This is a genomic window from Agromyces sp. NPDC057865 (assembly GCF_042796995.1).
Taxonomy (GTDB): domain Bacteria; phylum Actinomycetota; class Actinomycetes; order Actinomycetales; family Microbacteriaceae; genus Agromyces.
The window spans coordinates 1-56,794 of sequence record NZ_JBHVMJ010000001.1; the positions used below are offsets into that span (position 1 = coordinate 1).

50 protein-coding genes and 1 tRNA gene are annotated in these 56,794 nt (G+C 70.1%); 26 read left to right on the plus strand and 25 right to left on the minus strand.

The features are described from left to right. Nucleotides 1–224: 224 nt before the first annotated feature. The 8 genes from ACFVN5_RS00005 (at nt 225) to rlmC (ending at nt 9,695) form a co-directional block, all read left to right on the plus strand. Nucleotides 225–374, plus strand: a complete 150-nt coding sequence (locus ACFVN5_RS00005) for a hypothetical protein (protein WP_187432513.1) — start codon at nt 225–227, stop codon at nt 372–374. After that, a complete protein-coding gene (locus tag ACFVN5_RS00010) occupies nt 371–460 on the plus strand; it encodes a potassium-transporting ATPase subunit F (RefSeq protein WP_376952574.1) in 90 nt (29 codons plus the stop codon). The genes ACFVN5_RS00005 and ACFVN5_RS00010 overlap by 4 nt, the downstream gene beginning before the upstream one ends. After that, on the plus strand, nt 460–2,133 hold the full coding sequence (gene kdpA / locus ACFVN5_RS00015) for a potassium-transporting ATPase subunit KdpA (protein ID WP_376952575.1): 1,674 nt from the start codon (nt 460–462) through the stop codon (nt 2,131–2,133). Before ACFVN5_RS00010 ends, kdpA begins: the two co-directional genes overlap by 1 nt. 51 nt (nt 2,134–2,184) lie before the next feature. Continuing rightward, nucleotides 2,185–4,302: a potassium-transporting ATPase subunit KdpB gene (gene kdpB, locus ACFVN5_RS00020; protein WP_376954273.1), complete on the plus strand. Its 2,118-nt coding sequence runs from the start codon at nt 2,185–2,187 to the stop codon at nt 4,300–4,302. Between the two features lie 102 nt (nt 4,303–4,404). Beyond that, nucleotides 4,405–5,013, plus strand: a complete 609-nt coding sequence (gene kdpC / locus ACFVN5_RS00025; RefSeq protein WP_376952576.1) for a potassium-transporting ATPase subunit KdpC — start codon at nt 4,405–4,407, stop codon at nt 5,011–5,013. A gap of 5 nt (nt 5,014–5,018) precedes the next feature. Beyond that, complete coding sequence (locus ACFVN5_RS00030; RefSeq protein ID WP_376952577.1) at nt 5,019–7,502, plus strand: ATP-binding protein; 2,484 nt, start codon at nt 5,019–5,021, stop codon at nt 7,500–7,502. Next, the gene (locus tag ACFVN5_RS00035) at nt 7,499–8,227 is read left to right on the plus strand and encodes a response regulator (RefSeq protein ID WP_376952578.1); all 729 of its coding nucleotides are present in this window, start codon (nt 7,499–7,501) and stop codon (nt 8,225–8,227) included. The genes ACFVN5_RS00030 and ACFVN5_RS00035 overlap by 4 nt, the downstream gene beginning before the upstream one ends. A 337-nt stretch (nt 8,228–8,564) precedes the next feature. Further along, entirely contained in the window at nt 8,565–9,695 is a 1,131-nt protein-coding gene (gene rlmC / locus ACFVN5_RS00040; protein WP_376952579.1) for a 23S rRNA (uracil(747)-C(5))-methyltransferase RlmC, read from the plus strand. A 98-nt stretch (nt 9,696–9,793) separates the two neighbouring features. On the opposite strand, the gene ACFVN5_RS00045 is transcribed toward rlmC, so the two are convergent. Both ACFVN5_RS00045 and proC read right to left on the minus strand, forming a co-directional pair. Further along, nucleotides 9,794–11,218, minus strand: a complete 1,425-nt coding sequence (locus ACFVN5_RS00045) for a beta-N-acetylhexosaminidase (protein ID WP_376952580.1) — start codon at nt 11,216–11,218, stop codon at nt 9,794–9,796. Beyond that, complete coding sequence (proC, locus tag ACFVN5_RS00050) at nt 11,215–12,066, minus strand: pyrroline-5-carboxylate reductase (RefSeq protein ID WP_376952581.1); 852 nt, start codon at nt 12,064–12,066, stop codon at nt 11,215–11,217. The genes ACFVN5_RS00045 and proC overlap by 4 nt, the downstream gene beginning before the upstream one ends. A gap of 23 nt (nt 12,067–12,089) precedes the next feature. On the opposite strand from proC, the gene ACFVN5_RS00055 reads away from it, so the two are divergent. The 3 genes from ACFVN5_RS00055 to ACFVN5_RS00065 all read left to right on the plus strand — a co-directional run bounded on the left by ACFVN5_RS00055 (nt 12,090) and on the right by ACFVN5_RS00065 (nt 17,324). Further along, nucleotides 12,090–13,052, plus strand: a complete 963-nt coding sequence (locus ACFVN5_RS00055; RefSeq protein ID WP_376952582.1) for a cation diffusion facilitator family transporter — start codon at nt 12,090–12,092, stop codon at nt 13,050–13,052. Beyond that, the gene (locus tag ACFVN5_RS00060; RefSeq protein WP_376952583.1) at nt 13,049–13,897 is read left to right on the plus strand and encodes a glutamine amidotransferase; all 849 of its coding nucleotides are present in this window, start codon (nt 13,049–13,051) and stop codon (nt 13,895–13,897) included. Before ACFVN5_RS00055 ends, ACFVN5_RS00060 begins: the two co-directional genes overlap by 4 nt. Nucleotides 13,898–13,997: 100 nt before the next feature. Beyond that, entirely contained in the window at nt 13,998–17,324 is a 3,327-nt protein-coding gene (locus ACFVN5_RS00065) for an FG-GAP-like repeat-containing protein (protein WP_376952584.1), read from the plus strand. 7 nt (nt 17,325–17,331) lie between these two features. Here the strand turns inward: ACFVN5_RS00065 and tadA are convergent, their stop codons facing one another. Then, nucleotides 17,332–17,778 carry a tRNA adenosine(34) deaminase TadA gene (tadA, locus tag ACFVN5_RS00070; protein WP_376954275.1) on the minus strand — a complete coding sequence of 149 codons (447 nt, stop codon included), beginning with the start codon at nt 17,776–17,778 and terminating at the stop codon, nt 17,332–17,334. A 71-nt stretch (nt 17,779–17,849) separates the two neighbouring features. Here tadA and upp point away from each other — a divergent pair, with 71 nt between their 5' ends. The 3 genes from upp (at nt 17,850) to ACFVN5_RS00085 (ending at nt 21,722) form a co-directional block, all read left to right on the plus strand. Continuing rightward, nucleotides 17,850–18,485 (plus strand): uracil phosphoribosyltransferase, encoded by a 636-nt coding sequence (gene upp / locus ACFVN5_RS00075; RefSeq protein ID WP_376952585.1) that lies wholly within the window; start codon nt 17,850–17,852, stop codon nt 18,483–18,485. 535 nt (nt 18,486–19,020) lie between these two features. Then, complete coding sequence (locus ACFVN5_RS00080) at nt 19,021–19,788, plus strand: winged helix-turn-helix domain-containing protein (RefSeq protein WP_376952586.1); 768 nt, start codon at nt 19,021–19,023, stop codon at nt 19,786–19,788. Nucleotides 19,789–19,916: 128 nt separating this feature from the next. Further along, a complete protein-coding gene (locus ACFVN5_RS00085) occupies nt 19,917–21,722 on the plus strand; it encodes a phospholipase D-like domain-containing protein (RefSeq protein WP_376952587.1) in 1,806 nt (601 codons plus the stop codon). Nucleotides 21,723–21,752: 30 nt separating this feature from the next. On the opposite strand, the gene ACFVN5_RS00090 is transcribed toward ACFVN5_RS00085, so the two are convergent. Continuing rightward, entirely contained in the window at nt 21,753–23,831 is a 2,079-nt protein-coding gene (locus tag ACFVN5_RS00090; protein WP_376952588.1) for a primary-amine oxidase, read from the minus strand. A gap of 322 nt (nt 23,832–24,153) precedes the next feature. On the opposite strand from ACFVN5_RS00090, the gene ACFVN5_RS00095 reads away from it, so the two are divergent. Continuing rightward, nucleotides 24,154–24,633 carry a MarR family winged helix-turn-helix transcriptional regulator gene (locus ACFVN5_RS00095; protein ID WP_376952589.1) on the plus strand — a complete coding sequence of 160 codons (480 nt, stop codon included), beginning with the start codon at nt 24,154–24,156 and terminating at the stop codon, nt 24,631–24,633. Nucleotides 24,634–24,899: 266 nt separating this feature from the next. Here ACFVN5_RS00095 and ACFVN5_RS00100 read toward each other — a convergent pair whose 3' ends face one another. Next, nucleotides 24,900–25,898 (minus strand): lytic transglycosylase domain-containing protein, encoded by a 999-nt coding sequence (locus tag ACFVN5_RS00100; RefSeq protein WP_376952590.1) that lies wholly within the window; start codon nt 25,896–25,898, stop codon nt 24,900–24,902. A gap of 137 nt (nt 25,899–26,035) precedes the next feature. Beyond that, on the minus strand, nt 26,036–26,410 hold the full coding sequence (locus ACFVN5_RS00105) for a hypothetical protein (protein ID WP_376952591.1): 375 nt from the start codon (nt 26,408–26,410) through the stop codon (nt 26,036–26,038). Nucleotides 26,411–26,547: 137 nt separating this feature from the next. On the opposite strand from ACFVN5_RS00105, the gene tal reads away from it, so the two are divergent. Beyond that, nucleotides 26,548–27,660 carry a transaldolase gene (gene tal / locus ACFVN5_RS00110; RefSeq protein ID WP_376952592.1) on the plus strand — a complete coding sequence of 371 codons (1,113 nt, stop codon included), beginning with the start codon at nt 26,548–26,550 and terminating at the stop codon, nt 27,658–27,660. Between the two features lie 35 nt (nt 27,661–27,695). Here tal and ACFVN5_RS00115 read toward each other — a convergent pair whose 3' ends face one another. The 8 genes from ACFVN5_RS00115 to ACFVN5_RS00150 all read right to left on the minus strand — a co-directional run bounded on the left by ACFVN5_RS00115 (nt 27,696) and on the right by ACFVN5_RS00150 (nt 36,797). Next, nucleotides 27,696–29,354 carry a SulP family inorganic anion transporter gene (locus ACFVN5_RS00115; RefSeq protein ID WP_376952593.1) on the minus strand — a complete coding sequence of 553 codons (1,659 nt, stop codon included), beginning with the start codon at nt 29,352–29,354 and terminating at the stop codon, nt 27,696–27,698. Then, the gene (locus ACFVN5_RS00120; RefSeq protein WP_376952594.1) at nt 29,351–29,770 is read right to left on the minus strand and encodes an ArsR/SmtB family transcription factor; all 420 of its coding nucleotides are present in this window, start codon (nt 29,768–29,770) and stop codon (nt 29,351–29,353) included. Before ACFVN5_RS00120 ends, ACFVN5_RS00115 begins: the two co-directional genes overlap by 4 nt. A 240-nt stretch (nt 29,771–30,010) precedes the next feature. Further along, nucleotides 30,011–30,427, minus strand: coding sequence for an aspartate 1-decarboxylase (gene panD, locus ACFVN5_RS00125; RefSeq protein WP_376952595.1), 417 nt, complete (start codon nt 30,425–30,427; stop codon nt 30,011–30,013). A gap of 150 nt (nt 30,428–30,577) precedes the next feature. Then, the gene (locus ACFVN5_RS00130) at nt 30,578–31,978 is read right to left on the minus strand and encodes a glycoside hydrolase family 5 protein (RefSeq protein WP_376952596.1); all 1,401 of its coding nucleotides are present in this window, start codon (nt 31,976–31,978) and stop codon (nt 30,578–30,580) included. Next, nucleotides 31,975–33,486 (minus strand): alpha-N-arabinofuranosidase, encoded by a 1,512-nt coding sequence (locus tag ACFVN5_RS00135; RefSeq protein WP_376952597.1) that lies wholly within the window; start codon nt 33,484–33,486, stop codon nt 31,975–31,977. Before ACFVN5_RS00135 ends, ACFVN5_RS00130 begins: the two co-directional genes overlap by 4 nt. A gap of 49 nt (nt 33,487–33,535) precedes the next feature. Further along, on the minus strand, nt 33,536–34,411 hold the full coding sequence (locus tag ACFVN5_RS00140) for a carbohydrate ABC transporter permease (RefSeq protein ID WP_376952598.1): 876 nt from the start codon (nt 34,409–34,411) through the stop codon (nt 33,536–33,538). Nucleotides 34,412–34,416: 5 nt separating this feature from the next. After that, nucleotides 34,417–35,355 (minus strand): carbohydrate ABC transporter permease, encoded by a 939-nt coding sequence (locus ACFVN5_RS00145; RefSeq protein WP_376952599.1) that lies wholly within the window; start codon nt 35,353–35,355, stop codon nt 34,417–34,419. A gap of 74 nt (nt 35,356–35,429) precedes the next feature. Beyond that, complete coding sequence (locus tag ACFVN5_RS00150; RefSeq protein WP_376952600.1) at nt 35,430–36,797, minus strand: ABC transporter substrate-binding protein; 1,368 nt, start codon at nt 36,795–36,797, stop codon at nt 35,430–35,432. 282 nt (nt 36,798–37,079) lie between these two features. On the opposite strand from ACFVN5_RS00150, the gene ACFVN5_RS00155 reads away from it, so the two are divergent. The 3 genes from ACFVN5_RS00155 (at nt 37,080) to ACFVN5_RS00165 (ending at nt 42,202) form a co-directional block, all read left to right on the plus strand. Then, nucleotides 37,080–38,144, plus strand: a complete 1,065-nt coding sequence (locus ACFVN5_RS00155) for a LacI family DNA-binding transcriptional regulator (RefSeq protein ID WP_376952601.1) — start codon at nt 37,080–37,082, stop codon at nt 38,142–38,144. Between the two features lie 420 nt (nt 38,145–38,564). Continuing rightward, complete coding sequence (locus ACFVN5_RS00160) at nt 38,565–40,361, plus strand: putative Ig domain-containing protein (protein ID WP_376952602.1); 1,797 nt, start codon at nt 38,565–38,567, stop codon at nt 40,359–40,361. Nucleotides 40,362–40,729: 368 nt separating this feature from the next. Further along, nucleotides 40,730–42,202, plus strand: coding sequence for an alpha/beta hydrolase (locus ACFVN5_RS00165; RefSeq protein ID WP_376952603.1), 1,473 nt, complete (start codon nt 40,730–40,732; stop codon nt 42,200–42,202). A 374-nt stretch (nt 42,203–42,576) separates the two neighbouring features. On the opposite strand, the gene ACFVN5_RS00170 is transcribed toward ACFVN5_RS00165, so the two are convergent. The 9 genes from ACFVN5_RS00170 to ACFVN5_RS00210 form a co-directional block, all read right to left on the minus strand. Continuing rightward, entirely contained in the window at nt 42,577–42,873 is a 297-nt protein-coding gene (locus ACFVN5_RS00170; protein ID WP_376952604.1) for a GNAT family N-acetyltransferase, read from the minus strand. A 12-nt stretch (nt 42,874–42,885) separates the two neighbouring features. Then, complete coding sequence (locus tag ACFVN5_RS00175) at nt 42,886–44,163, minus strand: DUF998 domain-containing protein (RefSeq protein ID WP_376952605.1); 1,278 nt, start codon at nt 44,161–44,163, stop codon at nt 42,886–42,888. A 424-nt stretch (nt 44,164–44,587) separates the two neighbouring features. Further along, nucleotides 44,588–44,660 (minus strand) — tRNA-Arg (locus ACFVN5_RS00180). 112 nt (nt 44,661–44,772) lie between these two features. Continuing rightward, entirely contained in the window at nt 44,773–45,171 is a 399-nt protein-coding gene (locus ACFVN5_RS00185) for an MmcQ/YjbR family DNA-binding protein (protein WP_376952606.1), read from the minus strand. 100 nt (nt 45,172–45,271) lie between these two features. Continuing rightward, on the minus strand, nt 45,272–46,285 hold the full coding sequence (locus tag ACFVN5_RS00190) for a carbohydrate ABC transporter permease (RefSeq protein WP_376952607.1): 1,014 nt from the start codon (nt 46,283–46,285) through the stop codon (nt 45,272–45,274). Continuing rightward, the gene (locus ACFVN5_RS00195) at nt 46,282–47,262 is read right to left on the minus strand and encodes a carbohydrate ABC transporter permease (protein ID WP_376952608.1); all 981 of its coding nucleotides are present in this window, start codon (nt 47,260–47,262) and stop codon (nt 46,282–46,284) included. The genes ACFVN5_RS00190 and ACFVN5_RS00195 overlap by 4 nt, the downstream gene beginning before the upstream one ends. A gap of 223 nt (nt 47,263–47,485) precedes the next feature. Beyond that, nucleotides 47,486–48,844 carry an ABC transporter substrate-binding protein gene (locus tag ACFVN5_RS00200; RefSeq protein WP_376952609.1) on the minus strand — a complete coding sequence of 453 codons (1,359 nt, stop codon included), beginning with the start codon at nt 48,842–48,844 and terminating at the stop codon, nt 47,486–47,488. A gap of 78 nt (nt 48,845–48,922) precedes the next feature. Beyond that, nucleotides 48,923–50,587 (minus strand): glycoside hydrolase family 13 protein, encoded by a 1,665-nt coding sequence (locus tag ACFVN5_RS00205; RefSeq protein WP_376954277.1) that lies wholly within the window; start codon nt 50,585–50,587, stop codon nt 48,923–48,925. A 409-nt stretch (nt 50,588–50,996) separates the two neighbouring features. Continuing rightward, nucleotides 50,997–52,004, minus strand: coding sequence for a LacI family DNA-binding transcriptional regulator (locus ACFVN5_RS00210; protein ID WP_376952611.1), 1,008 nt, complete (start codon nt 52,002–52,004; stop codon nt 50,997–50,999). A gap of 101 nt (nt 52,005–52,105) precedes the next feature. Here ACFVN5_RS00210 and ACFVN5_RS00215 point away from each other — a divergent pair, with 101 nt between their 5' ends. From ACFVN5_RS00215 to ACFVN5_RS00240, 6 genes are all read left to right on the plus strand, one after another. After that, a complete protein-coding gene (locus ACFVN5_RS00215) occupies nt 52,106–52,600 on the plus strand; it encodes a hypothetical protein (RefSeq protein WP_376952612.1) in 495 nt (164 codons plus the stop codon). Next, nucleotides 52,597–53,826, plus strand: coding sequence for an NRAMP family divalent metal transporter (locus tag ACFVN5_RS00220; RefSeq protein ID WP_376952613.1), 1,230 nt, complete (start codon nt 52,597–52,599; stop codon nt 53,824–53,826). The genes ACFVN5_RS00215 and ACFVN5_RS00220 overlap by 4 nt, the downstream gene beginning before the upstream one ends. Further along, nucleotides 53,823–54,239: a hypothetical protein gene (locus tag ACFVN5_RS00225; RefSeq protein ID WP_376952614.1), complete on the plus strand. Its 417-nt coding sequence runs from the start codon at nt 53,823–53,825 to the stop codon at nt 54,237–54,239. The genes ACFVN5_RS00220 and ACFVN5_RS00225 overlap by 4 nt, the downstream gene beginning before the upstream one ends. After that, nucleotides 54,226–54,576, plus strand: a complete 351-nt coding sequence (locus ACFVN5_RS00230) for a PRC-barrel domain containing protein (RefSeq protein ID WP_376952615.1) — start codon at nt 54,226–54,228, stop codon at nt 54,574–54,576. Before ACFVN5_RS00225 ends, ACFVN5_RS00230 begins: the two co-directional genes overlap by 14 nt. A 115-nt stretch (nt 54,577–54,691) precedes the next feature. Continuing rightward, a complete protein-coding gene (locus ACFVN5_RS00235; RefSeq protein ID WP_376952616.1) occupies nt 54,692–54,964 on the plus strand; it encodes a hypothetical protein in 273 nt (90 codons plus the stop codon). A gap of 127 nt (nt 54,965–55,091) precedes the next feature. Next, nucleotides 55,092–55,415, plus strand: a complete 324-nt coding sequence (locus tag ACFVN5_RS00240; RefSeq protein WP_376952617.1) for an ATP-dependent DNA ligase — start codon at nt 55,092–55,094, stop codon at nt 55,413–55,415. 44 nt (nt 55,416–55,459) lie between these two features. On the opposite strand, the gene ACFVN5_RS00245 is transcribed toward ACFVN5_RS00240, so the two are convergent. Next, entirely contained in the window at nt 55,460–55,675 is a 216-nt protein-coding gene (locus tag ACFVN5_RS00245; protein ID WP_376952618.1) for a hypothetical protein, read from the minus strand. Between the two features lie 140 nt (nt 55,676–55,815). Here ACFVN5_RS00245 and ACFVN5_RS00250 point away from each other — a divergent pair, with 140 nt between their 5' ends. Beyond that, nucleotides 55,816–56,301: an SRPBCC family protein gene (locus ACFVN5_RS00250; RefSeq protein WP_376952619.1), complete on the plus strand. Its 486-nt coding sequence runs from the start codon at nt 55,816–55,818 to the stop codon at nt 56,299–56,301. Nucleotides 56,302–56,359: 58 nt separating this feature from the next. Here the strand turns inward: ACFVN5_RS00250 and ACFVN5_RS00255 are convergent, their stop codons facing one another. Next, nucleotides 56,360–56,758: a hypothetical protein gene (locus ACFVN5_RS00255; RefSeq protein WP_376952621.1), complete on the minus strand. Its 399-nt coding sequence runs from the start codon at nt 56,756–56,758 to the stop codon at nt 56,360–56,362. Between the last annotated feature and the right edge of the window lie 36 nt (nt 56,759–56,794).

A 56,794-nucleotide genomic window follows, 5' to 3' on the forward strand; every position in this document is an offset into this window, starting at 1 on the left:
GTCGAGTAGCGCCCGGCGCAGCCGGACGCGTATCGAGACCCGGCATGTTCGGTCTCGATACGCGTCGGCCTCCGGCCGGCGCTACTCGACCACCGGGGTCCTCGGCCTCCGGCCGGCGCTACTCGACCACCGGAGGCATTCGCACGCCGTCAGGATGCGGTCGGGAGCCGTTAGGGCTCCATGAGGATCGGCGCCCACGCGGCATCCGCGGTGTTGCATCGAGCGTGCAGCCGAAGCCGCTGCCCGCCGCCGCGCTCGCGGCCCGCGGCATCCCCGATCCTGGAGTCCCCGTGCTGGACCTCGTCTACGTCGTCGTCGTCATCGCGACGTTCGCGCTCATCGGCCTCATCGCGAAGGGGGTCGAGAAGCTGTGATCGTCTTCGAGCTCCTCGCCGCCGCGCTGGGCGCCGCCGCCGTCGCGTACCTCGTGTACGCCCTCATCAAGCCCGAACGGTTCTGATGGGCGTGCTCTTCGCCGTCCTCCAGGCGGCCACCCTCGTCCTGATCCTCGCCGTGCTGTACCGCCCGCTCGGCGACTGGATGGCGCGCATCTACACGTCCGACCGCGACTGGAGGATCGAGCGCGGGCTGTACCGCCTCGTGGGCGTCGATCCCCGATCGGAGCAGTCGTGGCCGGCGTACCTGCGCGGCGTCCTCGCGTTCAGCGTGATCGGCGTGCTCTTCGTCTACGTGCTGCAGCGCACCCAGCAGTGGCTCCCGTACTCGCTCGGCCTCCCCGCCGTGCCAGAGGGGCTCTCCTTCAACACGGCGGCGTCGTTCGTCACGAACACGAACTGGCAGTCGTACTCCCCCGAGCTCACGATGGGGTACACGGTGCAGCTCGCCGGGCTCGCGGTGCAGAACTTCGTGTCGGCGGCCGTCGGCATCGCCGTCGCGGTCGCCCTGGTCCGCGGGTTCGCCCGGCGCCGCTCGGGCACGATCGGCAACTTCTGGGTCGACCTGTTCCGCGGGTCGTTCCGGCTGCTCCTCCCGCTCGCGCTCGTCGGCGCGATCGTGCTGCTCGTCGGCGGCGTGATCCAGAACTTCAACGGGTTCACCGAGGTGACGACGCTCGCCGGCGACACGCAGCACCTGCCGGGCGGCCCCGTCGCGTCGCAGGAGGCGATCAAGGAGCTCGGCACGAACGGCGGCGGCTTCTTCAACGTGAACTCCGCGCACCCGTTCGAGAACCCGACCGCCTGGACGAGCCTGTTCCAGAACGTGCTGATGCTGGCGATCCCGTTCGCGCTGCCGCGCACCTTCGGCCGGATGGTCGGGTCGAACCGGCAGGGCTACGCGATCCTCGCCGTCATGGCCTCGCTGTTCGTGATCTCGCTCGTCGTGGTGAGCGCGCTCGAGGCGGCCGGGAACGGCACCGCCCCGCAGCTCGCCGGCGGCGCGATGGAGGGCAAGGAGCAGCGCTTCGGCATCTTCGGCACCGCGCTGTTCGGCTCGACCTCGACGCTGACCTCCACCGGCGCGGTGAACGGCATGTTCGACTCGTACACGGCGCTCGGCGGCATGGTGCCGATGCTCAACATGATGCTCGGCGAGGTCGCCCCGGGCGGCGTCGGATCCGGTCTCTACGGCCTCCTCGTGCTCGCCGTCATCGCGGTGTTCATCGCGGGGTTGCTCGTGGGACGAACGCCCGAGTACCTGGGCAAGAAGATCGGCCCCCGCGAGATCAAGCTCGCGAGCCTTTACATCCTCGTCACGCCGTTCCTCGTGCTCGCGGGCACCGCGCTGTCGTTCGCGATCCCCGGCGTGCGCGAGGACGTCGAGTCGACGTCGATCTGGAACCCCGGAGTGCACGGCATGTCCGAGGTGCTGTACGCCTTCACCTCCGCGTCGAACAACAACGGCTCGGCCTTCGCGGGCCTCACCGCGAACACGCCGTGGTTCAACACCGCGCTCGGCGTCGCGATGCTGCTCGGCCGGTTCGTGCCGATCGTGCTGGTCCTCGCGCTGGCCGGCAGCCTCGCGGCCCAGGACAAGGTCCCGGCGACCGCCGGCACCCTCCCGACGTATCGCCCCCAGTTCGTCGGGCTGCTGGCCGGCGTGACGATCCTCGTCACCGCACTCACCTATTTCCCCGTTCTCACGCTGGGTCCCCTGGCGGAAGGGCTGAACTGATCCATGTCCTCGCAGACCATTTCCGAGATGACCGGCCACACCCCGCGGCCGATGGGCTCGCCGTCGAAGCGCCCGATAGGCGGATTCGGCCCCGGGCAGCTCGTCCGGGCCGTTCCCGGCGCACTCCGCAAGCTCGATCCGCGCGAGATGTGGCACAACCCAGTGATGTTCATCGTCGAGATCGGCGCCGCGCTCACCACGGCGCTCGCGATCGCCGAGCCGTTCCTCGGCGGACCCGGGGCCTCCGGCGGCACCGAGGTGCCGGGCTCCTTCACGTGGGCGATCGCCGCCTGGCTCTGGATCACCGTGGTCTTCGCGAACCTCGCGGAGGCGGTGGCGGAGGGCCGCGGCAAGGCGCAGGCCGACACGTTGCGCCGGACGCGCACGTCGACCGTCGCGCACCTCGTGACGGGGTACGACGAGGTGGCGGATGCCGCGGCCGAGCGCACGCCGCTCAGCGACGTCTCATCGGCCGACCTCCGGCTCGGTGACATCGTCGTCGTCTCGGCGGGCGAACCGATCCCCGGCGATGGCGACATCATCCAGGGCATCGCGTCGGTGGACGAGTCGGCGATCACCGGCGAGTCCGCCCCCGTCGTCCGCGAGTCCGGCGGAGACCGCTCCGCGGTCACGGGCGGCACCCGCGTGCTCTCGGACCGGATCGTGGTGCGCATCACCTCGAAGCCCGGCGAGACGTTCGTCGACCGGATGATCGCGCTCGTCGAGGGCGCGTCGCGCCAGAAGACGCCGAACGAGATCGCGCTGAACATCCTGCTCGCGAGCCTCTCGATCGTCTTCGTGGTCGTCGTGCTCACGCTGAACCCGATCGCGTCCTACGCGGCCGCCCCGGCGAGCATCCCGGTGCTCATCGCCCTGCTCGTGTGCCTCATCCCGACGACGATCGGCGCGCTGCTCTCGGCGATCGGCATCGCCGGCATGGACCGGCTCGTGCAGCGCAACGTGCTCGCGATGTCGGGCCGTGCGGTCGAGGCCGCCGGCGACGTCACGACCCTGCTCCTCGACAAGACCGGCACGATCACGCACGGCAACCGCCGCGCGAGCGAGTTCGTCCCGATGTCCGGTGTCGCCGACCACGAGCTGGTGCGGGCCGCGGCGCTCGCGTCGCTCGCCGACCCGACCCCCGAGGGCAGCTCTATCGTCGACCTGGCGGCGGCTCGCGGCATCCGCTTCACCGAGGCGCCCGCGGGCGAGGTCGTGCCGTTCACCGCGCAGACCCGCATGTCGGGCCTCGACCTCGCCGACGGGTCGATCGTCCGCAAGGGCGCCGGCTCGGCGGTCATCGCGTGGGTCGAGGAGCGCGGTCGGATCCCCTCGAGCGAGCACGAGGAGCTCGACCGCCGAGTGGACGCGACCTCGACCGACGGCGGCACCCCGCTCGTCGTCGCGCAGCGGTCGGCCGACGGCGCGACCCGCATCCTCGGCGTCGTCCACCTGAAGGACATCGTCAAGGACGGGCTCGTCGATCGGTTCCGCGAGCTCCGGCAGATGGGCATCCGCACCGTGATGATCACGGGCGACAACCCGCTCACGGCGAAGGCCATCGCGGCCGAGGCCGGCGTCGACGACTACCTCGCCGAGGCGACGCCCGAGGACAAGCTCGCCCTGATCAGGCGAGCGCAGGAGGGTGGTGACCTGGTCGCGATGACCGGCGACGGCACGAACGACGCGCCGGCGCTCGCGCAGGCCGACGTCGGCGTGGCGATGAACTCGGGCACGTCGGCCGCGAAGGAGGCCGGCAACATGGTCGACCTCGACTCCGACCCGACGAAGCTCATCGAGATCGTCGCCATCGGCAAGCAGCTGCTGATCACCCGGGGGGCGCTCACCACGTTCTCGATCGCCAACGACGTCGCGAAGTACTTCGCGATCATCCCGGCGATGTTCGCCGGCGTGTTCCCGGGCCTGCAGGCGCTGAACCTCATGCAGCTGCACTCACCGGCCTCGGCGGTGCTCTCGGCGATCATCTTCAACGCGATCATCATCGTGCTCCTGATCCCGCTGGCCCTGCGGGGCGTGAAGTACCGACCGCTCGGGGCATCCGCCGTGCTGAACCGCAACCTGCTCGTCTACGGCCTCGGCGGGATCATCGCCCCATTCATCGGCATCTGGCTCATCGACCTCGTCGTCCGCCTCATCCCCGGCTTCTAGTTCCCCGGTGGTCGAGGAGCGCGGAGCGCGTCTCGAGACCCCTTGCCAGGTCTCGATACGGCCCTGACGGGCCTACTCGACCACCGATCACCGAAAGGACCAATGCACATGAGCACCACGCTGCGGACCCACTGGGTCGCGATCCGCGCCATGCTCCTCTTCACGCTCGTGCTGGGCGTCGGGTACACGCTCGTCGTGACCGCGATCGGCCAGCTCGCGCTGCCCGCCCAGGCCGACGGCTCCGTCGTGCGGAACGCCGACGGCGACGTCGTCGGCTCCGCGCTCATCGGCCAGTCGTTCACGGATGCCGCGGGCGACCCGCTTCCCGAGTGGTTCCAGCCCCGCCCCTCGGCTGCCGGCGACGGGTACGACGCCGGCGCGTCGAGCGGCAGCAACCTCGGACCCGAGAACCCCGACCTGATCGCCGCCATCGAGGATCGCAGGGCCCAGGTCGCCGCGTTCGATCGCGTCGCCGAGTCCGACGTCCCCGTCGACGCCGTGACCACCTCGGGCTCGGGCCTGGACCCGCACATCAGCCCCGAGTACGCGCTGCAGCAGGTCGCGCGGGTCGCGGCCGCACGCGGGCTCGATGAAGCGGACGTGCGTGCGCTGGTCGAGTCGCACCTCCAGCCGCGGGACCTCGGCTACCTCGGCGAGCCGACGGTGAACGTGCTCGAGCTCAACCTCGCGCTCGCGCAGGTGGGAGACTGACGCACATGAAGAGGGGGCGGCTGCGGGTGCTCCTCGGCGCCGCGCCCGGCGTCGGCAAGACCCACACCATGCTCGAGGAGGGTCGCCGCCTGCGCGACGAGGGCCGCGACGTCGTCGTGGCCTTCGTCGAGACGCACGGGCGCGCGGCCACGGCGGCCATGGTCGACGGACTCGAGGTCGTCCCGCGCCGCCACGAGGAGCACCGCGGCCTCGCGCTCGAGGAGATGGACGTGGACGCCGTGCTGGCGCGCGAGCCCGAGATCGCCCTGGTCGACGAGCTCGCCCACACCAACGCGCCCGGGTCGCGGCATCCGAAGCGCTGGCAGGACGTCGAGGACCTGCTCGCGGCCGGCATCGACGTGATCTCGACCGTGAACACGCAGCACATCGAGTCGCTCGGCGACGTCGTGCTCGAGATCACGGGCGCGCAGCAGCGCGAGACGATCCCCGACGCGGTGCTGCGCGCCGCCGACCAGATCGAGGTCGTCGACCTCGCGCCGCAGGCCCTGCGCGATCGGCTCGCCGGCGGACTCGTCTACCCGGCCGAGCGCATCGACGCGGCGCTGTCGAACTACTTCCGGCTCGGCAACCTCACCGCCCTGCGCGAGCTCGCACTGCTGTGGCTCGCCGACGAGGTGGACCAGGCGCTCAAGGCGTACCGCGCCGAGCACGGCATCACGGGCAAGTGGGAGGCCCGCGAGCGGGTCGTCGTCGCCCTCACCGGCGGCCCCGAGGGCGAGACGCTGCTGCGCCGCGGCGCACGCATCGCCGCGCGCAGCTCGGGCGGGCAGCTCCTCGCGGTGCACGTGACCGCCCCCGACGGGCTCCGCACGCGGCACCCCGAGGCGCTCGACCGGCAGCGCGCGCTCGTCGAGCAGCTCGGCGGCACGTTCCACCAGGTGGTCGGCGAAGACGTCCCCCGCGCGCTCGTCGACTTCGCGAGGGCGTCGGATGCCACGCAGCTCGTCCTCGGCGTGAGCCGCCGGTCGCGACTCGCCGCCGCCTTCACCGGGCCGGGCATCGGCGCGACCGTGATCCGCGAGTCGGGCGACATCGACGTGCACATCGTGACGCACGCCGCCGCGGGGTCGGGCTTCTCGCTGCCGCGCCTCGGCGGCGCGCTCAGCCGCACGCGGCTCGTCGCCGGCTTCGCGATCGCCCTCGTCTTCGGGCCGCTGGTCAGCTGGGTGCTCACGCTGTTCCACACGGAGTCGTCGATCACGAGCGACGTGCTCGCCTACCAGCTGCTCGTCATCGTCGTCGCCCTCGTGGGCGGCCTCTGGCCGGCGCTCTTCGCGGCCGTGCTCTCGGGCCTCACGCTGAACTACCTCTTCATCCAGCCGCTCTACACGCTGACCATCGCCGAGCCGCGGCAACTGCTCGCGCTCGTCTTCTACGTCGCGAACGCCCTGCTCGTGAGCCTCGTGGTCGACCAGGCGGCCCGGCGCACCCGCGAGGCCAGGCGTGCGGCGGCCGAGTCGCAGCTGCTCGCCACCATCTCGGGCAGCGTCCTGCGCGGCGAGGACGCCCTGCAGGCAATGGTCACCCAGACCCGCGAGGCGTTCGGCCTGAGCGGCGTACGCCTCCTCGTCGACGGCGAGCCGCGGGTGACCGACGGCGAGCCCGCGGACCACGACCGGGTGAGCACGATCCCGATCGGCACGCGCGGCGGGCTCGAGCTGCACGGCGGCGACCTCGCGGCATCCGAGCGCCGGCTGCTGCAGGTCATCGCGACGCAGCTCGACGCGGCCATCGAGCACGGCGCGCTCGCCTCGGCCGCCGAGGCCGCCGACGAGCTCGCGGAGACCGACCGGGTGCGTTCCGCGCTGCTCGCCGCGGTCGGACACGACCTGCGCCGACCCCTCACCTCGGCCTCGGCCGCCGTGAGCGCCCTGCGCTCGCCCGACGTGGCACTGCCGCCCGAGCAGCGCGCCGAGCTGCTCGACACCGCCGCCGAGAGCCTCGACGCGCTGGCCGACCTGGTGACGAACCTCCTCGACGTGAGCCGCCTGCAGGCGGGCGCGCTCGCCGTCACGCTCCGTCCGACGGATGTCGCGGACGTCGTGTTCCCCGCGCTGGACGAGCTCGAGCTCGGGCCCGCCGAGGTGGAGCTCGACCTCGCCGACGACCTGCGCCCGATGCTCGCCGACGCCGGCCTGCTGCAGCGCGTCGTCGTGAACCTCCTCGCGAACGCCGTGCGGCACTCCCCCGACGGCGAGCGCGTGCGGGTCGCCGCGAGCACCTTCCGCGGCCGCACCGAGCTGCGCGTCGTCGACCGCGGCCCGGGCATCCCGCCCGAGCGCCGCGACGAGGTCTTCACCCCGTTCCAGCGCCTCGGCGACACCGACAACGAGACCGGCCTCGGCCTCGGCCTCGCCCTCTCGAAGGGCTTCGTCGAGGGCATGGACGGCTCGCTCGAGGTCGAGGACACCCCGGGCGGCGGCCTCACCATGGTCGTCACGCTCCCGACCGCCGAGGAGGCCGCATGAAGATCCTCGTCGCCGACGACGACGCCCAGCTGCAGCGCGCCCTGCGCATCACGCTCGCCTCGCGCGGCTACGACGTGGTGGCGGCGCGCGACGGCGCCGAGGCGATCGAGCTCGCGGCGAGCGCGCATCCCGATCTCGTGCTGCTCGATCTCGGCATGCCGAACGTCGACGGCATGGACGTGATCCGGGCGGTGCGCGCGTGGTCGAAGGTGCCGATCCTCGTGCTCTCGGGGCGCACCGACTCGGCCGAGAAGGTCGAGGCGCTCGACGCAGGGGCCGATGACTACGTCACGAAGCCGTTCGCGATGGACGAGCTGCTCGCCCGCATCCGGGCGCGGGCCCGGGCGACGAACAGCGCCGAATCGGATGCCGCCACGGTCGCGATCGGCGACCTGGTCGTCGACCTGGCGGCGAAGACGATCCGGCGGGCGGGCGGGCCCGACGGCGACCGCGACGCCGCGGATGGCGGCGCGGGCGACGGCGCCGCGGCATCCGTGCGCCTGACGCCGACGGAGTGGCGCCTGCTGGAGCTCTTCCTGCGCAACCCGGGCAGGCTGCTCACGCGGGAGATGCTGCTCTCGGACGTGTGGGGTCCGTACCATCGGAACGACGCCGGCTACCTGCGGCTCTACGTCGCGCAGCTGCGCCGCAAGCTCGAGCGGGTGCCGTCCGAGCCGCGGCACTTCCTCAACGAGCCGGGTCTGGGCTACCGCTTCGAGCCGTAGCGCTACCGGTGGATCAGGCCCCGATGTCCCGCGCTGGAGCGTTCCCGCTGTCGCCCGCCCTTCGCGCGGGCGCGGGAGTATCTCCCCGCAGAACCGGTAAGCACGTCGACTTGTCGATGTGCCGATTCGTCCACGTGTCGATTTGTAGATTCGTCGATTTGTAGATTTGTCGACGAATCGACCGATTCCGTAGAGGGATACTCCGCCGGCGACGCGTGCTCGAAGACGAGCGAACGGCGCAGCCCTGCATGGACAGCATCCCACTGCGCCGAGCACCTCGCCTTCCGGACCCGCGGGCGCTCATCGACCACCGGCGACGCCCGCGTAGCCTTAACCGGTGCAGTGCCCCTACTTCGACGCCTGGGCGTGCCGGTCGTGCTCGCTCATGGGGCGGCCGTACGACGACCAGCTCGCCGAGAAGCAGGCGCACGCCGAGGAGCTCCTCGCGCCGTTCGACGTGCCCGCCTGGCTGCCGCCCGTGGCGAGCGTCGAGCGCGACTACCGCAACAAGGCGAAGATGGTGGTCGGCGGCTCGACGGATGCCCCGACGATCGGCATCCTCGACGCCGACGGTCACGGCGTCGACCTGCAGGCCTGCGGCATCTGCTCGCCAGGGCACCGTGCCGCGTTCCCGGTGCTCGCGCGATTCATCACGCTCGCTCGCATCGCGCCGTACGACGTCGGCACGCGCACGGGCGAGCTCAAGCACCTCATCGTCACCGAGTCGCCCGACGGCGAGCTCATGGTGCGCTTCGTGTTGCGCTCGACCGAGCCGCTCGGTCGCATCCGCAAGCACTTGCCGACGCTGCTCGCCGAGCTGCCCCAGGCCCGGGTCGTCACGGCCAACCTGCTGCCCGAGCACAAGGCCGTGCTCGAGGGCTCCGACGAGGTCGTGCTCACCGAGCAGCAGACGCTGCCCATGCGGCTCAACGACGTGACGATGCACCTGCGCCCGCAGAGCTTCTTCCAGACGAACACGGCGATCGCCGCGGCGCTCTACGCGGAGGCGCGCGCGTGGATCCGCGACCTCGCCCCCGAGGACGCCTGGGACCTCTACTCCGGCGTCGGCGGCTTCGCCCTGCACCTCGCGGATGCCGCGACCGACGTCACCGGCATCGAGACGAGCGTCGAGGCCGTGGCCAGCGCCGAGCTCAGCCGCACGGATGCCGCGCTCACCCGCGTCCGCTTCGCCGCCGGCGACGCCACCGCGTTCGCTCTCGGCGCGGAGCGCGCCCCCGACCTCGTGGTGGTGAACCCGCCCCGCCGCGGCATCGGCCGCGAGCTCGCCGACTGGCTCGAGCGAGCGGATGCCGCGCACGTCCTCTACTCGAGCTGCAACGTCGCCTCGCTCGCCCGCGACCTCGCGGCGATGCCGTCGCTCCGGCCCGTGAAGGCCCGCGTGTTCGACATGTTCCCGCAGACCACGCACTTCGAGGTCATGGTGCTGCTGGAGCGGACCGCGGGTTGAGGAGGCGCGCAGCGCCGTCTCGAAACCCGCTTCCCCGGGCAACTGGGTTTCGAGACGCGTCCGGCTCCGCGGGGCACTCCTCAACCAACGGGGATCGCTCAGCCCGACGCGTCGAGGTTCGCCGTCAGGCGCTCGAGCTCGGCCATGCGGGCTGCACGTTCGCGCGGCATCCCGGGAACACCCGGCCGCTGCTGGTCGGCCCGCGGCCCGTCGAGCGGACGGAAGTCCACGCCCTGCTGCTCGAGCCACGCGAGGTAGCCGGGCAGGCGGAACGCGAAGTCGTCCCACTCGAGCGGCCCGCCGCTCCAGGCGACCTCGGCGAAGGCCCCGAGCCGCGGGAACACGGCGTAGTCGAGTCGCTCGCTCGTGTCGAGGTGCTCGGTCCACACGTTCGCCTGCACGCCGATCACGTGCTGGAGCAGGGCCGGCGACGACGCGGACGACAACGGTTCGAACGACGCGACGTCCTCGAGCGAGAGCACCGTCCCGACGGGGATCGGCTCGCGCGGGTCGTCCGACTGGCGGTAATCGAGGTAGGTCCACAGGTCGGGGCAGAGCACGACCTCGTGTCCGAGCCGCGCCCCGAGCTCGGCGCCGACCGGCCCGCGCCACGAGGCGACGATCGCGTCCTCCGCGGGCGCCCCGCCGCCCTCGAGCATCTCGTCCCAGCCGATCACGCGCCGGCCCCGCGAGGCGAGGTGCGACGCGACCCGGCCGAGGAACCACGCCTGCAGCTCCGACTCGTCGGCGAGTCCGCGCTCGGCCATGAGCTCCTGCGTGCGCGCGTCGTCGCGCCACCGCGCCTTCTGCGCCTCGTCGCCGCCGATGCCGACCACGTCGGACTCGAACACCTCGCACACCTCGTCGATCACGTCGCACACGAAGGCGACGGTCGCGTCCTCGGCGTTCAGCACCTCGTCGGAGATGCCGAACCGCGTCCACGGCTCGGTCACCCGCTCGCGCACGGCCTCCGCCCCGCCGACGCCGTATTCGGGATAGGCCGCGAGGATCGCCCGCGCATGCCCGGGCAGGTCGACCTCGGGCACGATGCGGATGCCGCGCTCCGCGGCGTATCGCACGAGCCCGCGCAGCTCGTCCTGCGTGTACCACCCGCCGTGGGGAACGCCGTCGCCGCGCGCCTCGGGTCCGTGGCCGAGCTGCGACTCCGATCGATGGCCGCCGACCTCGACGAGCAGCGGATGCCGCCGCACCTCGAATCGCCAGCCCTGGTCGTCGGTGAGGTGCAGCTGCAGCACGTTGAGCCCGTGCGACGCGACGAGGTCGACGAACCGGTGCAGTTCGGGCAGCGGCCGGAAGCGGCGGGCGACGTCGAGCATCACGCCGCGCCAAGCGAAGCGGGGCTCGCCGGCGAGGCGGAGGGGGGCTCGCGTCTGCGTCTCGATACGCGTCGGCCTCCGGCCGCCGCTACTCGACGACCGGGAGGGGCTCCGCTCGGCGCTACTCGACGACCGGAAGGGCCTCCGGCCGGCGCTACTCGACGACCGGGACGGCGACGACGTCACGCCCCGGCCGCCAGCTCGCGGGCGCGAGCCAGCGCGGCATCCGTCGCCCGGTCGAAGACCTCCTTCAGCCGCGCCTCCTCGAGCACCGCGATGGCGCGCTCGGTGGTGCCCTTGGGGCTCGTCACGCGTCGGCGCAGCTCGGCCGGGTCGTCCTCGGATGCCGCGAGCAACTCGCTCGCGCCCCGGAACGTGCCCTCCACCATGAGCGCCGCCTGCTCGGGCGTGAAGCCCTTGTCGATCGCCGTCGCCGTGAGCTGCTCGATGAGGAAGAACACGTACGCGGGACCCGACCCCGAGATGGTGGAGAGCGCGTCGATCCGCTCCTCGGGCACGACGATCACGTCGCCGACGGTCTCGAACAGGGCCACGGCGAGCGCGAGGTCGTCGTCGGTCGACCGGCTGCCCGCCGCGACGCCCGTCACCGCACGGCCGACCACGGCCGGGGTGTTCGGCATCGAGCGGATCACCGCGACCGACTCGGGCAGCAGCGACTCGAAGGTCTCGACCGTGACGCCCGCAGCGACGGACACCACCACGGTGCCGGGGTCGAGCGCGTCGGCGATCTCGCGCAGCAGATCGGGCACCATCGCGGGCTTGACGGCGACCACTACGACCTTCGCGCCCGCGACCGCCGAGCGGTTCGCCGTGGCATCCGCTTCGGTCGCATAGGACGTGACGCCGGGCAAGCCGTCGAGCTCGTCGGCGCGTTCGCGCGAGCGGTTGGTGGCGCGGATGCCGCCGTCGATCTCGATGCCGGGCTGGAGCAGTCCGGCGAGGATCGCGCGGGCCATGGACCCGGCTCCGAGGAAGGCGATGGAGGGCAGCTTCACGGGGGCGTCGGCGCTCATGCGACCATCCTAGGATTGACGCCATGAGCGCATCCGGCGGCACCCGAGCCATCATCGCGGCCTTCCTGGCCAACCTGGGCATCGCGATCACGAAGTTCATCGCGTGGTTCTTCTCAGGGTCCGCGTCGATGCTCGCCGAGGGCGTGCACTCGGTGGCCGACGCCGGCAACCAGCTCCTGCTCATCCTCGGCGGCCGCAAGGCCCAGAAGTCGGCCGACAAGGAGCATCCGTTCGGCTACGGCCGCGAGCGCTACGTCTACGCGTTCGTCGTCTCGATCATCCTGTTCTCGGTCGGCGGCGTGTTCTCGATCTACGAGGGCATCGACAAGATCCAGCACCCGCACGAGCTCGAGGTGCCCTGGCTGCCGATCCTCGTGCTCTCGATCGCGATCGTGCTCGAGTCGATCTCGCTGCGCACCGCGATCAAGGAGTCGAACCACGTGCGCGGCCGCCAGACCTGGGTGCAGTTCGTGCGACGCGCGAAGGCGCCCGAGCTCCCGGTCGTCCTCCTCGAGGACGTCGCCGCGCTCCTCGGCCTCGTGTTCGCGCTCTTCGGCGTGGGCCTCACGATCATCACCGGCAACTCGCTGTTCGACGCCATCGGCACCCTCATGATCGGCACGCTGCTGATCATCGTCGCGATCGTGCTCGGCATGGAGACGAAGAGCCTGCTCGTCGGCGAGGGCGCGAACGACGACGACGTGCAGAAGATCGAGCAGGCGATCCTCGACGGCCCGGAGGCCGAGCGCATCATCCACATGAAGACCCTCTACCTCGGTCCCGACGAGCTGCTCGTCGCCGCGAAGGTGGGCTTCCCGGCCGACCAGCGCCTGCTCGAGGTGGCGACGGCGACCAACGTCATCGAGGCGCGCGTCCGCCAGGCGGTGCCGACCGCGCGGGTCATCTACGTGGAGGCCGACGTCTACGTCGATCCGGCGGCCGCTGCCCCGGCAACCGACGCCATCGTCATCAAGGGCCTCGAATGAGCGCCGCGTCCCTCCCGGAGCCCGCCGCGTCGGCCCCTGAGCCCGTCGAAGGGGCCGTCGCGTCGGTCCCTGAGCTCGTCGAAGGGACGTTCGCTTCGACGAGCTCAGCGAACGGCTCCGCGAACGCGCGCACCGCCCTCGTGCTCCGGCACGACTCCGCGATCGGACTCGGCAACCTCGGCCCGACGCTCGAGGCGCACGGGTACCGCATCGTGACGGTCGACGCCCCCCACGCCGACGTCACCGCGCTCGAGGCGCTCGCACCCGACCTCGTCGTGGTGCTCGGTGGCGATGAGGGCGCGTACGAGACCGACACCTACCCCTACCTCGCCGACGAGATCGAGCTGCTGCGCACGCGCATCGACGCCGAGGCGCCGATCTTCGGCGTGTGCCTCGGCGCCCAGATGCTCGCGAAGACGCTCGGCGCCGACGTGCGCAAGGGCCCCCGCAAGGAGGTCGGCTGGCTGACGGTCGAGCCGACCGAGGCGGGCGCCGCGTCGCCCGTGCGGCACTTCGCCGGCGTGCCGACCGTGCAGTGGCACGGCGACACGTTCGACCTGCCCGAGGGCGTCGAGCGGCTCGCCACGTCGCCTCAGTACGAGAACCAGGCCTTCGCGAGGGGCGACTGGCTGCTCGCGGTGCAGTTCCATCCCGAGATCACCGACGAGATCCACGAGGACTGGCTCGCCGCCTGGGGCGACGAGCTGCCCGAGTACGGGCTCAGCCGCGAGCAGCTGCGCGCGGAGCGTGCCGTGAACGGGCCGCGGGCGCAGGCGGCATCCGCTGCCCTGCTCTCGGAGTATCTCGACGGCCTCGAGGCGCGCCGCGCCGACCGCGTCGCCTAGTTCATCGCGTCGCCGTCGTCCGCTAGGCTCGCCCTCGACGCGCGCCCTGCCGTCGACCGACGTGGGTCCCGGCCACGTCCCCTGCCCCCCAAGGACGTGTATGTCGCGCCCCCGTACCCGAAGCCTGTTCTCGATCACGGCGGCCGCCCTGCTGCTCGCCGGGCTGGCGACCCCCACGCCCGCGGCTGCCGCCACCGATGCGGACGACCAGGTGTACAACTCCATCATCGTGACGGACGCCACAGGTGCACCGCTCGAGGAGGCCTACATCCGCCTCCAACCGGTCCAGATCGGCGGGCAGGTGGTCGGCGCGGCGACGGGGCCGGATGGCGTCGCCACCTTCTCGAATGCGCCTGCCGAACCGACCGCGTACTGGGTCAGCATCCGCTGGGACGGCGTGGGACAGGGCGGCACCTGGAGACGCATCCCCGAGGGCTTCTCGATGTACGGATCCGACCTGATGACGATGGTCAGCTCGGCCGACGGTGGCGAGCGGCTCGACGGGCAGGTGCCGATCGTCCGTGGCACGGGAACCATTTCGGGAACGGTGCTGACCGCGCTCGGGACGCCGGTTGCCGGAGCACGGGTGGAGGTCCGGCGCGTCGGTGGCGTCGGCGACGACGGCGGCGGCGGCTTCGGGACATCGGAGGACGAGGGCGGATACGCCGTCCTCGAGGTCCCTCCGGGAACGTTCGAGGTGTGGGCGACCTGCGCGTGCGGCGCCGCCGACGCCCCGTTCGGCACGACCTCGTCCCCACGCGTCGTCGTGACGATCGAGGAGGGGCAGGCTCTCACCGGGATCGACGTCCGGCTCGGGGCAAAGGGCCGGCTCAGCGGGGTACTGCTGACCGAGGCCGAGGACGGCACCCAGACGACCCTTGTCGACCCGACGCGGGCGGTCGTGGTGTATCCGAGCGGCAAGCCTCCGACACGCGGGTACGCGGGTTACGTGGTGCTGTTCGCGCCAGACGGAGCTTGGAGGCGCGACGTCGAGCCCGGCGAGTACCAAGTCGTCTTCGGGCGGTATCTGACGCCGGTCGGCGGCACGCAGAAGGTCTTCGTGCCCGACCAGTATTACGACGGCATGGCCTCGCCGACGCAGGCGAAGGTCGTGGTCGTTGAACCCGCGATCGAGACCACGGGCATCGACGCGGTCTACCCCGATGCACCACCGCCGCCGGTCGGCCCGGTACAGCGCTCGATCTACGTGAGGGACCAGGATGGCACGGCGGTGCCGGGTGCGGTCACAGTGGTCACGTCCATCGCCAGCGGCGAATCGTTCCGATCCAGCACGGACCAAGGCGGCTTCTCGTCGTTCCCCGCTGCGCCGTACCTCCCCACGCTCGCCGAGCTCCGGGTGGAGTTCCGCGAGGACACCTGGGTGTACACCGCAGCCGGCTTCGTGCATGATGCGCCTGAGGTCGAGCCGACGCCGGTCTGGATCCAGGCAGGCGGCGGGCAGGGGATCATCGGCGACCGGCTCCCCTTCCGTCTGGCTTCCGGCTCGATCTCGGGCACCGTCTCGGCCGAGTGGTCGGGGAGTACGAGTGTGCGGGCGACCCTGACCACCGCGACGGGCGATGTCGTCGCTACCACGTGGCCGAACGCGTTCGCCGAGTTCACCTTCAGCTTCGTCTCCGACGGTTCCTACCGGCTCTCGTTCGACCGCCCGCTACCCGATCCGGTTCTGGCGCCGTTCGGCGTCGACGTTCGGTGGTACCGCGATGCGACACAGCTCGCGGATGCCACGCCGATCGTCGTGGACGGCGGGGCCAAGGTCCGGCTCGCACACCAGGTGCTTGCCCAACGCGGCCGCATCAGCGGGGCGGTCGTCGAGACGTCGCCCGACGGGACGAGCGTTCCGCTCACCGACCGTACGGTCGCGGTGTACCCGGAGGCGGCCACTCCCACCTCGTCCGGGGCCCGATTCGCGACCGTTCAGGCGGACGGCTCCTGGTCGATCGACCTGTATCCCGGGCGGTACCGGGTGGCCTTCGGTCGTTCCACCGTCGCGGGCGATCCGGCGACCTTCATCGCCGAGCAGTACTTCGATGGCGGGACGTCGCCTTCGACAGCGAGCACCGTCGTGGTCGTGGCGGCGCAGGAGTCCAGGGACATCGACGCGAAGTTCGCGCGCCAGGCTTCGGTGTCGACGCCGACGGTGTCGGGTTCGGCGGTGGTGGGGTCGACGCTGACGGTGGCTGCGACGTCGGATACGCCCGGTGTGTCCCTCGCGTACGAGTGGCTCGCCGACGGGTCGCCGCTTGCCGGAGCATCAGGTCCGTCGCTGGAGCTACGGGCCGGCCACCTGGGGAAGGTGTTCACCGCGCGGGTGACGGCGTCCGCGCCGGGCTACGCCACCGTGTCGAAGGATTCGGGGCCGACCGGTGCGGTGGCCGCGGGCACGCTCACCACCGCACGGCCGACGATCAGCGGGTCCGCGGTGACGGGGTCGACCCTGTCGGCGAGCCCGGGCACGTGGATCAGCGGCACCTCGTACGCGTATCAGTGGTTCGCGGGTGGTGTCGCGGTCGGCGGTGCGACCGGGTCGACGCTCAAGCTCACGGCCGCGCACGCGGGCACTTCGATCACGGTGCAGGTCACGGGCACGAAGCCCGGATACGCGACCGCCGCGACCACATCGACCCCAACCGCGAAGGTCGCCTTCCCGGCGTTCGACCGGGACTTCTCCGGCGACGACACGGTCGACGTGCTGGCCCGCACGTCGACCGGGGCGATGCTGATGTACACCGGCGACGGGGCATCCGGGTGGAAGGGCGCGTCGACGATCGGATCCGGGTGGACGGCGATGAACCACGTGTTCGCCGCCGGCGACTTCTCCGGCGACGGACACGAGGACGTGATGGCCCGCGACACCGCCGGACGGCTGCACCTGTATCGCGGTGACGGGAAGGGCGGCTGGCTGGGTTGGGGCGTGGTGGGCACCGGGTGGGGCCACTTGACCGCGATCTTCAGCCCGGGCGACTTCTCCGGCGACGGCAAGGTCGACGTGATGGCACGCGACGGTGCCGGCGACCTGTGGCTGTACCCGGGTGACGGGAAGGGCGGCTGGGGCGCCGTGTCGAAGGTCGGGTCGGGCTGGAACATGTTCGACCAGGTCTTCGCCGTCGGCGACTTCGGCGGCTCCGCCGGTGCGAACGTGATGGGCCGCACCGCTGCCGGGGACCTGTGGGTCTACCCCGCGACCGGCAGCGGCGGCTGGGCCACCCCGGCCCGGGTCGGGACCGGCTGGAACATCTTCGATGCGGTGCTCGGGTCGGGCGACTTCGACGGCGACGGGTTCGACGACGTCATGGGCCGGGACCGAACCGGCCGGTTGTGGCTGTACCCAGGGCGCGGCAGCAACGCGTGGGGGACTCCCGCCGTGATCGGCACCGGATGGGGGCACCTCGCCTTCGTGAGCTGAGGCGTCGCTAGTCCCGCTCGGGACGGCGCAGCGGATCCTCGAAGAACTCGAGCAGCAACCGGGCGGATGCTTCGGCGTCGACGCCCGGGTAGACCTCGACGCGGTGGTTGAGCCGCCGGTCGCGCACGATGTCGTAGAGCGAGCCGGCCGCGCCGGCCTTCTCGTCCCAGGCGCCGAACACGAGGGTGCCGACGCGCGCGCTCACGATCGCGCCGGCGCACATGACGCAGGGCTCGAGCGTGACCACGAGCGTGCAGTCGGTGAGGCGCCAGTCGCCGATCGCCTCGGCGGCGTCGCGCAGGGCGAGGACCTCGGCGTGCGCGGTCGGGTCGTTCGTCAGCTCGCGCTCGTTGCGGCGAGCGGCGATCACGGCGCCGTCGCGCACCACGATCGCGCCCACCGGCACGTCGCGCGTCGCAGGCGCCTGCGCGGCCTCGGCGAGGGCCTGGCGCATCCACTCGCGGTGGATCGGCACGTCCACGAGCCCCTCCCTCCGCGAGAACCCCCGCAACTAGACTCGAGCCTATGCGAGTCCACGTTGCCGACCACCCGCTCATCACCCACAAGCTGACGGTGCTCCGCGACGTGAACACGCCGTCGCCGGTCTTCCGCTCCCTGGTCGAGGAGCTCATGACGCTGCTCGCGTACGAGGGCACGCGGGGGGTCCGCGTCGAACCCGTCGAGATCGTGACGCCCGTGGCTCCCACCACGGGCGTTCGCATCGCCGACCCGAAGCCGCTGATCGTGCCGATCCTGCGCGCGGGACTCGGCATGCTCGAGGGCATGGTGAAGCTCCTGCCGAGCGCCGAGGTCGGCTTCCTCGGCATGGCGCGCAACGAGGAGACCCTCGAGCCCACCACCTACGCCGAGCGCCTGCCCGACGACCTCTCCGACCGCCAGTGCTTCGTGCTCGACCCGATGCTCGCCACGGGCGGCTCGCTCACCGCGGCGATCGAGTTCCTCCTCAAGCGAGGGGCGACGGATGTCACGGCGATCTGCATCCTCGCGGCGCCCGAGGGCCTCAAGGCCGTCGAGGACGCGCTGCACGGCCGCGAGGTGACCGTCGTGCTCGGCGCCGTCGACGAGCGCCTCAACGAGCACGGCTACATCGTGCCCGGGCTCGGCGACGCCGGCGACCGGCTCTACGGCACCGTCGAGTAGCCCTCGGCGCGTCACACACCGGCGCTGCCGTACACTCCGCGACTTCGCGCATCGATCACCGCAGGATCTTCGCGCTCTGACACGCTGGTGCGAATGCGACTGCGGAAGATTTTTCTGAAGGCCCCCTTTTCGCAGATTCTTGCGGTTGGGTAATCCGCTCACCCGATCCTCCCGGATGCCGCGCCGCTGCGCGCACCGTCTGCGTCGTCACACCCCGTCATGCCGGCGTCACGAATTGACACACGCTCGCGTATCCGTTTCACTGGCACCCATGACTGACACCGCACGCAACCTGACCGCCCGCGAGGTGACCAGGAATGCCGACATCATGATGTCGGCGCGTGCGCCCATGTGTTGTCGAATGTGCCGCTGACCGCGACCCGACCGCCGAGTTCCCGTCTCCGATCGTCATCCTGATCGGCTCGGACTCCACCGAACCCGCTCCACGGGGTTCCCCGGCCGAACGGCCTTTCGCATCGACCCCGCCACCGTCTTGGGGTCCATACGCTGCACCGACTCCACAAGGACCAACGTCATGTCTCTCGCACTCGCTCCCGTCCGCTCCACCGCCGTCCGCACCGCCCCGTCGCTCCCGGCCGTGCCCGCTCGCCCCGTCTCGATCGCGCCGCGTCCGGTCGAGCTCGCCGCTCCGGCAGCTCCCGCCGCCCCCGCCGCACCCCGCGTCCGCGCCGTGCCCGAGGGCACCGAGGCCCGCGGCTTCGTGCTCTACGTCGGCATCGACGAGGCCAAGGCCGTCGCCGACGGCACCACGCTGCACCGCATCGTCGAGGCGCTCCGCACCCTCACCGCCGACGTCGCGCCGTCGGCCGAGACCTACGCCGCCGTCGCACTCGCCCCCGAGGGCGCCGGCGGTCGCGACGTCGAGGTCGTGCGCCTCGCCCTCCAGGACCCGGCCGCCCTCGCGAAGCAGCGCGAGAGCCAGGGCGTCCGCGACGACGCCGACCGCCACCCCAACGGCGTGATCATCGACATCTCGCGCAAGCGCGTCCTGCTCGATGGCGAGCCCGCCGGGCTCACCTACAAGGAGTTCGAGCTCCTGCAGTACCTCGTGCTCCGCGAGGGCCGCACCATCGACCGCCACGAGCTCATCGACAGCCTCTGGGACGCCGACGACGAGGCCCCGAGCGAGCGCACGATCGACGTGCACGTGCGCCGCCTGCGCTCGAAGCTCGCCCACTACCAGGACATCGTGCGCACGGTGCGCGGCGTCGGCTACCGGTTCGACCGCCACGCCGACGTCTCGATCCGCCAGGCCTCGACGCCGTCGCCCGACCTGTACTGATCGGGTGAGGAGCCCGGGTTCCACGCTCGCGCGCGAACCCGGGCGGGAGTAGCCTCCAACCGGGGGGACCGCACGCGAGCGGGTCGATGGGGTGCGGGTCGTCGGATCCCCCGAGGGGGTGCGTCGGGATGCGCTTCAGGTCATCGGTGGTGGGCAGCATCCGGGTCTTCGCCGTCACGGGCACGAACACGGTCTCGTTCGGCATCGAAGCGGATGCCGCGGCGCGAGCCGGCCTGCTCGGATTCGCCGTCGAGCGCATCGACCCGACCGAGCACCAGCAGTACTTCATGAGCGGCTTCAAGGTGTTCCCGAGCGTCATCCCGACGCCCGACGCCTCGATCACCGTCTCGACGTTCGAGCATCCGATCCAGAGCCTCGTCTGGGACGACTTCACCGCGAAGCCCGGCCGGCCCTACACCTATCGCTTCCACCCGCTGGCAGGCCTTCCCAAGAACCTCGACCGCACGCGGCCCGTCGTCGAACTCGACGTCGAGACCGAGCAGCTCTACGGGAGCACCCACGACGTCTTCTTCAACCGCGGCGTCGCGTCGAGCCAGCGTTACGCGCTGCGGTTCGGCAACCTCCCGCCCGACCAGCAGCCCACCGAGCGCAAGCGCAGGGAGGCGCTCGCGTGGCTCAGCCGAGACCTCGACGAGGCGATGGTCCGGTTCATCCGTGCGGCTCGGCCGGGCCAGGCGATCCGCGGATGCTTCTACGAGTTCACCTACGCCCCGGTGCTCGCCGAGCTCAAGAAGGCCATCGACCAGCGCGTCGACGTCGAGCTCGTCATCGACCTCAAGGTCAACGAGCACACGACGAACGAGAAGCAGCCCGACGGCACCACCAGGACCGTGTTCCACGCGAGCGACCCGCGACTGCGGAACCTCCAGGCGATCAGCGACGCCGGCATCCCCGACTCGGCCATCGTGAAGCGCGAGGCGCGGCGGTCGTCGATCGCCCACAACAAGTTCATGGTGCTGCTGACGGCCGCCGGGAAGCCCACGCAGGTGTGGACGGGCTCCACGAACCTCACCGACGGCGGCGTGCACGGCCAGGCGAACGTCGGCCACTGGATCCGCGACGGCGCGGTGGCGCAGGCGTACCTCGACTACTGGCACCTGCTCGAGCAGGACCCCGGCGGACGCGTCGGCGACTCGGCGTCGACCGTGCGCACCCGGAACGCCGCGTTCTACGCCGACGTCGCGGGCCTCTCCCCGGCTCCGGCGCTCGCCGCGATCCCACCCGGTACGACCCCGGTGTTCAGCCCGCGCTCGGGCCTCGCACCCCTCGACCTCTACGTCGAGCTCGCATCGCAGGCGTCGTCGCTGGCGTGCATGACGTTCGCCTTCACCGTTCCGGCACCATTCAAGGAGGCCCTCGCGCAGAACACGCCGGCCGGTCCGCTCTGCTTCCTGCTGCTCGAGAAGGAGGACCGGCCGAACGCGCGATCGACGAAGCCGTTCATCCGCCTGAACTCGCGCAACAACGTCTACCAGGCCTCGGGCTCGGAGATCTCGACGCCGCTCGGCCAGTGGGTCGTCGAGACCGACAACCGCAAGCTCGGGCTCAACTCGCACGTCGCGTTCATGCACTGCAAGTTCCTGCTGCACGACCCGCTCGGCGCCGACCCGATCGTGGTCACCGGGTCGGCGAACTTCAGCGAGCCGTCGACGAACGCCAACGACGAGAACATGGTGATCATCCGCGGCGACCGGCGCGTCGCCGACATCTACTTCACCGAGTTCAACCGGCTCTTCAACCACTACTACTTCCGCGCCGTCGTCGATCGCACGAGTCACGGCACGCCGGCCGCAGCATCCCCGAACACGGCAGGATCGCTCGCGCTCGAGGAGGACGACGGCTGGCTGCAGAAGTACGCACCGGGCACCCTGCGCACCAAGCGCGTCGACCAGTACGTGAACATGGCGATCTAAGCGGGAGAGCCGATCCGGCCGAGACGGGGCTCAGGCCGGATCGCCGTGTGGGACGTCCGGGTGATGGTCGTGCGCGTGCTCCGCATGGCCGTCGCGCGCATCCTCCGCAAGGCCTTCGTGCCCGTGGCCGTGCTCGTGCTCGGCATGCACCGAGCAGTGCGCCGCGTCGTCCGGGGCCGGCACGTTCAGCGCCGGGTTCGCACCGAAGAAGCCGTTCGGCTTCAACGCGAACTTGGCGGAGTCCACCGGCATGACCGGCCAGTCCTCGGGGCGTGGGAAGTGGGTCGGGCCGAAGGTGTACCAGACGACGATGTCCTCGCCGTCGAGCGGGCGGTCGCCCGCGATGTACGCGGTGATGCCGTCGCCACCCGGGTTCTGGTGCACGAAGTCGCCGGCCGCGTACTTCTCCGCCGGGTCGTACCGGGTCACGAACAGGTGCCTCGTCGCGAACTCGGCGCGCTTCGCGATCGACGACGACGCGTCGGCGAGCAGGGTCGGCGACTCGGTCGGGTGCAGCACGTACGACGTCGGCCGGCCCATGCGGTTGGTGCGCTCGGTGTTCGAGATCGCCCAGACGCGTGACACCGAGGCATCGGCCACACGGGCCGCGCCCTGCTCGGTGGCGAGACGCGTCACCTTCCTGGTGAACGCATTGCCGTGCTCGTTGCCGGGGCCGACGGGCACCCTGGCGACGTCGATCTCGTCGACCGCGTTGGCCAGGCCGTCGACCATCATGTCGAGGCGGGCGCTGAAGAAGTGCTGGTGATACGGGCCGCCGAGCCCGGGCGCCACCTCGCTCGCGTACGGGTAGTCGTTCCCGTCGCCATCGAGCCCCGGATAGGCCGACGTGAACAGGACGCCGGTGAGCTTCGCCTCGCACTCGATGGTTCCGTCGAGGTAGAGGTACCAGAAGAAGCCGTAGTCGTAGTTGCCCACGGTCGTGAAGAAGCTGATCACCAGGCGACGGGACCGGCGCACCTCGTGGGACCCCGTGAAGATGTCGGAGTGCTTCCAGAGCGTGCCGAAGTCCTCCTCGTGCATGCACATGGCGTTCTCGATCGTGAACGGGTTGCCCAGCTCGTCGGCGAGCACCGCGTCGAAGTACCGGATCTCGCCGACGCAGTCGCATCCGAGCGCGAGCGAGTTCGTGAAGCGGCCGAAGAGGTACTCCCCCGTGTCGAAGTAGTTCTGCCAGAACCGCGCAGGCGAGGGGTCGCCGTAGGGCACGAGCATCTCATCGATCGAGGCGCGGTAGACGATCGGGCGCTCCTCGCCCGATTCCACGAACGAGAGCTGGCGCAGCACCAGCCCTTCTCGCGTGTCGAACGCGATTCGGAACCGCCAGTTCGCCCACGACACCGACTCGCCGTCGACCGTGAAGCTCGGGCCCCCGGGCTGGGTGATCACGATGGGCCGCAGTGTCGAGAGCGGTTCGCCCTGCACGGCCGGGTCGTCGAAGTTCCCGCTCTCGGCCGGGATGTCCATGACACCCGCGTCGACGATGCGGGTGACCTCGCGGTTGGGCACGTCGACGTAGGCCGAGAGGCCATCGACCGGGTGCGCCCACGGGTGGTCCTTCGGGTGATCCTGCCGGAACGCGAGCACGCGCAGGATGCGACGGCCCTCCTCGTCTGGGTAGCCGTAGAAGCCCGACGAGAGCGGCGCGCAGATCACGTTCTCGGGCGTGCACCCGCGGAGCGCGAGCGCGTCGACCCAACGCGGATCGGCGGCGGTGATCTCCGCGACCGCCTCGAACTCCTCGATCAGCACCGGGAGTTGACCGTGCGAACCGTCGAGCACGACGGTGGAGACCACCTCGCCGGCGGACAACGACACGATGTCGTCGGTCGAACGACCGGTGGCCAGGTCCAGCAACAGCACGCGCACGCGGCGCTCGGGCAACGGGCCGTCGCCGTGCTGCCAGGCGAGCACGTCGTGCTTGTGGGGCTCGTCGAGCCCGACGTACGCGAAGCGCGTGGTCGGCGTGAAGTCGGGCTTCGCCATGACGAGTTCGCGCACGCGAACGATCTCGCCGGCGGTGAGGCTCGAAAGCGGGTGGGCGATGCTCGGGGTCTCGTCGATCGGAGCGACGGGGTCGAGGACGGTCATGCGTCGTACCTTCGGGTTCGATGGTACAACCGATCGAGGACCGCGGGTGTGGAGGGCCTCCCCCACCCGGGGGACGAAATCTTGAAAAATCACGGAACGATAACTAGCGCCCGTTATCGATCCGTTATATATTTCTAGAGCACCGACTGTTTGCTGTGGCGGTCGGTGCGGAATGTGATTGCAGGACACTCTTGGTGCAAGGGAGAGGGTCGGTCGTCAGCCTCTACGACCGGCCCTCACCCGTTTCCGGGCGCCGGTTCCCTATTCTTGGATCAGTCGCGTCGACAGGCACGACGGTCGAAGACGTCGAGGGGAGCCGAGGGTGGCGGAACGCGCGATCACGGTCGCCGCATGGGAGTCGCTCTTCCGAGCCCAGGTCACGATCATGCGGGCCCTGGCCGCGGAGTTCCCGAGCGGGGTCATCTCGCTCAACGAGTACGACGTGCTCTTCAACATCACGCGCGCGCCGGGGCGTCGCCTGCGGCTGAAGGACCTCAACCGCTCGGTGCTCATCACGCAACCGAGCGTGAGCCGCCTCGTCGACCGCCTCACGTCGCGTGGGCTGGTCACGAAGGAGCACGACCCTGAAGACGGACGCGGCACCATCGTCGCGATCACCGACGAGGGGTTCACGCTGTTCCGCAGCGTGGCGTTCACGCACGTCGACGCGATCACGCGGCACGTCGGCAGCTCGCTCGACGAGGACGAGCTGCGCACCCTCACCGAGCTGTGCGACCGCCTGCGCCTGGGCGTGAGCGAGGAGCAGCGGGCGCAGCGGTCCGACGAGTCGCCGGAGGCCTGAGGCCCTCCGCAGGAATCGCCCCGTTCGGGGTACGCGCAACCCGTGGATTCGGGGGACACGCGTCTGCTACGTTCACCGGGAGGCCCGCTCCTGCGTCGGCCGAACGGTGGCGTTTCGGGTCGCCACCGTACCGGGCTCCCCGCAACGACAAGCCCTCCCGAGGGAGGCGCTCCGTTGCGGGGAGCTCGACCACGTCGGGCGCAGCGCAACCCGACGCGGCGGCCGCGCGGCATCCGCTCGGCGCCCACTCGGCACCTGCCGCCGGCTCAGCCTCCGATGGCGGATGCCGCGGCGTACTCGTTCGCGATCGACGCGACCTTGTCGACGTAGGAGTCGAGGTGGTTGTACGAGAACACGGCCGCGCGCCATCCCTCGACGCTCGTCATCGGACCGGAGGCGCACAGGTAGCGGGCGGTCGCCTGGGCCGCATCGTCGATCTGGTTGGGGTCGGAGAGTCCGTCGCCGTTGCCGTCGCTCGCCCAGCGCGCCCACGTCGACGGGATGAACTGCATGGGTCCGACGGCGCGGTCCCAGACGGTGTCGCCGTCGAACTCGCCGGCGTCGGTGTCGGCGATGGCCGCGACGCCGTTGCCGTCGAGCGGCGGGCCGACGATGCGCTTGGACGGGTAGCCGTCGTCGCCGAGCGTCGCGCCGCCGTGGCGTCCGTGGTTCGACTCGATCGAGCCGATGGCCGCGACCGTGGTCCAGTCGAGGCCGCACTCGGGCTGGTCGGCTGCGACGGCGAGGTGCGCGCCGACGTAGCCCTCCATCGCGCGACCGGGGATGCCCGTCGCCGCGGCGACCTGCGCGATCCACTCCGAGTCGACCCAGGGCATCGGGAATCCTCCCGAGCTCGACAGCGATGCCGGCTCCTCAGCGCCCTCGACCGGCGCGAGGGGCGGGGTGGTCGTCGTGGTGGTGGTGATCGGGCCGGTGAGGAGCGGCCGGGCGACCTTCTGCCCGTTGTCGAGCTGCGACTCGAATCCGCCGGGCTTTGCCCCGAGGCCCGCGACGTTCACGGCGTAGACGGCGCCGACGGCCAGCGCGACGATGCCCGCGACCACGCCGGTCCAGCCGAGCGTGCTCCGGGTGCCGCGCCACACTCGCGCACCGCGCGCCTCGCCGGGGGCTCGACGGCGTCGATCGTCGTCGTCGTCCTCGTCGGAGAACGGATCCCAGCTCATCGTGGTGCTCCATTCGGGCCGCTCGTCGGGCGGTCGCCCGCCGTCGTTGCGCGTCCCTGCCATCGCGGCGTCGAACCGCACGATCCAGACTACCCAGCGGGGTACGCGGCGTCACTACCGCGATCAGAACCGTTCGAAGCCGTTCGGCCGTGCGCCGGTCCGGTGCTCACCGCGGCGCGCTTCCACCCGCGTAGGTCGACCAGGCTCGGCTGAGCCGATCAGCGGAAGCGCCGGCGCACCCTAGTGAGCCGGACCATCGCGGACGCCGCCCAACCCACCGCCGTGACGAGCGGCACGGCGAGGGCGATCATCGCGACCGGGTTCGGGTGGAACTTCAGTCCGTTCGGGCCGCCGATGTACGCGCCCACCGGGATCGCGTAGCCGCCGCCTCCACCGCCGCTGCCCTCGCCGTGGCCCGCCGGGAATTCGCCCTGCCCCTCGGACTCCCCTGAGCCCTCGCCTCCGCCGAACCCGAAGACCACGAGCGCGGCCGGCACGAAGTCCTGCCCGTTCAGTGTGGTCTTCTCGCCGTACGCCATCTTCGCGCCCCACGTCGGCAGCGATTCCGCCAGTCCCTCGAGTACCTTCGCCATGGCTCGACGGTACGCGGGTCTGCCGCGCACGGCTACCGGCGATCGCGGCACGTTCGGTCGGTAATCGGCGCCGATCCCTCGGGCGGACGGCGCGGCATCCGCTCGACGCCCGCGGGAAAGCGGCGGAGACTGGAGCCATGAGCACCAACACCCCGACCGCCGCCCTGTCGCAGGCCGGCGTCAGCATCTGGCTCGACGACCTCTCGCGGAAGCGCATCACCACCGGCGAGCTCGAACGGCTGATCGCCGAGCGCGACGTGGTGGGCGTCACGACGAATCCGACGATCTTCGCGAACGCCTTCGCGGACGGCGAGTCGTACACGTCGGCGCTCCATGATCTCGCGGCACAGGGCACCGACGCCGAGCACGCCATCTTCGAGATCACCACGCACGACGTGCGAGATGCCGCCGACCACCTGCGCGACGTCTACGACCGCACCGACGGCTACGACGGTCGAGTGTCGATCGAGGTCCAGCCCGGCGTCGCGCACGACACCGAGGGCACCATCGCCGAGGCGCACGCACTCTGGGACAAGGTCGCCCGTCCGAATGCCATGGTCAAGATCCCGGCGACCATCGAGGGCCTCGACGCGATCACCGCCGCCATCGGCGCCGGCATCAGCATCAACGTCACCCTGATCTTCAGCCTCGACCGGTACCGCGAGGTCATCGACGCGTACCTCACGGGTCTCGAGCAGGCGCAGGCGGCTGGGATCGACCTGTCGACGATCCACTCGGTCGCGTCGTTCTTCGTGTCCCGCGTGGACACCGAGATCGACAAGCGCCTCACCGACATCGGCACCGACGAGGCCCTCGCCCTGAAGAGCAAGGCCGGCGTCGCGAACGCCCAGCTCGCGTACCAGCTGTACCAGGAGGCGTTCGCGTCCGACCGCGCCGCGGCACTGCTGGCGGCGGGCGCGAAGCGGCAGCGCCCGCTCTGGGCATCGACCGGAGTGAAGGACCCGGCGCTGCCCGACACGCTGTACGTCGTCGAACTGGTCGCCCCGGGCGTGGTGAACACCATGCCCGAGAAGACGCTCGAGGCCACCTTCGACCACGGCGAGGTCCGCGGCGACACCGTCACCGGGTCGTACGCCGAGGCGGGTGCCGTTCTCGACGCGCTCGCGAAGGTGGGCGTCGACTACGACGACGTCACCGCCACGCTGGAGCGCGAGGGCGTCGAGAAGTTCGACGTCTCGTGGAATGAGCTGGTCGAGACCGTCCGCACCGCGCTGGAGGCGGCGCGGTAGCCGGCCTCGCGGCCCCGGCCGACCCGCGGCCGGCCTCACCTCGCGGCGGCCGCCCGCCGCGTGTGACTGCGCGCGTGCTCGACCGCCGCACCGAGCTCGTCGAAGAGATGGTTCCGGTGCCGCAGCGAGTCGATCACGCCGACGCGGCGCGCGAGCTCGAGGTGCCGAGGCTGCACGCCCTTCACGAGCACCGTGACGCCCCGGCGTTCGAGCGCGCGGATCAGCTCGGTGACCACCTGTGCACCGGTCGCGTCGAGCAGCTGGAGCTGGGACATCCGGATGATGACGACGTCGACGTCGCGGAGCGTCGCGACCCGATCGAGCATGCGCTCGGCCGCACCGAAGAAGAGCGCGCCGTCGAGCCGGAACAGTGCGATGCGCTCGTCGGCCGCTTCGGCCGGCCCGGGAAGCTCCTCTCGATGCACCCCACTCGAGCGTGCGACCGCGCGCAGGGCGAGGAACGCGGCGACCGCGATGCCGACGAGCACGGCCGTGATGAGGTCGACGCTGACCGTGATGATCGCGGTGGCGACGAACACCGCGGCATCCGCGCGCGACGACCGGACGACGGTGCGGACCGTCGCGACCGAGATCATGCGCGTCGCCGTGACCATGAGCACGCCCGCGAGCGCCGCGAGCGGAATGGATGCCACGACGGCCGCGCCGACCGCGACGATCCCGGCGAGCAGCAGCGCGTGCACGATCGCCGCGAGCCGAGTGCGCCCGCCGGTCCGGACGTTCACCGCCGTCCGCGCGATCGCGCCCGTCGCGGGCATGCCGCCGAACAGCGCCGAGACGATCGATGCGAGCCCCTGGCCCACGAGCTCGCGGTCCGCGTCGTAGGGTCCGGTGTCAGCCATGGATGCCGCGACCCGCGCCGAGAGCAGCGACTCGATCGCGGCGAGCGCGGCCACGGTCGCGGCGGGCAGGAGCAGCCCCGCGAGGCCGGCCGGATCGAGAGCGGGGATCGCCGGTGCGGGCAGCCCGCTCGGCAGCGCGCCGATCGTCGCCACCGGCAGCGCGGTGAACGCCGTCACCGCCGTCACGACGACGATCGCCACGATGGATCCCGGCACGAGCGGATGGACGCGCGGGGCGACGAGCATGAGCGCGGCGACGACCGCGACGATCACGAGCGACCACGCGGCATCCGACCATGACGCCTGCAGCATCGCGTCGATCGCGCCGACCACCGCGTTCGCGCCCTCGGTCGCCGGCACGCCGAGGGCCGCCGGCACCTGTTGCAGGAAGATGATGACCGCGATACCGAGCGTGAACCCCTCGATGACCGGCCACGGGATGAACGTGACCGCCCGGCCGAGCCGTAGCGCGCCCGCGAGGAGCACGATCGCGCCCGCGAGCAGTCCGACGACCGCGAGTGCGCCGGGCCCGTGCGTCGCGATGATGGGCGCGAGCACCACGACCATCGCGCCGGTCGGCCCCGACACCTGCACGTTCGATCCGCCGAACACGGCGGCGACGACGCCGGCCACGATCGCGGTCACGAGCCCGCTCTCGGCGCCCGCGCCCGAGCTGACGCCGAACGCCAGGGCGAGCGGCAGCGCCACGATGCCGACGGTGATGCCCGCGATGAGGTCACCCCTCCATGTGCGGCGCAGGTCGCGGTAGTCCGCGGCGCCGGGCAGCAGCGAGCGGATGCCGCCGGCCACGCGCCGCACGGTCGGGCGGGTCATGCGCGGGCGACCGCCCGCGTCGTCGTGGTCGCCGGGCCGGTCGAGTGCTCCCCGCGCTCGGGAAGCTCCGGCAGCTCGGCCTGCGCGACGAGCTGCTGCTCGGTCGTCTGGAGGATCTCGCCGAGGAGGACGCGCGCGACCCGCAGCAGGTCGGCGACCTGCGGGTACGCGAGCCGGTAGAGCACCTGGTTGCCCCGCCGCTCGGCGGTCACGAGCCGGTGCGTACGCAGCACGGCGAGGTGCTGCGACAGGTGCGACGCCTCGAGGCCGGTCGCCTCGAGCAGATCGGCGACCGGCGTGTCCTCGCCGTCCGCCGCGGCGAGCACCTCGAGCACCCGCACGCGCAGGGGGTGCGCGAGGCCCTTGAACAGGTTGGCCTTGACCTCGTACAGCGGGCGGCTGGCATCCGTGAACACGACGACTCCTCAATGGATTGATGAATCCATCAAGTCATTATGCCATCCCATTCGGCCCGTTGCCGCTGGACGGCATCGATCGTCGTCAGCTCGCGCCCACGCGCCGCGGTGGCGATCGATCGGATTCGAGGCGCATCGTGTGCCGTGCGAGCGACGACCCGAGCGCCGGCGGCATCCCACGGAAACGGTCGCGGCCGTCCCGATCGAGCGGGACGAGTCCCTCGTGCCGCTCCAGCCGCCTCAGACGGCGAGCGGCGGCCGGCGCAGTTCGATGACGTCGACGGGCACCGCCGCGGCATCCGACCCGACCTCGTCGATGCGGTTGCGACGATCGACGTGCACGATGCGCGGATGCCACGCCCGCGCCGCCGCGTCGTCGAGCTGCGCATAGGAGATGACGATGACGAGGTCGCCTTCGTGGACGAGGTGCGCGGCCGCGCCGTTGATCCCGAGCACGCCGCTGCCGCGCTCCCCCTCGATCACGTACGTCTCGAGTCGGGCGCCGTTCGTCACGTCGACGACAGCCACCTGTTCGCCCGGAAGGAGCTCCGCGGCATCCATGAGGTCGCGGTCGATCGTGATCGAGCCCACATAGTGCAGGTCGGCGTGCGTCACGGTGGCGCGATGGATCTTGGACTTCAGCATGGTGCGCAGCACGGGCCAGAGCCTAGCCCGAGGCGGCGGATGCAGTCCGAACGTGTCGGCGGATGAAGGAGAGGACCGCAGGCTCGAACCGACCACGTTCGTATATACGAGGTCCGCCCGGGCCCGGAGACCCGAGCCCGGGCGGCCCCGCCCTCCCGACCATCACACCGGGAAGCTCGCGGAGGTCGCCGTCGTGAGGATGCGCGCGAGCGGCTCGCGGACGACGCAGCGATCGAAGCGGAATGCGTCGGCGAGACGAGTCGCCTCGTCCTCGGAGATGCCGGAGAACAGCTCGGCGAAGTCGTCGACCATCGCCTCCGCGAGCATGACGTGCCGCATGTGGCCGGCGATCCAGCGCGGGGCGCCCCACGGAAACGGGGCGAACTGGGGGAACTCCTCGGCGAAGAGGGCTTCGATCGGTTCGATGAGGTGCCGGATCCCGGTGTCGGTCGATCCCCAGGAGTCGACGCCGAGCCTGGCCTTCTTCTCGAGCACCGGTCGGATGCGTCGCAGGTAGTCGGAGCCCGGATCGGCCGACACCACTCCCTGCAGGCCGATGTCCTTGTACGTCCAGAGCGCCCAGCTCGCGTCGTGCTCGGAGAAGATCGCGAGCTGGTCTTCGAGGAGCCGATACCGCTGCTCGTCGCGCAGCGGGTCACCCGTGTACACGGGGCCGAACTCGCCGACCCAGATGGGGGTCCCCGTCTCGCGCATGTACGCGGTGCGCGCGAGGAAGGTCTCCTCGATCCGCGCACGATCGACGTATTCCCCACGGCTGACGCCCGGATACGGCCCGCCGTCGACGAACCCGGGCAGGGCGTAGTCGTGCGCCGTGTACACCGTGTTCGGCAGCGGATCCCCGAGCTGGTCGAACTGGGTCGAGTACCGGTTGCCGTCGAGGAAGAGGATGTGGTCGGGATCCACCGCGCGGATCGCGGTCTCGAGCCGACGGTAGAACGGACCGATGGCCTCGCCGTGCGCATCGGCCGGCTCGTTCAGCGGGTTGTACCCCGCGACCCAGTGGTTGTGGCGGTAGTGCTCGGCGATGGCCTCCCACAGGTGCACCACGCGATCCTGGAAGTGCGGGTGGGTCCAGAAGTGCGCCCACTGCGTGGGGTTGTCGCTGTGCCAGTGCTGGTTCTGCGCACCCGGGACCGCATGCAGGTCGAGGATCGTGTAGATCCCGTGCTCGGCGCAGGCCTCGACGACGCGGTCGAGCAGCCGGAACCCCTCCTCCTTCACCACGAAGGGCGCGTCATCGTCCTCGAAGTGGCGGTAGTTGAAGGGGATGCGCAGGGAGTTGAGCCCGAGATCCGCCAGGAACGCGGCGTCCTCGTCCGTGAAGAACACCTCGAGGAACCGCTCGAAGAAGGCCTCGTAGGCCGCGTCGCCCATCGCACGGCGCATGGCGCGACGGTGCTGCGACTCGGTCCCGGGATACCCAGTGATGAAGTTCTCCATGTTCATCCAGCCGCCGAGACCGAACCCGCGCAGCAGCAACGGCCCATCCGCGTCGACGATCCGCGTGCCCTCGACCTGCAGCACGTCGCCGCGCGTGATCACCGGACGCTCACCGCCGTCCAGGAGACGGGGGGCAGCGTCATGCGGAGGGCGCCGTCGGCGATCCTCGCGCTGTCGTTCGGGCGCAGGGCCACCCGCTCGGGGTCCTGCATCGTGTTCGCGGCATGGATGTCGTCGTCCCAGAGGCTCTCGACGCTCACGATCCCGACGTCGCCGAGGATGCTGGTGTCGACGACGATCTCCACCTCCTCTTCGAGGCTGCGGTTCACGAGGAAGATCGCGGTGCTTCCGGTCGACTCGTCGTGCGTCGCGACTGCGTCGACGACCGTGGCGACCCCGTGCCGATCGGTCTCGTAGCTCGGGCTGTCGAGCTTCAGCTCCAAGGTGACGCCGCGCGCGAGTCGTGACGTGACGGCGAAGGGGAAGTAGGTCGTCTGCCGCCACGCGGCGCCGCCCGGTTCGGTCATGATCGGCGCGATCACGTTCACGAGCTGGGCGAGGCTCGCCGCCGTCACACGGTCGGCGTGCCGCAGCAGGGAGATGAGGAGGTTGCCGAAGACGACGGCATCGACCACGGAGTAGACGTCCTCCAGGAGCCGCGGCGCGACCGGCCACTGATCGACGTCCGTGATGCGATCCACATCGGCATAGCGTGACTGGTACCAGACGTTCCACTCGTCGAACGAGATGTTGATCGTCTTGCTGCTCCCGCGCAGCGCCTTCACATGGTCGGCGGTCGCGACGACGGAGTCGATGAACCGGTCCATGTTCACGGCGGATGCGAGGAAGCTCGCGTAGTCGCCGTCGACGGGTTCGTAGTACGCATGGCAGGAGATGAAGTCGACCTCGTCGTAGGTCTCCTCGAGCACGATGCGTTCCCATTCGGCGAAGGTCGGCATCTGGGCGCTGGAGCTGCCGCACGCGACGAGCTCGAGCGTCGGATCGACCTGCCGCATCGCGCGCGCCGTCTTCACCGCCAGACGGCCGTACTCGCGGGGGGTCCCGTGACCCAGTTGCCACTGGCCGTCCATCTCGTTGCCGAGACACCACATCCGGATGCCGTACGGCTCGACCGCGCCGTTCGCGATGCGCCGGTCGGACAGTTCGGTTCCCGAGCGGGTGTTGGCGTACTCCAGGACGTCCAGTGCGTCCAGGACTCCCCGGGTTCCGAGGTTGACGGCGTACATGAGCTCGCTGTCGACCTCGCGCAGCCAGGTGGCGAACTCGTCGAGCCCGATCTCGTTCGTCTCGGTGGAGTGCCACGCGAGGTCGAGGCGTCGCGGACGGGACTGTCGCGGCCCGACCCCGTCCTCCCAGCGATAGCCGGAGACGAAGTTGCCCCCGGGGTAGCGGATGGTCGAGACGCCGAGCTCCCTGACGAGCTCGATGACGTCCCGCCGGAACCCGTTGGCGTCGGCCTGCGGGTGGCCCGGTTCGTAGATGCCGTCGTAGACGCACCGGCCGAGGTGTTCCACGAAGGATCCGAAGAGCCGGCGGTTGATGGGCCCGACGACGAAGTGCGGGTCGACGGTGAGGTGTGCAGAGATCATGGGTCCTCGATCGAGAGAATGACGAAGGTCGTGGCGGCTGGTGGCGGGGCTACTTGAGGCTGCCGATGGCCAGCCCTCCCTGCCAGTAGCGCTGCAGCGCGAGGAAGGCGATGACCAGCGGGATCACCGAGACCAGCGAGCCGAGGATGATGATGCTCCACAGGCTCTGTCCGCCCGCAGCTCCATACGTCGACGCGGTCGACTGCCAGAGCCCGATGCCGACGGTCACGGGGAAGAGGCGGTTGTCCGACAGCATCGCGAGCGGCAGGAAGTAGTTGTTCCACGACGACACGACCGAGAGCAGCAGCACGGTCACGACCGCCGGCCGGAGCATCGGAAGCGCGACCTGGAAGAAGGTGCGGAACTCCCCGGCACCATCGACTCGTGCGGCGTCGAGGAGCTCGTCGGGCACCGCGTCGCGGGCGTAGACGAACATCAGGTACACGCCGAACGGGTTCAGCAGCGTCGGCAGGATGACGGCCCAGATGGTGTTCGTGAGGCCCGCCTGCGAGAAGAGGATGAAGGTCGGGATCACGAGCGCGGTGGCCGGCACCATGACCGCACCGAGGAGGACGGCGAAGCTGAGCCGGCGACCCCGGAACTGGTACTTGGCGAAGCCGTAGCCCGCGAGCACGGCCAGTGCCGTGGCGCCGATCCCTCCGACGAACGCGTAGATCGCCGAATTGAGCAGCCAGCGCGCGTAGATCCCGCCGCCGTAGCTGAAGAGCTGCGAGAGGTTCCCGAGGTAGTTGATGTCGTCCGCGAACCAGAGCGCGTTCCCGCCCCCGAACAATCCGCCGGACGTCTTCGAGCTGTTCACCACGACCCACCAGAACGGGACGAGGAAGTACACCATCAGGATGCCGAGGACGACCTGGAGGGAGATGTAGCGCGATTGGCGGCGCGACCCGCGAGTGGTGCTCATGCTGCTCATGAGAAGAAGCTCCCTCGCTTGCGGGTGCTGAACAGGAAGATGTAGACGCAGATGAAGACGACGGCGCCGAGTGCGAAGGAGATGGCCGAGCCGTAGTTGTAATTCGCCAACGTGAACGCCTGTTGGTAGGCGTACATGTTGGGTGTGAAGTCCTCGGGGATGGCGCCGGCGGCCAGCTGCTGCAGGATCTTCGGTTCGTTGAAGAACTGCAGGGTCCCGATCAATGCGAAGACGAGGATCAGCACGAGCGCGGGTGCGACGAGCGGGATCTTGATGCGCAGCATGATCTGCCATTGCGATGCGCCGTCGATGCGCGCCGCCTCGTAGAGGGTCGGGTCGATGCCCTGCAACGCGGCGTAGATGATAATCATGTAGTACCCGGCCCACTGCCACGTCACGATGTTGAGGAGGCCCCAGAAGATCAGGCCCTTGCTGAGGAAGTCCGGCCCGGTGGCGCCGAACGCCTGGAAGAAGTCTGCGATGGGACCGAAGTTCTTGCTGTAGAGGAAGCCCCACATCAGGGCGCCGATCACCGCCGGAATGGCGTAGGGCAGGAAGATCATCAGCCTGGAGAATCGGGCGAACGAGGTCGTCACGAGGTCGAGGATGAGGGCGATCGCGAGTGAGATGGCCATCTGCAGCGGGATCAGGACGAGTGAGAAGCTGATCACGAACCAGACGCCGTCGAGGAACGACGGGTCGGTGAAGGCCTTCAGGTAGTTGTCGAACAGGACGAAGCGCGTCCCGCCGATCATGGACTTCTGGAAGAGGCTCAGATAGAGCGCGAAGGCGAGCGGCAGGATCAGGAACGCCAGGAAGACGATCGCGAAGGGTCCGACGAACATCCATCCGGTGGCGTTGCCGCGACGGGCGCCGGATCGGCGCTGGCGCGGGGGGCTGGTGGCCACGTTCCGTGTGGCCTTGGTGAGGGTCATGGAGGTCTCCTGTGTGATGGTGTGCGACGCGAATGGGCCGGCCCGCGACGGCGGGCCGGCCCACCACGTTCAGGTCAGTTGACCGTGAATCCCTGCTCCTCGGCGTACTGCACGACATCCGCCTGCAGCGCATCGGCCGCCTCGGCTCCGGTGGCGGAGCCGTCGTTGATGGCAGCGATCTGCTTCGTGAATGCGGTGTAGAAGTACTGCCCGATCGGCGTGTAGGTCATGCCCGTGTAGGCGTTGGCCGCCGGGACGTACACCTCCTTGTTGGCCTGCTGGCCGTCGAAGAAGGCGACCTCGGCGTCGACGAAGGCCGGGTCCTCGAGCACGCTGAGGTTGAGCGGGAAGATGATCTGGTTCTCCCAGCCGTCCTTGAGCGACGCGTCGTCGGCGTAGACCCCGAACGCGACCTTGGCCGCGAGCTCCGGGTTCTTCGCCTGGCTGGTGACCGAGAAGGCCGAGCCGCCCCAGTTCACCGAGACGGGGTTGCTCGGATCCCACTGCGGCAGCGGTGCGGTCGCCCACACGCCCGCGTCCTCGCCCTCGCCGACGCCCGCACCCTGCAGGTAACCGGGCGCCCACGCGGCCGAGAGGTAGGTCGCGTACTCGCCGCCGATCACGCCGGAGATGTACTCGGGGGTGAACTGGTCCTGGGTGCTGACGAGGCCCTTCGAGACGAGGCCGGCCCAGTACTCGAGCACCTCCTTGGTGGCGTCGTCGTTCAGGTTGATGCCGATCTCGCCCTCGTTCGCCGGGTCGTACGTGAACGGCTCCGCGCCGTTCTGGTAGAGCAGGGCGGTGACGTAGGCCGGCTGGTTCGCCGGGAAGTCGCCGAAGAACGGACCACCGGCATCCTTGACCTTCTGCGCAGCGGCCTCGTACTCGGTCCACGTCGTCGGAGGCGTGATGCCGTACTGGTCGAAGATGTCCTTGCGGTAGATCATGCCCATCGGGCCGCCGTCGATCGGGGCGCCGTAGACGCCGTCGCCGACCGACACGTCCTTCCAGGCGCCGTCGCTGAAGTTCCCCTTGACGTCGTCGTAGCCGAGGTCGCTAAGGTCGACGAGCGCGTCCTGGACCTGGAAGGTCGGGATCCGATCCGCCTCGAGCATCACCACGTCGGGCGCGCCGCTCCCGGCCGAGATCGCGGTCTGGAACTTGTCGTACTCGTCGCCGCCGGCACCGGCGTTCGTCCAGCAGACCTGGACGTCGTCGTTCTGCTCGTTGAAGTTGTCGACGACGGTCTCGGTGTTCGGGTACCAGGCCCAGAGCGTGACGACCGGGGCGTCGGTCTTCTTGATGGTGTTGGTGCAATTGGATGCGTCGTTGCCGCCGTTGTCGGTGCTGCCGTCGTCTCCGCCGGCGGTGCAACCGGTGAGCAGGAGGGTGCTCGCGACCGCGAGCGCCGAGACGGCAGTGATGACCTGCTTTGTCTTCACTGGGATATTCCTTTCGGATGCGTGGACACCATTGTCGGTGCGGCGCGATCCGCTGGTGGCCTGCACGCGGCCGTCTGCTTCGACGGTTCGTGCAAGGGGGGTCCGAATCGCGTCTGCAACGTTGGAAGTGCAACGTTGTAGGATGATAATGAACCAGGGATGCAACAGTGTCAAGCATCAAACGACAGGCTGGTCGACCCACCCGTTCGGGCGTCGGGTCTCCGTGTCGGTTGCTCGCTACACTGACCGCAGCCCGTGATACCCCTTGTCGAGAGGAGCGAGATGGTCGCGACCCTGCACGACGTCGCGCGCATCGCGGGCGTTTCCATCAAGACGGTCTCCAACGTCGTCAACGACTACCCGCACGTGCGGGAGGCGACGCGAGCGCGAGTGCTCTCCGCGATCGCCGAGGTGGACTACAAACCGAACCTGTCCGCACGCGGACTTCGCTCCGGGAAGACCGGGGTGATCGGCCTCGCAGTCCCCGAACTCCGCCAGAACTACTTCGCCGAACTGGCGGATGCGATCATCCGCGCGGCCGAGCGCCACAACGTCGCGGTCGTGATCGATCAGACCGGTGCGACCCGTGAGGGCGAGGTGGCTGTGCTGTCGGGCAAGCGACTGCGCCTCACCGACGGCATCCTGTTCAGCCCGGAGCGCCTCGGACAGGAGGACATCGATCTGCTCGACGTCGACTTCCCGGTCGTCCTCCTCGGCGAGCGGATGTTCGACGGCCCGACCGATCACGTCACGATGAACAACGTCGAGTGCGCCCGTGTCGCGACCCAGCACCTGATCGGCATCGGTCGCCGGCGCATCGCGGTGATCGGAGCTCACCCCACGCACCAGGACGACATCCGGTCGGCGAACCTGCGCATGCGAGGGTATCGAGAAGCGCTCGCGGCAGCGGATATCGAATACGACGAATCGCTCGTCAGAGTCGCGGCCCCGTGGCATCGGGAGAACGGCGCAGCAGCCATGCGCTCGCTCCTCGATGACGGAGTCGAGTTCGACGCCGTGTTCACCTTCAACGACACACTCGGCCTCGGCGCACTTCGTGCCCTCGGCGAGGCGGGAGTCCGCGTACCCGAGGACGTCGCGCTCGTCGGGTTCGACAACATCGACGAGACCCGGTTCTCCGTACCGTCCATGTCGAGCGTGGACCCCGGTCGCGACCAGATCGCACAGCTCGCGGTGGACCTGCTCATCGAGCGCATCAACGAGAAGGGCGACCGTCAGCCGCCGCGACAGGTGCTGGCCGATTTCCACGTCGTCGGTCGCGAGTCCACCGGCTTCGCGCAGCCGCCCGAAGCGGCCTCCGCGGTGACGACGGTCGAGGACGACTAGGCCACACCCCTCGCCTCGTTCCCCGCGACGGCCGGCCTCAGCCGCGGGCCATCGCGTGGTCCCCGCGTGCGCTCCGATGGCGAGCCCGGTCGGCCGCGCCCGCATCCGCCCGTCGCTCGCTGCTCATCGCCCAGATAACAACGTTGGAAGAATCTCTTGACAACGTTGGAGAACAGCAGCGACCATATCGGTTGAGACGCGATTACGACGTTGTAATAATGCCTCCATCACGTCGCCTCTCGGCGGGTCTCGTGCCCGCATCCCCTGCGCTCGGGGTTCCTCGAGCGCGCCAGCCATGTCGTGGCGGCCGCAGGCCGACCACGGGAAGAGGGAATGAGATCAATGGAGATTGAGACGAGAGGGCGGGCCTCGCGGAAGCGCACGGCTCGCCTCTGGACGCCGCAGCAGGCGGATTCCGCGGTGGCCCAGGACGGGACTTCCACGAGGGCTTCGCGACTGCCGAAGCTCATCGCGGCGACGGTGCTCGCGTTCGCGATGGCGTTCGGTGCCGCGCCGTTGGGAGCGGTGGCCGATGACGTCGACCTGACCCCCGGCCCCACGGTGATCAAGGACCCTGCGTCGCCGACCGGCTACACCGGGCATTTCGTGTACTACAACCCGACCGCGACCAGCGTGCGGTTCGTCGCCGACATCCTGCTGCGCGACTGGGAGAACCCCACGAGCACGACCGTCTACCAGCCGCAGCAGTACCGTCCCGGCCTCATGCGCGGCGCGGGGGCATACGACGTCCAGATGACGAAGGTCGGCGACGGCTACTGGGTCACGGATGTCCCGCTGGCCGCGGGTCCCAACCAGTACTGGTTCTACGTGAACAACAACACGAACCTGTGGGTCGCGGACCCGGCGAACTCGCCGATCTTCGCTCCTGATGGCCTGACGGGCACCGCCCGCCGCGCGTTCAACGCCGTCTACGTGCCGTACGACGCGGAGAAGCAGAACTACGCACCCCTGGCCGAGCGCGTGATCGCGAACCCGCGACCCGACTCGCCCAAGGGGACGTGGAGCTACGTACCGATCCAGATCGGCACCGCCACGCGCACCCTGGGCGTGTACCTCCCGCCGGGATACGACCCGAACCGCGCCGAGCCGTACAAGACGATCTACATGCAGCACGGAAGCGGCCAGGACCAGTCCGACTGGATGAACATCGGCAGCGTCCCGATCATCATGGACAACCTGCTCCAGGACGGCGCGACCGAGCCCGCCGTGGTCGTCACGACGAACTCCGCGTACATGGGGGCGTCGCCGTACAACGTCCTGACGAACACCATCGTCCCGTTCGTCGAGAACACGTACAACGTCTCGACGGACCGCATGGACCGCGCCTTCGCCGGTCTCTCGATGGGCGCCTCGATGACGACGAACATCATCAACAACAATCCGCTGCGCTTCGGCTACTACGGCGTCTACAGCTTCCGGGCCGGGATCAACACGAACACGGCGAACCTGGACAAGGCCTACGTCCACATCGGATGCGGCATCTGGGACAACCTGAACCTGTGCGCGACGCCCGCGCAGCTCAATGGCCTGGTCGGGAAGGTGAACTTCAAGAACACCGTGCTCGCCGGCGGCCACGACTTCAACGCGTGGCCCCAGCTGTTCGCGATCTTCGCCAGGGACTACGTCTGGCAGCGCGGCGCGTTCGTCAACGGCGCCCCGGCGTTCAGCACGGGCGGCGAGACCCAGTCGGTCGACGAGAACCGGAACCTGACGTTCGCCGTCGAAGCCACCGATCCCGACGGCGATGCCCTGACGTACAGCGCGAGCAACCTGCCCGCCGGTGCCACCTTCGACCCTGCGACTCGGCAGTTCTCGTGGACGCCCGACTACACGCAGGCAGGCGCGTACACGGTCACCTTCACCGCCAGTGACGGAACCCGTTCGTACAGTCTGTCGGGGACGAAGCAGGTCACCATCACCGTCCGCGACGTGACCGTCGCCGAGCAGATCTCCGACCTCAAGGCGGCCGTCGCCGGACTGAGCGTCAACGGCGGCCTCAAGAACGCACTGACGGTGAAGCTCGACCAGGCCGCCAAGCTGCTCGACAAGGACAAGAGCGCCGAAGCCGTGAACCTCCTCTCGGCCGACTTCATCGGGCAGGTCCAGAGCCTGCTGGGCGAAGGCAAGCTGACCGCTGCACAGGCGGCCGCACTGACGCTCGCAGCACAGGAGGCGATCCAGAACATCACCTCGTAGGAGCGGTTCGTCCGAACACGGGGTTGCCGGCAGGCATCGAGCTGCCGGCAACCCCGTCGCGCTCGTGGACGGCTTCGCAGCGCGCAAGGTCCCCGGCACGCGTTTTCCCTGTGGTCGCGCTCTCATTACGGGCAGACGATGACAACGTTGGAGATGGGGGTTGACAACGTTGGAGACGACGCGCCAGCATATGCGTGGGACGCGATTACGACGTTGTAAAACGCCTCCATCACATCGCTCTCGCCGGGCCCGGTGCCCGTGACCCTTGCGCTCGAAATGCCTCGAGCGCGCCGCAAAGTCGTGGCGGCTGCGCGCCGACCACGGGAAGAGGGAAGAGATCAATGGAGATTGAGACGAGAAGGCGAGCGGTGCCCAAGCTCATCGGGGCTTCGGTGCTCGCGCTGGCCATGGCGCTGAGCGTTGCGCCACTGAGTGCCCAGGCCGATGACGTGAACCTGACGCCGGGGCCGACGGTGGTCGCGGATCCCGGTTCGCCGACCGGCTACACCGGACACTTCGTGTATTACAACCCCACGGCGACGAGCGTCCGGTTCGTTGCTGACATCATGCTGCGGAACTGGGAGGACCCGACCGACACGACCGTCTACTCGCCATCGCAGTACCGGCCCGGCCTGATGCGCGGCGGCGGCGGCTATGACGTGGAGATGACCGAAGTCGAAGACGGCTACTGGGTCACGGATGTCCCGCTCGCGGCCGGCGCGAACCAGTACTGGTTCTACGTGAACAACAACACGAACCTGTGGGTGGCCGACCCGGCGAACTCGCCGATCTTCGCCCCCGACGGCCTCACCGGCACTGCTCGGCGCGCCTTCAACAAGGTGCACGTGCCGTACGACGCGGCGAAGCAGAACTACGCGCCGCTCGCGGCTCGAGAGATCGAGAACCCGCGGGCCGACTCGCCGAAGGGCTCGTGGAGCTACGTGCCGATCCAGATCGGCACGGCCGCACGGACGCTCGGCGTCTACCTCCCGCCGGGATACGACCCGAACCGCGCCGAGCCGTACAAGACGATCTACATGCAGCACGGCGGCGGCCAGGACCAGTCCGACTGGATGAACATGGGCGACGTGCCGGTGATCATGGACAACCTGATCCAGGACGGCTCCACCGAGCCCGCGGTCGTCATCACCACGAACACGAATTACCTCGGTAGCTCCGCGCAGGGGTACCCCAACCTGCGGAACATCGTCATCCCGTTCGTCGAGAGCAACTACCACGTCTCGACGGCCGCGATCGACCGCGCATTCGCGGGTCTTTCGGCGGGTTCCTCCGTCACCCAGGGCCTCATCCGCTTCGACGCCACGAAGTTCGGATACTACGGCCCCTGGAGTGGAGGCGCCTCGGTGCCCGTCACGACGGCGAACATCGACAAGCCGTACATCCTGTTCGGCGGCGGTCGGTGGGACTTCGGTCTCCCCAACGCGAACACCGTCGCCGCACTGGACCAGGTTGCGTTCGTCGAGAACGTGGTCGTCGCCGGTGCGCACGACTTCAACACGTGGAACCAGATGTTCACCACGTGGGCCAGGGACTACCTGTGGCACCCGGAGGCGTTCCTCGCCGACGAGATCACCGATCTCAAGGATGGGGTGGCCGCCACGAGCCTCAACAAGGGGAACAAGAACGCCCTGACCGTGAAGCTCGACCAGGCGCTCAAGTTGGTCGCGAAGGGCGACAGTGCCGGCGCCCTCGAGGTCCTCAACGGCTTCGTCACCCAGGTCGGAGAGTTCACGACGGCCGGCAAGCTGACTGACGAGCAGGCGGCGAGCCTCCTCGCGACGGCGGGACAGCTCACCTCCAACATCGGCTACTGGCAGTAACCAGCAGTTGAGAACGGGTCGTCGGCAGCGTGGCTGTCGGCGACCCGTTCTTCTGTGCCTGCGTGCCCCGCAGTCGTGCCGCGGACGAGGACGGCGGGGTGGGAACCCTACCTCCCACCCCGCCGCGGCCTCCAGGGGAGGCCTCTCCCGCCGAGCGACCCGAACTGAGCTCGGCGAGCAGGACCCGAGGGTTCATCCTTGGGAGGACGGGCCAAGGTCGTCGACGCACGACGATCCAGTCGGGTTCGGGACCGACTCGGGTTTGCTCGAATCGTAATCGCGGCATCGGGCGCCCGCACCGCCCCGAATGAGGGACATTCGGTTTTCCGCGGATCCGCGCCGAGCCGCGGGATGATGCGGAAGAAGCCGGAACGCTAGGCGGTCGGCCAGTCGACGGATGCCTCGTAACCGGGGTGCTCGCGGAGGTACGCGGCGATGAAGGGGCAGCGGGGCACTATGCGCTCGCCGCGCGCGACGGCGTCGTCGAGGACGAACTTCGCGAGACGCGTGCCGAGTCCCTGCCCGCCGAAGTCGGGGCGCACGACGGTGTGCGTGAACACGATGCCGTCGGGGGTGGTGCGGAACTCCGCGAAGCCGGCCAGTTCGTCACCGACGGTGAGCTCGTAGCGGCGGGTGGCGTCGTTGCGTTCGATGGTGATGGTGTCGTTCATGCGTCCTCCTGCTCAGGACAACGCGGTTCGGGCCGTCCGGAATTCCACCACGGGACGGATTCCCGCGTCTGGCGGCTCGTCGGCTCGATTCGCGTGCCGGCGCAGCGCGCGGTGCACGTCGTGCGATGCCGCCGCTCGGGCCGGTGCACGCGGAGTCCGCCCCCGCACCGTCGCAGAGGAATGGTCCCCGGAGGTGCGGGTGCGCGGGCGATCGGCGGTGACGGCCTGGGCGCGCAGGGCGGCAGCGGCACGCATGCGTCGGACGTGTCGCCGATCGTCGACGGCGGGGTCGGGCGCCGCGTGCGTGATCGCCACGAGGGCGATGAGCCAGGCGAACACGAGGGTGAACGCGACGATCTCGAAGACGGTGAGGTTGAAGACGCCGATGCCGTCGTACGCGAACATCGCGACGACCTCGATCGCGATCGACCCGTAGGAGGCCACCACCAGGGGGCGCGGGAGCCGCCGAGCCCAGACCTGCACGCCGAGGCACAGCACGGCGAACGAGGCGGCCGCCCCGCACGCGGCGAGGTTGTGGAGGTCGGTCGCGCCGTCGATCGGCACGAGGCCGACACCCATGAGACTCATGCCGATCAGGACGATGAGCACCCGCATCGCGGCGAGCCCGCCCCGCCGCACGCCGTACCGCGGGTCGCGGACGGCGCGCGTGAGGCCGGCCGACATCGCGGCCATGCCGGCGCCCGACACGACGATCGCGACGTTGAAGCAGGCCGCCGCGAAGTCGTCGGACGTGCCGAGGGTGCTGAAGTTGTGCGTCCACCACTCGCCGGTCGGCGTGAGGCTCATGCTCGCGAGGCTGCCGGCTGCGAGCAGCATCGCGACGAGGTTGAAGGTGCGGTAGGCCTCGTGGTCGATCGCGTGGCGGTGCAGGCGGAACGTGCCGTAGCCGAGCACCGAGCCGAGCGCGACGGCCGCCACGACGTGGCCCCCCGGGAACACCTCGAACGCCTGGCGGGTGAAGTGCACGCCGAGCACCGCGATGGCCCCCCAGGTCATGCCGTTGGCGCGGGCTCGGGCATCGCGACCGAGCCCGGGCAGGCCGAGTCGTCGCAGGGCCGCCACGCCACCCTTCGACGCGGATGCCACGACGAGGGCGGCACCCACCACGACACCCGCGGCGAGCGATGGCAGCGCCCACATGAACCCGATCGCGTCGAGTTCGCCTGGCCGGCCGTCGCCGGACTCGACGCTCGTGAAGCTCGACGAGAACTCGTGGAACGCGATGATGGCCACGGCGAGCGCGATGAGCGTGGCGTAGGCGCGTCGCATGACCGCGGCACCGCGCAACGGGTCGAAGCGCTGGGAGCCTGGGCGGCGGAGCCCGCTGGTCGTGGGTCCACGAAGCGGCCGACCGTGCCCCTCACGGCCGGCGCTGCCGGAGCGGACCTCGCGTCGCCGTCGCCGATCCCCCCGGTTCGACGACGCCGGGAAGTCCCCGGCACGCGCACCCCTCATATCCGAACTCTCGATCACGGGAATCAGATGTGTGCCGAGCATAACGGCGGCCGACGACACCGGCCATCGGCGTTACGCAGGGAACACACCGATCATCGGCTGATTCCCAGCCTGCACGGCGTGTCCGACGGCGTGCACCCCCCGTTCGGGGCATCGCCCGCCATCGGCGGCCCGAATCGGACACAGCGCCTCCGGAAACGACGAAAGCGGCTCGCTTTCGCGAACCGCTTTCTCACTGCGCGCCCGGAGGGACTCGAACCCCCAACCTTCTGATCCGTAGTCAGATGCTCTATCCATTGAGCTACGGGCGCATGGGATGTCGCCCGCGCTTCATCGGCGATCAGGCAACCACGTAACTCTAACCCACGTGCTCCGTTCGCGCCAATCGAGCGGGGCCGGGCGGCCTGCGGCATCCGTCATCGCTCACTGGCCGGCGTGATCGGGCCGCAGCGCGTCGAGCGCCGCCACCTGGCGTCGGTTGGCCACCTGCCGGTACGAGGTCTCGATGAGCTCCGCGAGGAGCTCCCAGTCGGTGTCGGGCGCGTCGAGGTCGGCGCCGACCCAGTGGTCGCGACTGTAGTACGGCACGCCGGAGAAGCGGCCGTCCTGGAGCAGCGCGAGGTGCTCCTCGGGGTCGGTCTTCACGACGATCGACAGCGGCCGCTCCGCCGTCGCGGCGACGTGCACGAAGATCGGCTTGGCCGCCCGGAAGGTCGGCCGGCCCCACGCCTCCACCTCGACGGCCTCGGGCAGCGCGAGGCAGATCCGCCGCACCCGTTCGACGAGCGGATGCCCCGGGTCGACCACGCGCGGATGCTCCACGGCGCCAGCCTACGGGCGACGCCGGTGCAGCGGCATCCGTCGACAACTCAGGGCACGGATGCCGCTGCGCAAGCCCGCGGCATCCGTGCTACAAGCCGACTCAGCCCTTGACCGCGCCCCCGAGCCCGGCGCTGCGCAGGAACAGCCGCTGGAACATGAGGAACAGCAGCACGGGGATGAGCGTCGAGATCGCGAGGGCGGCGAGGAACACGTCGAGCTCGGTCTGCGACTGCACGGCCGGGAGGCGCACCGACAGCGGCTGGACCGCCGGGTCGGGCAGCACGAGCAGCGGCCAGAGGAAGTCCTTCCACGCCGAGATCACCGCGAACACCGAGACGACCCCGAGCACGGGCTTCGACATCGGGAGCACGATCGACCAGAACACCCGGAACGGGCCGGCGCCGTCGGTCTTCGCCGCCTCGAACACCTCGCGCGGGAGGCTGTCGAAGAAGCGCTTCACGAGGAGGATGTTGAACGCGTTCGCGGCGGCCGGCAACCACACCGCCCAATAGGTGTTGAGCAGCGACACGTCGATGAGCGGTGGATGCAGGACCGTGAGGTAGAGCGGCACGAGCAGCACGACCGCCGGGATGAAGAGCGTTGCGAGCACGAGCGCGTTGAGGATCGGCGCGTACTTCGGCCGGAGCACCGACAGCGCGTACCCGGCCGTCGTGGCGATGAGCAGCTGGAAGAACCAGGAGCCCGCCGCGACCCAGATCGTGTTGAGGAAGTACTGGTCGATGTGGATGTCGTTCCACGCCGTCTCGAGGTTCGCCCAGTCGATGCCGTTCGGCCAGAGCGCGAACGGCTGGCTCAGCGTGTCCTGGGTGGGCGTGACCGCGGCCTTCGCGAGCCAGAGCAGCGGGCCGAGGCCGGCCACGACGAGCCCGATGAAGAGGAAGGTGTGCACGAGGCTCAGCGAGCCGCGCACGCTCCCCCGTCGATGATCGAACGCCGAGAGGACGCCGCGATCGCCGAACTCGTCGGTCGCGTCCTTCGTGGTGCGGCGGCGGCGGAGCCAGGCCGTCGGTCCGGGCCGGCCGGCGTCGGCGGCGGCGTCGGCCTCGGCGCCGTCGGGGCGCTCGAGCAGGGGCTGGACGGGTGCGCTGGTCAATTCGTGCTCCAACGTTCGGTCAGCTTGAAGTACAGCCAGCTGAGGAGGCCGAGGAAGATCGCGAGCATCAGGCTGAGCGCGGTGGCCTCGCCGTAATCGCCGCCGAGGCTGTTCTGGAAGGCGTAGCGGTAGATGAGGAGGAGGATCGTCAGGGTCGCGTTGTTCGGTCCGCCCCCGGTGAAGAGGAAGGGCTCGAGGAACACCTGCGAGGTGGCGATGACCTGCAGGATCAGCATGATGAAGAGGACGCCGCGCAGCTGCGGCAGCGTCACGTGCCAGAGCTTGCGCCAGATCCCGGCGCCGTCGACCTCGGCGGCGTCGTAGAGCTCGGGCGGCACCGAGATGAGCGCCGCGAGGTAGATGATGATCGACCCGCCGGCCGCCGCCCACGTCGCCTCGATGACGAGCGAGGGCATCGCGGTCGCCGCGGACTGCAGCCAGGGCTGCGGCGAGATGCCGAACCAGCCGAGGATCGTGTTGAAGACGCCGTCGGGGCTCGCGTTGTAGAACACCTTCCACAGGAGCACCGCGACCACCGGCGGGATGACGACCGGCAGGTACGCGAGGGCGCTGTAGAGGCCCTTGCCACGGCGCACCTCGCTCATCATGACCGCGAGGATGAGCGGAAGCGGGAACCCGAGGATGAGGGCGAGCACCGCGAAGTACAGCGTGTTCGCGATCGCGACGCCGAGGTTCGGGTCGCTGAGCACGTTCACGAAGTTGTCGATGCCGACCCACTCGGGCGTCGAGACGAGGTTCGTGCGCTGGAAGCTCATGACCACCGACTGCACGATCGGGGACCAGCTGAACACCCCGAAGACGATGAGCATCGGGGCCAGGAACGCGAGGTTCCAGAGGCCGCCGCCGCGGATCCAGGTCTTCGGGGTGCGCCGGCGGGCTGGGTGAGCGGATGCCGCGGGCGGCGGGTCCGCGTTGGGGGCGGGCCGCGCGGCCGCGGGCTTGGCGGTGAGGGTCATCGGTGATCCTTCGGTGGTTCGGGGAGTGTGCCCAACCGGTGGTCGAGTAGCGCCCGCCGGAGGCGGACGCGTATCGAGACCTGGGGAGGCGTCTCGATACGCGTCGCGCTCCGCGCGGCGCTACTCGACGACCGGGGGTGTGTCGCGCTCCGCGCGGCGCTACTCGACGACCGGGGGCGTGTCGCGTAGCGCGGCGCTACTCGACGACCGGGGGTTGCACGGCCTACTCGTCGAGCAGCGCCTGCGCGTCCACGTCGACCTGCTTCAGCAGGGCGTCGATGTCCGCGTTCTGGTCGGTCAGCACGGCCTGCACGAGGTTGTCCATGAGCGCGTAGATCGGCTGCGTCTGTCCCTTGAACTCGCCGACCGGGGTCTGCTCGAAGATGCCCTCGGTGAAGCCGGTCATCTGCGCGAGCGGCACGTTGACGTACGGCTCGATCCAGGTGAGCGACTCCTCGTAGGTCTCGCGGTCGAGCACCGGCAGCACGGGCGTGCCGACGGCCTGGTCGGACGCGGCGAGCGCCTTGGCGTCGGCGACCGCGGCATCCTCGTTCAGGAGCTTCTGCATGTAGTACCAGTCGATCCACTCGACCGCAGCGGCCTTCGTCTCGTCGTCGAGCGTCGGCGGCATGACGGCGATGTCGCCGCCGCCCAGCACGCCGCCGCCGTCCTCGGTCGGGATGACGGTGAGGCCGTACTGGTCGGGGTCCATGCCGAAGTCGCGCACGAGCGCGGTGTAGACGTCGGATCCCGAGGTGTACATGCCGATGTTGCCGGCCGCGAACTCCTGGTTGATGCTGCCCCAGTCGAGGTCGAAGTTCGCGCCCATCGAGTTGTCCTCCCAGCGGAGGTCGTGCAGGAACTCGAGCGTGGACTTCGTCGCGTCGTTGTCGATGCTCGACGTGTAGGTGCCGTCGCCGTTGTCCTGCTGCAGCTCGGCGCCGCGCGAGTCCGCCTGCACCGAGAGCTGCCAGCCGCCCGTGTTGCCGGTGGCCATGGTCGCGTACCCCGCCTTGCCGGTCTTCTCGGCGATGGTCTTCGCGGCCGCGCGGACCTCGTCCCACGTCGCCGGCGGCTGGTCGGGGTCGAGGCCGGCCTGCTCGAACAGGTCGCGGTTGTAGTGCAGGCCGTTCGCGTAGGCCTGGCGCGGGAACCCGTAGATGCGGCCGTCGGAGTCGGTGACCTCCGAGATGATGATCGGGTTGAACTTGTCGGCGTAGCCGAGCTCCTTCACCTCGTCGGTCACGTCCATGAGCTGGCCGTTCTCGAGGAGGGTCTTCGAGTCGGTGAACGGCACCGTGAAGACGTCGGGCAGGCTGCCGCCGGCGAGCTGCGCGGCGAAGGTCGGCGCGGTCCACTCGTACTCGAGGCCGACGATGTCGATGTCGGGGTGGAGCTCCTCGAACTGCTGCTCCTGCTCGGCGAAGGCGTCGTACGCGGCCTGGTCGGCCCCGGGCGGGAAGGTGGCGACGCGGAGCTCGAGCTTCCCGTCGTCGGCGGCGCCCTGGCTGCACGCGGAGAGCGCGCCCACCATCGCGACGGCGGCGATGCCCGCGATCGCGATGCTGCGTGGTGACTTCATTGTCCAGTCCTTTCGGTGCTGTGTTTGAGGTTGTGGTGAGGGGCTGCCGCGGCGTGGTGCGGGCCGCGGCCTCGACGGTCAGGCGATCCGGTGGAGCCAGGCCGTGGAGTCGGGTGGCAGCATCCCGCCGACGAGCGGGGTGCTGGAGAGGAGGATGCGGTCGTGGTCGGGGAGGGCCATCGGATCGCTGCCGAGGTTCGTGACGTTGACCACGTCGTCGCCGCGCCGGAACACGAGCGCCGTGGGCTCGCTCGGCAGCCAGGTCAGGGTGCCGTCGCCGAGCGCGGCCTCGCGCTTGCGGATGCGCAGCGCCTGCCGGTAGAGCCAGAGCATGGAGCCCGGGTCGGCCTCCTGCGCCTGCACGGTGAGGGCGGCCCACTCGGCCGGCTGCGGCAGCCATGGTGCTGCGGATGCTGCGGCGGGGCTGAACCCGAAGGGCGACGCGGTGCCCCGCCAGGGCAGCGGCACGCGGCATCCGTCGCGACCCGGGTCGACCCCGCCCGAGCGGAAGTGCATCGGGTCCTCGAGCACCTCGCGCGGCAGTTCGACCTCGGGCAGGCCGAGCTCGTCGCCCTGGTAGAGGTAGAGCGAGCCCGGCAGGGCGGCGGTGAGCAGCGCGGCGGCGCGGGCGCGGCGGCGGCCGAGCTCGAGGTCGGTCGGCGTGCCGAACCGTTTCCGCGCGAAGGCGAAGCCCGAGTCCTCGCGTCCGTACCGCGTGACCGGCCGCGTGACGTCGTGGTTCGAGAGCACCCAGGTGCTGGGCGCGCCGACGGGGGCATGCGCGTCGAGCATGAGGTCGATCGAGGCGCGGAGCTCCGCGGCATCCCACGGACGGGCCATGAAGTCGAAGTTGAACGCCGTGTGCATCTCGTCGGGACGCAGGTAGGCCGCGAAGCGGGCGGCATCGGGCACCCACACCTCGCCGACCAGGACGCGGGTGCCGTCGTACTCGTCGGCGATGCGGCGCCAGGCACGGTACACGTCGTGCACCTCGTCGCGGTCCTCGGTGGGATGCTGCCCCGGCGCGACGACCTCGGGCACCTCGGGCAGCGCGGGGTCCTTGATGAGCAGGCCCGCCGAGTCGATCCGCACGCCGGCGACGCCGCGGTCGAACCAGAACCGCAGGATGTCCTCGTGCTCGGCGCGCACGTCGGGGTGGTTCCAGTTGAGGTCGGGCTGTTCGGGCGTGAAGAGGTGCAGGTACCACTCCCCCGGCGTGCCGTCGGGGTTCGTCGTGCGGGTCCACGTGTCGCCCTGGAAGTTCGAGATCCACTTCGTCGGCATCTCGTCGCCGCCGTCGCCCTTGCCGGGATGGAACCAGAACCGGGCGCGCTCGGGGCTGCCGGGGCCGGCCGCGAGCGCCTCCTGGAACCACGGATGCTCGCTCGAGATGTGGTTCGGGACGACGTCGATGATCGTGCGGATGCCGAGCCCGAGCGCCTCGCTGATGAGCAGCTCGGCGTCCTCGAGGGTGCCGAACGTGGGGTGGATGTCGCGGTAGTCCGACACGTCGTAGCCGCCGTCGGCGAGCGGCGACGGGTACCACGGGTTGAACCAGAGCGCGTCGACGCCGAGCTCCTTGAGGTAGCCGAGCCGGCTGCGCACGCCACGCAGGTCGCCCGTGCCGTCGCCGTCGGAATCGGCGAAGCTGCGCACGTAGACCTGGTAGATCACGGCGTCGCGCCACCACAGCGGGTCCTCCACGAGTGCGGGAGGCACCGTGCCGGGTTCCGTGAGTGGCATGGTCACGCTGTCGTTCTCCTCGATGCGGTGGGCGGGCGGCGCGCCGGCTCCCGGGGGACGACGGCGTCGATATCGGGAAACGTAATGAGAGCAACAGATTGATGCAACTTTTCAACAATCGAGCATCAGCTTGCGAGTGATTTCATGAAGTTGCGAGAGCGCCTTGCGTATTTCCGGCACGAACCCTGCTCGCAGCGCTAGCGTTCCCTCCCGATTCCGTTCTCAGGAGATCTGGGGCGGCCGGGCGGGCGGGCGCGGCGTGTCGTCCTGAGAAGTGCACCGTGGGAGCGGGTGGTTCCTGAGAAACGGATGCTGCGGTGGAGCGCAGCGAGCGTCTCGAAACCGCCGGCGCAGGGGTTTCGAGACGCGTCCGGCTGCGCCGGGCGCTCCTCAACCCACGGAACGGTGGTCAGCGCGGCGCCGGCGCCGTCGAGGCGCGCACCACGAGCTCGGGCGCGAAGAACACCTCGTCGCCGATCGCGCCCTCGCTCGACATCTGCCGCATGAGCAGCTCGATGACCATGCGGCCCATCGCCTCGATCGGCTGGCGCACCGTCGTGAGCGGGGGCTCGGTGCAGTTCATGAGCGCGGAGTCGTCGTAGCCGATCACCGACACGTCCTCGGGCACGCGCAGCCCGGCACGGCGCACCGCGCGAATCGCGCCCAGCGCCATCGGGTCGCTCGCGCAGATGATGCCCGTCACGCCGGCGGCGAGCAGCTTGGTCGCGGCGGTCTGCCCCGACTCGAGCGAGTACAGCGAGTGCACCACCCGGTCCTCGCCGAGCTCGACGCCGTGGCGCTCGGCCATTCGCAGCGCCGCGGCGTGCTTGCGGCGCGACGGGATGTGGTCGCTCGGTCCGAGCAGGATGCCGATGCGCTCGTGGCCGAGCTGCACCAGGTGCCCGAACGCCTGCTCCATCGAGGTGGCGTCGTCGCACGACACGGTCGCGAAGCCGAGGTCGTCGATGGGCGCGTTGACGAGCACCGTGGGGAGCTTCAGCTCGGTCAGGCGAGCGTAGTGGTCGTGGTTCACGTCGGCCTGCGAGTAGGCGCCGCCGGCGAAGATCACGCCCGACACCTGCTGATGCAGCAGGAGCTCGACGTAGTCCGACTCGGAGATGCCGCCCGCGGTCTGGATGCAGAGCACGGGCGTGTACCCGTTCTGGGCGAGCCCGCCGCCGATCGCCTCGGCGAGCGCGGGGAAGATCGGGTTCTGCAACTCGGGCATCACGAGCCCCACGAGCCGGGCGCGCTCGCCCCGCAGCTTCGTCGGCCGCTCGTAGCCGAGCACGTCGAGCGCGGTGAGCACGGCCTCGCGCGTCGAGGCCGACACCCCGGGCTTGCCGTTGAGCACGCGACTCACGGTCGCCTCGCTCACGCCCACCTTGCGCGCGACGTCCGCCAGCCTCCTCGACATGAGCGACATGCTACGGCAGCGAACGCAAGAACTCGACGATCCGTTGCGAGCACCCGCGTCAAGCCCTTGCCGGTGCCGGATGCCGGCGCGAGCATCGGAGCATGCAGGCATCCATGACCGGGCAGGCCTCCCGCCGATCGCGAATGGCGCGCGCCGCGGCATCCGCCGTGCTCGTCGTGGCCGTCTCGCTGCTGGCAGGGTGCGCGAGCCCCGACGCGACCTTCGAGGCCGCAGTCGGCCAGGGCGTGGCCGCGACCGAGACCGCGCGCCTGGTGGTCGACCAGCAGCTCGACGAGCGCACCTTCACCACGACGGCGCTCGCGACGCTCGGCGACGCGCGACGCGAGCTCGTCGCCGCGAGCGGCCAGGTCGCCGGCACGGATGCCGCGTCGGAGGCCGAGTCCGAGACCCGCACCGAGGTGCTCGACGCACTCGACGCCGCGCTCGACGCGGTGAACGCGGCCCGAGACGCCCTGGCCTCCGGCGTCGGATCGCTCGAGGCCGTCGTGCCGCAGCTCGACGCCGCCGCCGACGGGCTCACCGCGCTCGAGCCGACCGTCGCCGACACCACCGGGAGCGACGGGAGCGACGGATGAGCAAGATCTTCGCCGTCGCGCTCGGCATCCTCACGGCGATCGGCGGGTTCGTCGACATCGGGGACCTCGTGACGAACGCGGTCGTCGGATCGCGATTCGGCATGAGCCTCGCCTGGGTCGTGCTCATCGGCGTCGTGGGCATCTGCATCTACGCGCAGATGTCGGGCCGGGTCGCCGCGGTGAGCGGACGGGCGACCTTCGAGATCATCCGCGAGCGACTCGGACCCCGGGCGGGGCTCGCCAACCTCGCGGCCTCCTTCCTCATCAACCTCCTGACGGTGACTGCCGAGATCGGCGGTGTCGCGCTCGCACTGCAGCTGGCGACGAGCGTGGACCCCGGCTGGTGGATCCCCGTCGCCGCCTTCGGCGTGTGGATCGTGATCTGGCGGGCGCGGTTCGAGCTGCTCGAGAACGTGACGGGCCTGCTCGGCCTCACGCTGATCGTGTTCGCCGTCGCGCTCTTCATGCTCTCTCCCGACTGGGGGCAGCTCGCCGGGCAGGCGCTGCAGCCCGGGCCGCCGTCGGATGAGCCGGTCGCGACGTACTGGTTCTACGCGGTCGCGCTGTTCGGCGCGGCGATGACACCCTACGAGGTCTTCTTCTTCTCCTCCGGCGCGATCGAGGAGCAGTGGACGAGGAAGGACCTCGCGAAGTCGCGGCTCAACGTGCTCGTGGGCTTCCCGCTCGGCGGCCTGCTCTCGCTCGCGATCGCCGGCTGCGCCGCCGTGGTGCTGCTCCCCCAGGCCATCGACGTGACGAGCCTCAGCCAGGTCGTGCTGCCCGTCGCCGAGGCCGGCGGCAAGGTCGCGCTGGCGTTCGTGATCGTGGGCATCCTCGCCGCGACGTTCGGCGCCGCCCTCGAGACGACGCTGTCCAGCGGGTACACGCTGGCGCAGTACTTCGGCTGGTCGTGGGGCAAGTTCCGCAAGCCCGCCAAGGCCGCACGCTTCCACCTCTCGATGATCATCGCCCTGCTCATCGCGGTCGCGATCCTGGCGACGGGCGTCGACCCGATCCTCGTCACCGAGTACTCGGTCGTGTTCTCGGCGGTCGCGCTGCCGCTCACGTACCTGCCGATCCTCATCATCGCGAACGACCGCGAGTACATGGGCGACCAGGTCAACGGTCGCGCCATGAACTTCGTGGGCCAGGTCTACCTGGTCATCATCCTGGCCGCGGCGATCGCGGCCATCCCCCTGCTCATCGTGACGGGAGCCGGCGCATGACCGAGAACCCCGATGCCTTCCAGACGGATGCCGCGCCGCCGCCGGCAGGACAGGTGCTCGACGCCCATCTGCACGTCCTCGATCGGCAGGTGCTCGATCGCGACGACGTGCCCGTGACCACGGCCGACGACCTCGAGCTCGACGGGATCGAGGTCGGCGCGCGCATCGAACCCGGTTCGCCCCCGCCGACCGTCTCGGCGATCCTCACCGGCCCGCAGCTCGTGATGCGCCTCTTCGGCGGTCACGCGCCCGCGGCCAGGCGGGTGAGCATCCCGTGGCGGCTCGTGGCCGAGGTCGACGTCGTCATCCGCCTCGCCGCCTCGGGCGACGACCTCGAGGCTGGCTGGGCCGAGCGCTGGGTGAGCCGCCACCTGATCGGCCGCATCCCCGGAGGGCGCCATGCTCCTGAGTGACCTGCTCGAATCCGACGCGGTCGACGCCGACGGCGAGCGCCTCGGCGCCATCATCGACGTGCGCCTCGAGGTCTCGGGCGCGCCGGGTGAGCTGCTCGCGGCGACGGTCGTCACGGGCGTCCTCGTGAGCCCGCGCAGCCGGTTCTCGACGTGGGGGTACGAGCGACGCGACGAGGACGGGCCCTTCCTCATCGCCCGGTTCCAGCGCTGGCTGCATCGCGGCACCTTCCTCGTCATGTGGGAGGACGTCGAGCGCGTCGACGTGGGGCGCGTCGTGTTCCGGCGCGGCTACATCCGGCGCGATGCCATGCTCTCGCGCGCGCCCCTGCCGCGTTGACGCAGTAACCGGGCAGACTGGTGTCGTCAAGGGCTCGTCGCCGACCACCCCGCGGCGTAGCGTGAAGACGACACGGGTGCCTGAAGCATCCGCGTGCACTGGAAGGAGCAACACCATGGACGAGTCGCTCGGTCGGGTCACCGAACCGACGACGGAGGCAGGCGGACCCGACGCCCCCGCGACATCCACCATTCCCGACGACCGCGACGCCCCCGACCTCCCACGGGAGATCCTCGAACGCGTCCGCGACCTCCCACCGTCCGGTCGCTACGACGACACCGGCCTCACCGACCTCGACGAGGTGCATCGCGCGATGGATCCCCTGGACCCGCGCAAGCCGGGCCGCGAGAACGGCGATCCGCTCGACCCCGATGGCCACGTGAGCTGACGCTCCGTCCATCCGCGCATGCCGGATGAGTGCCGGCATGCCAGGGCTCCGGCGCGTCGCATACCAGAACGAGGGCGCTTTCGCGGCCCCGTATCCTCCGCCCGCGGACCGCGACTAGAGTTCCGGCATGGGCAAGCTCATCTACAACTCCTCGACACGCGAGATCGAGATCGACGATCGCACCCTCGCCCACCTGCGCGTCGCCATCCTCAACAAGCTGCGCCGGTCGGAGAGCTTCGCCATGACCTGGGAGCACGGGGTCGAGAACGGCAGCGGACGCACCACGATGTGGCTGCACGAGTCGATCCCGCTGCAGTTCATCTTCAGCGGCAACCGCGCACCGAAGCTCAACCGGCTCTGGATCGAGCAGATGCTCCTCTCGGCCAACAGCACGGCCGGACTGCAGTTCGTGCCCGAGCCCGCAGACGACGACCCGATGGAGGCCGAGTAGCGGCATCCGTGCCCCGTCGACGAGCGGTGCGGATGCCGCGGCGCTCAGTCGACCGGTTCGATCTGCGTGAGCACGAAGCGCTGCTCGGCCGGCGTGAGCCGGTCGGGCGCGTCCTCGCCGGTCAGCGACCGGATCTCCGCCGCCGTATCGGGATCGATCGGCCCCGTGAGCTCCGCGAGGAGGCGATGCTTCGCCTCGATGGAGAGGTGCGGCCACCAGCGTTCGATGGCCCCGCGATCCGTGTCCTGCGTGGCGCCCATGGCTCCTCCTCGTCCCGATCGATCCCCGCTTCCCGTTTAGCAGCCCCGCCGGAGTGCTGCAAGCCCCTCGAACCGCTCGACCGGGTCTGCCTACGGTGGCAGCCGGGCATCGATCCGGATGCCCGGGAACGGAGAAGATCATGAGCACGACCCTGAACGCGTCGGTCGACGTCGACGTGCCCGTGCGGGTGGCCTACGACCAATGGACCCAGTTCGAGACGTTCCCCGAGTTCCTCGGCGGAGTCGAAGAGGTCACGCAGCTCGACAACACGTTGACCCACTGGGTCGCGAAGATCGGCGGCGTGCGTCGCGAGTTCGACGCCGAGATCGTCGAGCAGCAGCCCGACCGCGTCGTGGCCTGGGCGAGCGTCGGCGAGGTGGTCCACCGCGGCCGGGTGCGCTTCACGCCCGAGGGCGCCGACCGCACCAAGGTGGACGCCGAGATCGAGTGGCAGCCCGAGGACTTCGTGGAGAAGGTCGGCGCGGCGCTCCAGCTCGACGACCTGCAGGTGAAGCGCGACCTCAAGCGCTTCAAGGACTTCGTGGAGGAGCGCAACGCGCCCACGGGCGCCTGGCGCGGCGAGGTGCACGGCGGCGTGGAGCCGTCGACCGACGACCTCATGTAGCACCGCACGACGCGGACACGACGAGGCGCAGCCCACTCGGGCTGCGCCTCGTTCCGTCTCAGACGGGCTGCGCCTCGCTCTCGCTCCCGGTCTCGACCTCCTGGACGTCGACGCCCACCTGCACGGGCTGGTCGGGCGAGGTGGGGATCGGGTCGGTGTCGAGGTGCTCGGGCACGAGCTGGATGCCGCCCGTGCTGTTGGCCGAGCGCATGAGGTCCTCGATCCATCCGCGGCTCAGCTCGGGCGCCTCGGGCTCGTCGAACACGAACCGCAGCGGGATCGACGGATGCAGCCACAGCGTGCTGCGCCCGCGCGGCTGGTCGTCGGTGTGACGCCACGACAGCGTGAAGCTCTCGCCCCGGCGGAGCTTGGTGGTGATGGCGATCTTCAGGTGCGCCAGCGCCCGGTCCTCGATGCCGATGGGAGTGCCTGAATCCCCGTAGTAGAGCGTGCCCACGGCACCAGCATACGTCGCACTCGGTTCGCGCGACGC

Excerpts from the sequence above, each read along its gene's own strand:
- kdpA (WP_376952575.1), top strand. The coding sequence starts at position 460 with ATGGGCGTGCTCTTCGCCGTCCTCCAGGCGGCCACCCTCGTCCTGATC.
- kdpB (WP_376954273.1), top strand. The coding sequence starts at position 2,185 with ATGGGCTCGCCGTCGAAGCGCCCGATAGGCGGATTCGGCCCCGGGCAG.
- kdpC (WP_376952576.1), top strand. The coding sequence starts at position 4,405 with ATGCACATGAGCACCACGCTGCGGACCCACTGGGTCGCGATCCGCGCC.
- ACFVN5_RS00030 (WP_376952577.1), top strand. The coding sequence starts at position 5,019 with ATGAAGAGGGGGCGGCTGCGGGTGCTCCTCGGCGCCGCGCCCGGCGTC.
- ACFVN5_RS00035 (WP_376952578.1), top strand. The coding sequence starts at position 7,499 with ATGAAGATCCTCGTCGCCGACGACGACGCCCAGCTGCAGCGCGCCCTG.
- proC (WP_376952581.1), bottom strand. The coding sequence starts at position 12,066 with ATGAGCGCCGACGCCCCCGTGAAGCTGCCCTCCATCGCCTTCCTCGGA.
- ACFVN5_RS00055 (WP_376952582.1), top strand. The coding sequence starts at position 12,090 with ATGAGCGCATCCGGCGGCACCCGAGCCATCATCGCGGCCTTCCTGGCC.
- ACFVN5_RS00060 (WP_376952583.1), top strand. The coding sequence starts at position 13,049 with ATGAGCGCCGCGTCCCTCCCGGAGCCCGCCGCGTCGGCCCCTGAGCCC.
- ACFVN5_RS00065 (WP_376952584.1), top strand. The coding sequence starts at position 13,998 with ATGTCGCGCCCCCGTACCCGAAGCCTGTTCTCGATCACGGCGGCCGCC.
- tadA (WP_376954275.1), bottom strand. The coding sequence starts at position 17,778 with ATGCGCCAGGCCCTCGCCGAGGCCGCGCAGGCGCCTGCGACGCGCGAC.
- upp (WP_376952585.1), top strand. The coding sequence starts at position 17,850 with ATGCGAGTCCACGTTGCCGACCACCCGCTCATCACCCACAAGCTGACG.
- ACFVN5_RS00080 (WP_376952586.1), top strand. The coding sequence starts at position 19,021 with ATGTCTCTCGCACTCGCTCCCGTCCGCTCCACCGCCGTCCGCACCGCC.
- ACFVN5_RS00085 (WP_376952587.1), top strand. The coding sequence starts at position 19,917 with ATGCGCTTCAGGTCATCGGTGGTGGGCAGCATCCGGGTCTTCGCCGTC.
- ACFVN5_RS00090 (WP_376952588.1), bottom strand. The coding sequence starts at position 23,831 with ATGACCGTCCTCGACCCCGTCGCTCCGATCGACGAGACCCCGAGCATC.
- ACFVN5_RS00105 (WP_376952591.1), bottom strand. The coding sequence starts at position 26,410 with ATGGCGAAGGTACTCGAGGGACTGGCGGAATCGCTGCCGACGTGGGGC.
- tal (WP_376952592.1), top strand. The coding sequence starts at position 26,548 with ATGAGCACCAACACCCCGACCGCCGCCCTGTCGCAGGCCGGCGTCAGC.
- ACFVN5_RS00115 (WP_376952593.1), bottom strand. The coding sequence starts at position 29,354 with ATGACCCGCCCGACCGTGCGGCGCGTGGCCGGCGGCATCCGCTCGCTG.
- ACFVN5_RS00135 (WP_376952597.1), bottom strand. The coding sequence starts at position 33,486 with ATGATCTCTGCACACCTCACCGTCGACCCGCACTTCGTCGTCGGGCCC.
- ACFVN5_RS00140 (WP_376952598.1), bottom strand. The coding sequence starts at position 34,411 with ATGAGCACCACTCGCGGGTCGCGCCGCCAATCGCGCTACATCTCCCTC.
- ACFVN5_RS00145 (WP_376952599.1), bottom strand. The coding sequence starts at position 35,355 with ATGACCCTCACCAAGGCCACACGGAACGTGGCCACCAGCCCCCCGCGC.
- ACFVN5_RS00155 (WP_376952601.1), top strand. The coding sequence starts at position 37,080 with ATGGTCGCGACCCTGCACGACGTCGCGCGCATCGCGGGCGTTTCCATC.
- ACFVN5_RS00170 (WP_376952604.1), bottom strand. The coding sequence starts at position 42,873 with ATGAACGACACCATCACCATCGAACGCAACGACGCCACCCGCCGCTAC.
- ACFVN5_RS00175 (WP_376952605.1), bottom strand. The coding sequence starts at position 44,163 with ATGCGACGCGCCTACGCCACGCTCATCGCGCTCGCCGTGGCCATCATC.
- ACFVN5_RS00195 (WP_376952608.1), bottom strand. The coding sequence starts at position 47,262 with ATGACCCTCACCGCCAAGCCCGCGGCCGCGCGGCCCGCCCCCAACGCG.
- ACFVN5_RS00200 (WP_376952609.1), bottom strand. The coding sequence starts at position 48,844 with ATGAAGTCACCACGCAGCATCGCGATCGCGGGCATCGCCGCCGTCGCG.
- ACFVN5_RS00205 (WP_376954277.1), bottom strand. The coding sequence starts at position 50,587 with ATGCCACTCACGGAACCCGGCACGGTGCCTCCCGCACTCGTGGAGGAC.
- ACFVN5_RS00210 (WP_376952611.1), bottom strand. The coding sequence starts at position 52,004 with ATGTCGAGGAGGCTGGCGGACGTCGCGCGCAAGGTGGGCGTGAGCGAG.
- ACFVN5_RS00215 (WP_376952612.1), top strand. The coding sequence starts at position 52,106 with ATGCAGGCATCCATGACCGGGCAGGCCTCCCGCCGATCGCGAATGGCG.
- ACFVN5_RS00220 (WP_376952613.1), top strand. The coding sequence starts at position 52,597 with ATGAGCAAGATCTTCGCCGTCGCGCTCGGCATCCTCACGGCGATCGGC.
- ACFVN5_RS00225 (WP_376952614.1), top strand. The coding sequence starts at position 53,823 with ATGACCGAGAACCCCGATGCCTTCCAGACGGATGCCGCGCCGCCGCCG.
- ACFVN5_RS00230 (WP_376952615.1), top strand. The coding sequence starts at position 54,226 with ATGCTCCTGAGTGACCTGCTCGAATCCGACGCGGTCGACGCCGACGGC.
- ACFVN5_RS00235 (WP_376952616.1), top strand. The coding sequence starts at position 54,692 with ATGGACGAGTCGCTCGGTCGGGTCACCGAACCGACGACGGAGGCAGGC.
- ACFVN5_RS00240 (WP_376952617.1), top strand. The coding sequence starts at position 55,092 with ATGGGCAAGCTCATCTACAACTCCTCGACACGCGAGATCGAGATCGAC.
- ACFVN5_RS00245 (WP_376952618.1), bottom strand. The coding sequence starts at position 55,675 with ATGGGCGCCACGCAGGACACGGATCGCGGGGCCATCGAACGCTGGTGG.
- ACFVN5_RS00250 (WP_376952619.1), top strand. The coding sequence starts at position 55,816 with ATGAGCACGACCCTGAACGCGTCGGTCGACGTCGACGTGCCCGTGCGG.